Annotated in this window: 44 protein-coding genes; 23 read left to right on the top strand and 21 right to left on the bottom strand. The window is 42.7% G+C overall.

From position 1 onward, the window contains the following. Positions 1-573 precede the first annotated feature (573 nt). The 3 genes from AC1DV1_RS02095 (at position 574) to AC1DV1_RS02085 (ending at position 4864) form a co-directional block, all read left to right on the top strand. Positions 574-2448, top strand: coding sequence for a glycoside hydrolase family 30 beta sandwich domain-containing protein (locus AC1DV1_RS02095; RefSeq protein ID WP_477354529.1), 1875 nt, complete (start codon positions 574-576; stop codon positions 2446-2448). Between the two features lie 251 nt (positions 2449-2699). Then, a complete protein-coding gene (locus tag AC1DV1_RS02090; RefSeq protein ID WP_477354526.1) occupies positions 2700-3920 on the top strand; it encodes a family 16 glycosylhydrolase in 1221 nt (406 codons plus the stop codon). A 53-nt stretch (positions 3921-3973) separates the two neighbouring features. Continuing rightward, positions 3974-4864, top strand: coding sequence for a hypothetical protein (locus AC1DV1_RS02085; RefSeq protein WP_477354523.1), 891 nt, complete (start codon positions 3974-3976; stop codon positions 4862-4864). A gap of 47 nt (positions 4865-4911) precedes the next feature. Here the strand turns inward: AC1DV1_RS02085 and dinB are convergent, their stop codons facing one another. After that, positions 4912-6033, bottom strand: a complete 1122-nt coding sequence (dinB, locus tag AC1DV1_RS02080) for a DNA polymerase IV (RefSeq protein WP_477354520.1) — start codon at positions 6031-6033, stop codon at positions 4912-4914. Between the two features lie 182 nt (positions 6034-6215). Between dinB and AC1DV1_RS02075 the strand changes: the two genes are divergently transcribed. After that, positions 6216-7013, top strand: coding sequence for an NIPSNAP family protein (locus AC1DV1_RS02075; protein WP_477354517.1), 798 nt, complete (start codon positions 6216-6218; stop codon positions 7011-7013). Positions 7014-7022: 9 nt separating this feature from the next. Here AC1DV1_RS02075 and AC1DV1_RS02070 read toward each other — a convergent pair whose 3' ends face one another. After that, positions 7023-7187 (bottom strand): hypothetical protein, encoded by a 165-nt coding sequence (locus AC1DV1_RS02070; protein ID WP_477354514.1) that lies wholly within the window; start codon positions 7185-7187, stop codon positions 7023-7025. Positions 7188-7682: 495 nt separating this feature from the next. Here AC1DV1_RS02070 and AC1DV1_RS02065 point away from each other — a divergent pair, with 495 nt between their 5' ends. From AC1DV1_RS02065 to AC1DV1_RS02050, 4 genes are read left to right on the top strand one after another with little or no spacing between them, the layout of a single operon-like run. Next, positions 7683-8330, top strand: a complete 648-nt coding sequence (locus tag AC1DV1_RS02065) for a TetR/AcrR family transcriptional regulator (RefSeq protein ID WP_477354511.1) — start codon at positions 7683-7685, stop codon at positions 8328-8330. Continuing rightward, positions 8314-9687, top strand: a complete 1374-nt coding sequence (locus AC1DV1_RS02060) for a TolC family protein (RefSeq protein ID WP_477354508.1) — start codon at positions 8314-8316, stop codon at positions 9685-9687. Before AC1DV1_RS02065 ends, AC1DV1_RS02060 begins: the two co-directional genes overlap by 17 nt. Positions 9688-9707: 20 nt before the next feature. Then, the gene (locus AC1DV1_RS02055) at positions 9708-10772 is read left to right on the top strand and encodes an HlyD family secretion protein (RefSeq protein ID WP_477354505.1); all 1065 of its coding nucleotides are present in this window, start codon (positions 9708-9710) and stop codon (positions 10770-10772) included. 1 nt (position 10773) lies between these two features. Beyond that, positions 10774-12324, top strand: coding sequence for a DHA2 family efflux MFS transporter permease subunit (locus tag AC1DV1_RS02050; RefSeq protein ID WP_477354502.1), 1551 nt, complete (start codon positions 10774-10776; stop codon positions 12322-12324). A gap of 266 nt (positions 12325-12590) precedes the next feature. On the opposite strand, the gene AC1DV1_RS02045 is transcribed toward AC1DV1_RS02050, so the two are convergent. Both AC1DV1_RS02045 and AC1DV1_RS02040 read right to left on the bottom strand, forming a co-directional pair. Then, positions 12591-13175, bottom strand: coding sequence for a carboxymuconolactone decarboxylase family protein (locus AC1DV1_RS02045; RefSeq protein WP_477354499.1), 585 nt, complete (start codon positions 13173-13175; stop codon positions 12591-12593). Between the two features lie 482 nt (positions 13176-13657). After that, positions 13658-14203, bottom strand: coding sequence for a peroxiredoxin (locus AC1DV1_RS02040; protein WP_147053761.1), 546 nt, complete (start codon positions 14201-14203; stop codon positions 13658-13660). A 496-nt stretch (positions 14204-14699) separates the two neighbouring features. On the opposite strand from AC1DV1_RS02040, the gene AC1DV1_RS02035 reads away from it, so the two are divergent. The 4 genes from AC1DV1_RS02035 (at position 14700) to AC1DV1_RS02020 (ending at position 21208) form a co-directional block, all read left to right on the top strand. After that, positions 14700-16601, top strand: a complete 1902-nt coding sequence (locus tag AC1DV1_RS02035; RefSeq protein ID WP_477354496.1) for a WG repeat-containing protein — start codon at positions 14700-14702, stop codon at positions 16599-16601. 64 nt (positions 16602-16665) lie between these two features. After that, a complete protein-coding gene (locus tag AC1DV1_RS02030) occupies positions 16666-18594 on the top strand; it encodes a YARHG domain-containing protein (protein WP_477354493.1) in 1929 nt (642 codons plus the stop codon). Between the two features lie 86 nt (positions 18595-18680). Next, a complete protein-coding gene (locus AC1DV1_RS02025) occupies positions 18681-20588 on the top strand; it encodes a WG repeat-containing protein (protein ID WP_477354490.1) in 1908 nt (635 codons plus the stop codon). Continuing rightward, positions 20585-21208 (top strand): DUF2306 domain-containing protein, encoded by a 624-nt coding sequence (locus tag AC1DV1_RS02020; RefSeq protein WP_477354487.1) that lies wholly within the window; start codon positions 20585-20587, stop codon positions 21206-21208. The genes AC1DV1_RS02025 and AC1DV1_RS02020 overlap by 4 nt, the downstream gene beginning before the upstream one ends. 116 nt (positions 21209-21324) lie before the next feature. Here the strand turns inward: AC1DV1_RS02020 and AC1DV1_RS02015 are convergent, their stop codons facing one another. The 7 genes from AC1DV1_RS02015 to AC1DV1_RS01985 all read right to left on the bottom strand — a co-directional run bounded on the left by AC1DV1_RS02015 (position 21325) and on the right by AC1DV1_RS01985 (position 27676). Beyond that, a complete protein-coding gene (locus AC1DV1_RS02015) occupies positions 21325-22950 on the bottom strand; it encodes an NADP-dependent glyceraldehyde-3-phosphate dehydrogenase (protein WP_477354484.1) in 1626 nt (541 codons plus the stop codon). 96 nt (positions 22951-23046) lie between these two features. Further along, positions 23047-23325, bottom strand: coding sequence for an Atu4866 domain-containing protein (locus tag AC1DV1_RS02010; protein WP_477354481.1), 279 nt, complete (start codon positions 23323-23325; stop codon positions 23047-23049). Further along, positions 23292-24131, bottom strand: a complete 840-nt coding sequence (locus AC1DV1_RS02005) for an SDR family oxidoreductase (RefSeq protein WP_477354478.1) — start codon at positions 24129-24131, stop codon at positions 23292-23294. The genes AC1DV1_RS02010 and AC1DV1_RS02005 overlap by 34 nt, the downstream gene beginning before the upstream one ends. A gap of 65 nt (positions 24132-24196) precedes the next feature. Beyond that, complete coding sequence (locus tag AC1DV1_RS02000) at positions 24197-24928, bottom strand: SDR family oxidoreductase (RefSeq protein ID WP_477354475.1); 732 nt, start codon at positions 24926-24928, stop codon at positions 24197-24199. Between the two features lie 29 nt (positions 24929-24957). After that, a complete protein-coding gene (locus tag AC1DV1_RS01995) occupies positions 24958-25791 on the bottom strand; it encodes an SDR family NAD(P)-dependent oxidoreductase (RefSeq protein ID WP_477354471.1) in 834 nt (277 codons plus the stop codon). Positions 25792-25873: 82 nt separating this feature from the next. Next, positions 25874-26773, bottom strand: coding sequence for a helix-turn-helix domain-containing protein (locus tag AC1DV1_RS01990; protein ID WP_477354468.1), 900 nt, complete (start codon positions 26771-26773; stop codon positions 25874-25876). Positions 26774-26929: 156 nt separating this feature from the next. Further along, positions 26930-27676: a carboxypeptidase-like regulatory domain-containing protein gene (locus tag AC1DV1_RS01985; protein ID WP_477354465.1), complete on the bottom strand. Its 747-nt coding sequence runs from the start codon at positions 27674-27676 to the stop codon at positions 26930-26932. A gap of 651 nt (positions 27677-28327) precedes the next feature. Here AC1DV1_RS01985 and AC1DV1_RS01980 point away from each other — a divergent pair. From AC1DV1_RS01980 to AC1DV1_RS01970, 3 genes are all read left to right on the top strand, one after another. Beyond that, positions 28328-29752 (top strand): toll/interleukin-1 receptor domain-containing protein, encoded by a 1425-nt coding sequence (locus tag AC1DV1_RS01980; RefSeq protein ID WP_477354462.1) that lies wholly within the window; start codon positions 28328-28330, stop codon positions 29750-29752. A gap of 5 nt (positions 29753-29757) precedes the next feature. Further along, entirely contained in the window at positions 29758-33000 is a 3243-nt protein-coding gene (locus AC1DV1_RS01975; RefSeq protein WP_477354459.1) for an nSTAND1 domain-containing NTPase, read from the top strand. Between the two features lie 234 nt (positions 33001-33234). Then, on the top strand, positions 33235-33762 hold the full coding sequence (locus AC1DV1_RS01970) for a DUF2911 domain-containing protein (RefSeq protein WP_477354456.1): 528 nt from the start codon (positions 33235-33237) through the stop codon (positions 33760-33762). Between the two features lie 152 nt (positions 33763-33914). Here AC1DV1_RS01970 and AC1DV1_RS01965 read toward each other — a convergent pair whose 3' ends face one another. Next, positions 33915-35513: a hypothetical protein gene (locus AC1DV1_RS01965; protein ID WP_477354453.1), complete on the bottom strand. Its 1599-nt coding sequence runs from the start codon at positions 35511-35513 to the stop codon at positions 33915-33917. Between the two features lie 403 nt (positions 35514-35916). Between AC1DV1_RS01965 and AC1DV1_RS01960 the strand changes: the two genes are divergently transcribed. Both AC1DV1_RS01960 and AC1DV1_RS01955 read left to right on the top strand, forming a co-directional pair. After that, positions 35917-36462: an REP-associated tyrosine transposase gene (locus AC1DV1_RS01960; protein WP_477354450.1), complete on the top strand. Its 546-nt coding sequence runs from the start codon at positions 35917-35919 to the stop codon at positions 36460-36462. Between the two features lie 361 nt (positions 36463-36823). Further along, positions 36824-37405, top strand: coding sequence for a hypothetical protein (locus AC1DV1_RS01955; RefSeq protein WP_477354447.1), 582 nt, complete (start codon positions 36824-36826; stop codon positions 37403-37405). Between the two features lie 13 nt (positions 37406-37418). Here AC1DV1_RS01955 and AC1DV1_RS01950 read toward each other — a convergent pair whose 3' ends face one another. Beyond that, on the bottom strand, positions 37419-37640 hold the full coding sequence (locus AC1DV1_RS01950; RefSeq protein ID WP_477354444.1) for a hypothetical protein: 222 nt from the start codon (positions 37638-37640) through the stop codon (positions 37419-37421). A gap of 164 nt (positions 37641-37804) precedes the next feature. Between AC1DV1_RS01950 and AC1DV1_RS01945 the strand changes: the two genes are divergently transcribed. Next, entirely contained in the window at positions 37805-40750 is a 2946-nt protein-coding gene (locus AC1DV1_RS01945) for a TonB-dependent receptor (RefSeq protein WP_477354441.1), read from the top strand. Between the two features lie 73 nt (positions 40751-40823). Here the strand turns inward: AC1DV1_RS01945 and AC1DV1_RS01940 are convergent, their stop codons facing one another. Beyond that, the gene (locus tag AC1DV1_RS01940) at positions 40824-41198 is read right to left on the bottom strand and encodes a response regulator (RefSeq protein WP_477354438.1); all 375 of its coding nucleotides are present in this window, start codon (positions 41196-41198) and stop codon (positions 40824-40826) included. A gap of 309 nt (positions 41199-41507) precedes the next feature. Between AC1DV1_RS01940 and AC1DV1_RS01935 the strand changes: the two genes are divergently transcribed. After that, a complete protein-coding gene (locus tag AC1DV1_RS01935) occupies positions 41508-42920 on the top strand; it encodes a glycoside hydrolase family 30 protein (protein WP_477354435.1) in 1413 nt (470 codons plus the stop codon). A 122-nt stretch (positions 42921-43042) separates the two neighbouring features. After that, positions 43043-44821 carry a cellulase family glycosylhydrolase gene (locus AC1DV1_RS01930; protein WP_477354432.1) on the top strand — a complete coding sequence of 593 codons (1779 nt, stop codon included), beginning with the start codon at positions 43043-43045 and terminating at the stop codon, positions 44819-44821. 86 nt (positions 44822-44907) lie between these two features. On the opposite strand, the gene cfa is transcribed toward AC1DV1_RS01930, so the two are convergent. The 4 genes from cfa to AC1DV1_RS01910 all read right to left on the bottom strand — a co-directional run bounded on the left by cfa (position 44908) and on the right by AC1DV1_RS01910 (position 48448). Continuing rightward, the gene (gene cfa / locus AC1DV1_RS01925) at positions 44908-46023 is read right to left on the bottom strand and encodes a cyclopropane fatty acyl phospholipid synthase (RefSeq protein WP_477354429.1); all 1116 of its coding nucleotides are present in this window, start codon (positions 46021-46023) and stop codon (positions 44908-44910) included. 76 nt (positions 46024-46099) lie between these two features. Beyond that, positions 46100-46807, bottom strand: a complete 708-nt coding sequence (locus tag AC1DV1_RS01920) for a hypothetical protein (RefSeq protein WP_477354426.1) — start codon at positions 46805-46807, stop codon at positions 46100-46102. Positions 46808-46883: 76 nt separating this feature from the next. Further along, positions 46884-47672, bottom strand: coding sequence for a hypothetical protein (locus AC1DV1_RS01915; protein WP_477354423.1), 789 nt, complete (start codon positions 47670-47672; stop codon positions 46884-46886). 35 nt (positions 47673-47707) lie between these two features. After that, positions 47708-48448 carry a hypothetical protein gene (locus AC1DV1_RS01910; RefSeq protein WP_477354420.1) on the bottom strand — a complete coding sequence of 247 codons (741 nt, stop codon included), beginning with the start codon at positions 48446-48448 and terminating at the stop codon, positions 47708-47710. Positions 48449-48847: 399 nt separating this feature from the next. Between AC1DV1_RS01910 and AC1DV1_RS01905 the strand changes: the two genes are divergently transcribed. Both AC1DV1_RS01905 and AC1DV1_RS01900 read left to right on the top strand, forming a co-directional pair. Beyond that, complete coding sequence (locus AC1DV1_RS01905) at positions 48848-49063, top strand: hypothetical protein (protein ID WP_477354417.1); 216 nt, start codon at positions 48848-48850, stop codon at positions 49061-49063. A gap of 37 nt (positions 49064-49100) precedes the next feature. After that, positions 49101-50876: a tetratricopeptide repeat-containing sensor histidine kinase gene (locus AC1DV1_RS01900; protein ID WP_477354414.1), complete on the top strand. Its 1776-nt coding sequence runs from the start codon at positions 49101-49103 to the stop codon at positions 50874-50876. Positions 50877-51070: 194 nt separating this feature from the next. Here AC1DV1_RS01900 and AC1DV1_RS01895 read toward each other — a convergent pair whose 3' ends face one another. The 3 genes from AC1DV1_RS01895 to AC1DV1_RS01885 form a co-directional block, all read right to left on the bottom strand. Continuing rightward, on the bottom strand, positions 51071-52234 hold the full coding sequence (locus tag AC1DV1_RS01895) for a PepSY-associated TM helix domain-containing protein (RefSeq protein WP_477354411.1): 1164 nt from the start codon (positions 52232-52234) through the stop codon (positions 51071-51073). Continuing rightward, a complete protein-coding gene (locus AC1DV1_RS01890) occupies positions 52234-54594 on the bottom strand; it encodes a TonB-dependent siderophore receptor (protein ID WP_477354408.1) in 2361 nt (786 codons plus the stop codon). The genes AC1DV1_RS01895 and AC1DV1_RS01890 overlap by 1 nt, the downstream gene beginning before the upstream one ends. A 262-nt stretch (positions 54595-54856) precedes the next feature. Further along, positions 54857-55792: a LysR substrate-binding domain-containing protein gene (locus AC1DV1_RS01885; protein WP_477354405.1), complete on the bottom strand. Its 936-nt coding sequence runs from the start codon at positions 55790-55792 to the stop codon at positions 54857-54859. 92 nt (positions 55793-55884) lie between these two features. On the opposite strand from AC1DV1_RS01885, the gene AC1DV1_RS01880 reads away from it, so the two are divergent. Continuing rightward, on the top strand, positions 55885-57375 hold the full coding sequence (locus AC1DV1_RS01880; RefSeq protein ID WP_477354402.1) for a catalase: 1491 nt from the start codon (positions 55885-55887) through the stop codon (positions 57373-57375). Positions 57376-57671: the final 296 nt, after the last annotated feature.

The raw sequence follows: 57671 nt of genomic DNA, 5'->3' as shown, positions 1-57671 counted from the left end.
TAACTCGTGGGTAAAACTGGTTGAAGCCTTTGGCTTCAGTTGAACTAAAAGCTGAAATCATGCTTAGCCACGAGTTTGAACATCGCGGCAGTTCGTAAAACCTGCCCCGCCCTTTCCCTCGGACTTATCCCTCCCAAAACGTCGTTAAATCTTATAGCCCAATTTACCCCCTTAGGTCATAGAAATATCGCTGTTAAAATTAACTGTGACGCAAGCGTATCATGATTATTTTTTACGTTTTAAAAATCCTTTAACCCCGCGCTTAAACCTATATTTTTAATTTATTGCTCATGTGATACAAGCGTATCAAAACTTATGTAATATACTATATATCAGTTATTTATGTAAGTTTTATTTGTTTATTACATTTTAAATAGCCTATTTTTGATTTGTAATAATAAACCATACATAAGCCTGTATTCCTGAAAAACTAGTTTGAACGATGCTGTTTTGCCTGCGTTCAATTGAGGGTGTTTTAAACATTAGTTAAGTTGGTAAAGCGATTTAGCAATGCGTAACAGGCCTTTTGCCTTGGATTTTTTGTGCAATCAATTAAACCAAATAATAAATTTTATGAACATTAACTACTATTTAAAGCGGCTTGCAGCCCTCACCCTGCTACCCGCGGCCTTGCTGTTTTCCTGTAAAAAGGATGCCAACACCGGCGAAGCCAAAGCACAACAAACCAACAGCACGGTAGCCCGCGCCGCCAACGAAGTTGTAAACGCCTGGGTAACCACGGCCGATCAGTCAAAACTGTTACAGGCGCAGGCCAGCTTCAATTTTGCCGCTGATGCAGGCACCAACGCCACCACCGTAACTGTTGACGAAAACACCACCTACCAGGGCATAGATGGCTTTGGTTTTACCCTAACGGGCGGCAGCGCCAGTTTATTGAACGGGCTGGGCGGCAACCAGGCTGCCGTTTTAAGCGAGCTTTTTGGTACGGCAAACGGCCAGATAGGCATCAGTAATTTACGTATCAGCATTGGCGCATCTGACCTTAGTTCGGGCGATTTTACTTACGACCAGGTGGCGGGCGATGTAAACATGAACAGTTTCAGCATCAGCCAGGAAAATACCGATATGCTGCCCATCCTCAAGAAGATTATCGCCATCAATCCATCCATCAAAATTATAGCTACCCCCTGGACGGCCCCAACCTGGATGAAGGTTAATACAACCGGCAACAACGGCTATACCGGCGGCAGCTTAAACACTGCGTACTATGACGCTTATGCCCGTTATTTTGTAAAATACCTGCAGGCCATGCAGGCACAGGGTATCACCATTGACGCCATTACACCGCAAAACGAGCCGCTTAACCCATACAATAACCCAAGTATGGTGATGCAGGCCAGCGAGGAAGCTACTTTTATAAAAAATAACCTTGGTCCGCAGATAAGGGCGGCCGGTTTTGCTACCAAGATCATCGCTTATGACCATAATACCGACAGGATTGACTATCCGGAGGCTGTTTTGGCCGATGGTGGTGCAAACCCTTATGTTGATGGATCGGCGTTTCACTTATATGCGGGCTCAATTGCTTCTTTAACCGATGTGCATAATGCATACCCTAACAAAAATGTGTACTTCACCGAGCAATGGGTTGGCGCGCCAAGCAATTTTGGCGGCGACTTGTCATGGCATGTTAATAACTTGGTTATTGGTGCTACCCGCAACTGGAGCCGCAACGTTTTGGAATGGAACCTGGCGGCCGATGTTAATTATAACCCGCATACAGCCGGAGGCTGCAGCACCTGCCTGGGCGCCATTACCGTAAGCGGAACATCAATAACCCGCAACGTAGGTTATTACATTATTGGCCACGCGGCACGTTTTGTAAGGCCAGGGGCTGTCCGTATTTCATCAAATGTATCGGGCAGCATCCAGGATGTCGCTTTTAAAAACTCCGACGGCAGCAAGGTACTTATCGCCCTTAATACCGGCTCATCTGCCGTTAGCTTTAAGGTAAAATGGGGTGCCGAGTCATTTACCTACTCGTTGGCAGCCGGCGCGGTGGCTACCTTTAAATGGAGTGGTACCCAGTCAAGCGGTTCATCAGGTGCTCCAATAGGCTCGGTTATTACGCTGAAGGGTATCAACAACCAGTATGTAAGCAGCGAGAACGGCACAGCCGCCATGAACTGCAACCGCCCTACCGCATCGGCGTGGGAGCAATTTACTTTGGTTGATGCCGGTGCCGGTAAAATAGCTTTACAAGGGATGGGTAAATATGTATCCAGCGAAAACGGCACGCAAGCCATCACCTGTAACCGCACCACTATTGGCGATTGGGAAAAATTTGACTGGGTAGTTAACGCCGACGGCAAAATATCACTACGGGGCAATAACAGCAAGTATGTATCCAGCGAAAACGGAACGCAAGCGATGACTTGCAACCGCGCCACCATATCGGGCTGGGAAGCTTTTGGGGTGAACCAGTAGAAAACGTATAAAAATTTTCATTTCGAGAGAGCGGGGTGGGGATGTGCGGGAGCGCGAAAGAGAAACTGTCTCTTGAGCGATAGCGAAAAATCTTGTACGCTGTGCATTCCGATAGGCTTTTTTGGATGCAGGGCGTACAAGATTTCTCCTCGCCCCTGTGCTCATTCCGGCGCTGGCTCGTTCGAAATGACAATCTTTTCATTTAGTACTAACAACACGCAATCAATCAATTATAAACAAATACCAATCTTATGAAATCAATTCTAAACTTAAAAAAGGGCGCTTTCGCAATAGTTGCCCTGGCTACTTTAGCCATTTCCTGTAAAAAAGATGCCAACAGGCAAACACCTGCCACCGCGACGGCCGAAACCAATCAAACCACCACACCCAGGGCGGCAACGCTTGTATGGAGCGACGAATTTAACGGCACCAGTGTTAACACCGCCAACTGGAATATTGACAATGGTAACCCCAATGTTAATAACGAGAAGGAGTATTATCAATCGGCAAATGCTACAGTATCCGGCGGCTTTTTAACTATTACTGCCCGTAAAGAAACCGTAGGCGGCCAGCCCTATACCTCGGCTAAGCTGACTACTGCCGGTAAATTCCAGCCAACTTATGGCCGTATTGAAGCCAGTATAAAGCTGCCTGCAGTACAAGGTACCTGGCCGGCATTCTGGATGCTGGGCGCCAATATAGGCACCGTAGGATGGCCGCAATGCGGCGAAATTGACATTATGGAACAAGTTAACACCTCCAACACCATACTAGGTACCATGCACTGGTATGTTAACGGCCACTCGCAATATGGTGGCAGTACAACTACAACACCCACTGGTTTCCATACCTACGCGGTGGAGTGGGATACCAATTCTATCAAATGGTATGTAGATAATACGCTGTATGTTACCGGTAATATTGCAGGCAATATCAACAATACAGGCGCTTTCCATAACCCCTTCTTTATTATCCTTAACCTGGCCATAGGCGGCGACCTGCCCGGCAACACCATTAACGATGGCGCTTTGCCCTGCAATATGGTGGTTGATTATGTGCGGGTATACAATCTTTCGGGCAGCAGCACATCGCCGCCAATTGGATCGAACATCACCCTGAAAGGATTTAACAACCAATACGTAAGCGGCGAGAATGGTACACAAGCCATGTGGTGCAACCGCCCAACCGCCCAGGCCTGGGAAACTTTTACCGTAGTGGACGCAGGCGGCGGCAAGGTAGCCCTGCAAAGCATGGGCAAATATGTATCGAGCGAAAACGGTACGCAAGCCATCACCTGTAACCGTACCACCATTGGCGATTGGGAAAAATTCGACTGGGTACCTACTTCGGATGGGAAGGTTACCCTGAGAGGTAATAATGGCAAATTTATTTCGAGCGAAAATGGCACGCAGGCCATGACCTGTACCCGTACAACGGCATCGGGCTGGGAATCATTTGGCATAAATCAATAGTTAACATTTATATTGGCCTGTTCCTTTGCGTAGGGCAGGCCAATTTTTACCTGATGAAAAAGTTTACAAGCTTTTATTTTATACTGATGATTAGCGCCTGCCTGGTTCATGCGCAACAGGTAGCAAACAAACTGCAAGTTGATGTTGGCACCGGTTACCGGCAGGAGAACTTTCGATGGTCTATATCGGGCAATATCAGCGGTCAAAACCCCAACGTGCTTTCGGAACTTAAATGGATGAAGGTTGGCGGCCAAAATGCAGCCGCATCCATCAGCTATAACTTTTGGAAACGATTTGTTGTTTACGGCGATTACTCGAGGCTGTTCATATCCTCGGGCACGGTAAACGATAGCGATTACGGCTCCGATAACCGCAGCAACAATACCTACAACCAAACCTTCAATGCCAATAAAGGCAGCGCCAGTTTGTGGAACCTGGGTGCGGGGTATATCATTTTTAATAAATATTGTTTTAGCATAGCCCCTTATATTGGTTATGGCGAGAATAAAGAGTTTCTCCGCCTGCTTAACCGGGCCGGCATGTTTCCGGATTTGAACAGTTCTTATTCCCCTCAATGGAAAGGCGGCTTTTTTAAAGTTGTATCGTCGGTAATAATGGCTCCCAAATTAAAGTTCAAGGCTGATGTTACCTACCACCAGGTAAGTTACAACAGCAACGGCAACTGGAATTTAATCACCAGTTTTCAGCACCCGGTGAGTTATCGCCATCATGCCAATGGTTACGGGATTGAAGCCGGCGGCAAGTTGAGTTATGACGTTACCAATCACCTTGCCATCCAAATTGGCGGCCGCTATTTTACCTGGCAAACCGGCAACGGCACCGACCAGCTTTACCTCAATAACGGCCAAGTTGACAAAACGCAATTGAATGGTGTGTCGCGGGTTGGTTTCGGGGTATCCGGGGGTGTGAGTTTGGGATGGTAAAGGTGCATCAACGGTATGCCGGCAGTGTGGTGCATATAGGGTAAAAGTTACAGCTGCATTGCAAGCTGATCCCCTGGCCCGGCCTCTTTTTCTTCTCTTTGTTTCGGAACAATATCACCAAAGTTTGATAACGAAATCCCCAGCAACCGGATGCGGGTATCATCGCCTGGATTGGTGGCTGCCATCAATTGTTTTGCGGTATTGCATATCGTCTCCAAATCATTAAAAGCTGTGGTGAATGATTGGTTTCGGGTGATCTGTTTAAAATCGCTGTATTTTACTTTGAGGGTGAGCGTTCGGCCCTTTAGTTCATATTTGAGTAGGCGGTCATATACCACCAATGCAATTTTATCCAGTTCGGCTTCCATTTCGGGGAGGGTGGTAAGGTCATAGGCAAAAGTATCTTCTGCACCCAGTGATTTGGTTTCGCGGTGGGGTTGTACTTCCCGGTTATCAATCCCGCGCACTATCTGGTAGTAAAAGCGGCCTGGTTTGCCAAAATGCCGGGTCATTTCATCCTCGGTTAGTTTTTTAAGGTCGGCTCCGGTATGCAGGCCCATCTGCTTCATTTTTTGTGCGGTGACTTTGCCTACACCAAAAAACTTTTCGACAGGCAATTGCTCCATAAAGCTTTCTATGCTTGACGGGCCGATAAACTTCAATCCATCGGGCTTGTTAATATCCGAAGCGATTTTAGCTACAAATTTATTGATAGATACACCGGCGGAGGCCGTAAGGTTAAGTTCATCCTTTATAGCTTGTTTTATCTGTTTGGCTATATCAATTGCCGAGCCGATGTTGAGTTTATCGTTGGTAACGTCAAGGTAGGCCTCATCTAAAGATAAGGGCTCAATCAGATCGGTATACCGGCTGAAGATCTCCCTGATATGTTGCGAAACCTCTTTATATGCGGCAAACCGCGGCCGAACAAACAGGGCATCCGGGCAAAGCTGTAAAGCCCTTTTTGATGACATTGCCGAACGTACCCCAAACTTACGGGCCTCGTAACTTGCCGTAGCCACCACGCCACCCCGGCCCTGAGGTAACCCGCCCACTACCAGTGGCTTACCCCTGTACTCCGGGAAGTCCCGCTGCTCAACCGACGCGTAAAATGCATCCATATCAATATGGATAATTTTGCGGATGATTTGTGTGGGTTGATTTTGCATGGATAATTTAGTGGCCGTTACACAGAAGTATACCAAATGTAAATATAGTAAATAGTAGTTTTAGTGGTCTTGTTGCTTCCTGTAGTTGCCGGCAGGCGATGGACTCAAATTTGTAAAACAGATAGTTTAAAACGTTGAAGACGGAGGATTAATACTATATTTAAACTTTCAATTATACCTTCATGAAAAGACGCTCTTTTGTAAAATCAACCCTAATGGGTGCTGTAACCGCAACCGTTTTACCCGCTGTAAGTAACGCTGATACCATGCATACCGAAGTGCCAATAGAAGAATATTATGAACTCCGGGTTTATAGTTTAAAAGATGTAAGTCAGCAGAGCTTGGTGGAAGATTATTTGCAAAATGCCTTAATACCTGCGGTAAATCGTCACACTATAAAACGGGCCGGTGTATTTACCGAACTAAAACCCCAGGGGCAAACTAAAGTGTTTGTACTTATTCCTTATGTCTCCACTTCCCAAATTGATAGGGTTCAAAAACTGATCAGCGGTGATAAAGACTATATTGCCAGCGCTGCCGCTTACCTTAATGCCCCGGCCACCGCGCCTGCTTATGAACGGATAGAAAGCTCTCTTTTAAAAGCATTTCCGCATACATTACTCGCTGCTGCGCCCGAAAGGAAGCCGCGTATTTTTGAATTACGCCAATACCAAGGCGCCAGCGAAGCCGCTGGCAAAAAAAAGATAGAAATGTTTACCGACCAGGGCGAAATAGATATTTTTAAACGCCTTGGTTTCAACCCTGTTTTCTGGGGCGAAACTATAATCGGCCCCCAACGGCCCAACCTTACGTACATGATCACCTTTGATGACCTGGCCGCTAAAGATACCCATTGGAAAGCCTTCGGCAGCGACCCGCAATGGAAAAAGATAAGCAGCGTACCCGAATATGCCGATGCCCTGTTGGTAAGCAAAATAACATCAACTATGCTGGTGCCCACAGCTTATTCGCAGATATAAGGCAACAAGTTACCTGCCGCTGGTTTTCTTTTTTGAATAAGTATGCCTTACCAACGGCTTTATTAATTGGTGATCTTGCCGGGTGCCGTTTTTAACCGGCCTAACATTATCTGCATCAGTTGCTTTATAAGCTAATGGAATCCATTCAGGGTTCAGCGTATTTGAGCAGTTCAAAACAGTTGTTTTTTAGTGTGGGCGGTGAAAATTAACAGGCAATAATTCATACAAATAAAACGAATTCCACGAATAATGCTGTGGAAAACAATGTAGAAACTGTTTTTTATGTTGATATATAGTACAAATTTACCGGCTTCCTTTTGTATTTCCAAACCGCCTTTAATTCATGCACAAATGCTTACAAAAAGGTAATTAATTCACACTTTTCGGTAACAAATGCGATATTTATTGATACAAATAGTACATTTATTTACACAAAAATAAAACGGAGATTTTTTGCGCAAAAGTTCAGAAAAGGCAGGCCGAAAAATCGGGTATCTTCTGTTTTAAAAAACATAGCAGTTTAAACATATAACTACCACACTCGAATTTTTTAATTGCTTTAAAAACAATTTTGTCATTCGATAGTAATCATTAATCAATCGATTAATGATTTGGCCCTGAACCCCTTTGATTAATCAATCGTTTGATTAATTTTGTGCCGTTAAAACAATGGACAAAGATAAAATAGACAAAAAAGACCACATCCTTGACGTCGCCGAACGCGTGTTTGCCGACTATGGATTTGATGGCGCTTCTACCCGGACAATTTCGGGCGAGGCCGGTGTTAATATGGCTATGCTCAATTATTATTTCGGTTCAAAAGAAGGCCTTTTCCTGGCAATTTTTGAACGTAAGATCTCGTCATTCCGCACACTGCTTCAAAATATAGGTAATGACGACAGCATGACAGCCTGGTGTAAACTGGATAAATGTATTGACAATTATGTAGAGCGAATTATTGTAAATAACTGCTTTCAAAAATTGATCAGCCGCGAAATATCGATGAATAAACGCTGGGGGCTTACCGATAAGATAATCGAAATACTGATGGTAAACGTTGTGGAGATCAGGAAGATAATTGAAGAGGGGCTCAATAATGGCTCCTTTCATAAAGACATTGATATCCCGATGGTAATAGCAACCATATTTGGTACCAAAAATTACGTAATCAACATGCCGCAGTTATCATCCTTAATATTAGGTCATGATGTTCGTGACGAAAAATTTATGGAAGAGGAACTGAAGCCAAGGATTAAAGCATACATGAAAAGACTTTTAAAAGCTTATTTAGTAAATGAACATGACAACTCAAAATAATAAAACCGACCACCTTAAACTGTTGAAACATACAGTTAGCGCGTTTTGGAGGTATGGCACCGCCCTGGCGGTATCAGGTTTGCTGTTTGCAGGAACGGCAACGGCCCAGGACCGTACAATTACTTTAGATGAGGCCATTAAGCTGGGCCTTGATAACAGCAAAGTTTTAAAGCTATCGCAAGCTAAAATTGACCAGGCTGTATCGCAATACAACCAGGCTAAAGACCAGGCTTTGCCAACCGGTAAAGTAAGCTATGGTTACAACCATGCCGAAATACCTGCCAATAAACTTTCGCTTGGCGAAAGCAGCTTTAATTTACCCGATAGGGCCGATGCTTACCTGGGTATACTATCATTAAGCGAAGTGCTTTACGCAGGTGGTAAATATAAATATGCCCGCGAATCGACAGATTTGCTTACCCAGGCTGCCCGTTTGGATGTGGTTAATGATAAAGACCAGATTACTTACGATATCATCAACTCATATTACAACCTGTACAAGGTGCTGCAAAGCAAAAAAGTAGTAGCGCAAAATTTAGCTACCATCGATGCGCAGATCAAACAATCGCAAAGGTTTTTTGACCAGGGATTGGTTACCAAAAATGATGTGCTGCGGTTTCAGTTGCAACGTTCAAATGTTGAGCTGAATGGTATCGACCTGGAAACTAATCGCCGTATCATCAACTATAGCCTGAATGTTTTGTTAGGCTTACCCGAAGGTACCCAGCTTAATATAGATCAGATAACCGAGGTTGACAGGCCCGTTGCCCCTTTAAGCAATTACCTTGATACCGCTTATGCAAGCCGTGTTGAATTACAGCAGGCAGATTTACGGGGTAAAGTTGCCGAAACCAGCATCAAAAACATACAGGCTAACACCTTGCCTACATTGGCAGCATCAGGAAGCGCCTATTATGTTGATGTAAACTCAAACCCGATTCCTAAAAGCGGGCAGTTTATAACCCCGATATCAGTTGGCTTAACCCTTTCCTGGAACTTTGGTAACTTATGGACAAACAAAAACAAGGTTACCGAAGCTAAAATTCAACGCGAGCAGGTAACCATCAACAAAACCATCACGGTTGACCGCATTAAAAACGAAGTAAACCAAAACTACCAGAACTGGACAATGGCTTTGGATAAGATTAAGCTTTTACAAACCTCAATTGAACAAGCGGGCGAAAATAATAAGATCCTCGAATCAAAATACAAAAGCAATATAGCATCAGCTACCGATAGGGCCGACGCCGAAACATTGCTTTACCAGGCACAAATAAACCTGGAGTTAGCTAAAGCCGATGCAGGCCTGGCTTACTACACTTTACTAAAATCAACAGGAAAAATCAACAACAAATAATACTTAAACCAGATAATAAAATGGCAAAGGCACAAGAAACACAGGAACAGGAACCAAAAAAGAAACCAAATAAAGTTATCCCTATCATATTAGGCGTATTGCTTCTTGGTGGTATCATTTTCGGTATCAAAGAGTACATATACTACGGCAAGCACATTGATACAGATGATGCGCAGGTTGATGGCGACATAAGCCCGGTAGTTGCCCGCGTAGGCGGATATGTTGACTCTATTTATTTTGAAGAAAACAGCCACGTAACTGTTGGTCAAACTTTAGTTAAAATTGACGACCACGATTACAAGATAAAATTAGAGCAGGCGCAAGCAGCCCAGGTTGGTGCAAGCGCAGGTATCAATGTAAATCAATCGCAGATTTACGCTACACAGGCAAACTCATCAAGCGCAAGAGCGCAGGTTGAATCAAATGCTGCCCGTTTAGATAAAGTGCAGAAAGATTATGCCCGTTATGCAAACCTTATAAAAGACGGATCGGTAACCCAGCAACAATTTGACCAGGCTAAGGCCGATCTGGATGTGGCTAAAGCAAACTTAAGGGCATCGCAAGACCAATACAAAGCAGCGGTTGAGCAAATTGGCACCACCCGCAGCCAGTTAAAGGTTACTAATACCGGCGTAAGCCAAAAGCAGGTTGATATTGATTATGCCAAACTGCAATTAAGCTACACCACTATAAAAGCGCCATCAAGCGGTTTAGCCGCCAAAAAAAGCGTACAGTTAGGCCAGTTGGTACAGGCAGGGCAAACCTTGTTTAGCGTTGTTAATGATAACAGTTTATTCATAACCGCCAACTTTAAAGAAACACAGCTGAATGATATGAAAAACGGCCAGAAGGTTGATGTTGAGGTTGATGCCTACCCTGATATGAAAGTACAAGGTACAGTTTACAACTTTAGCCCGGCAACCGGCGCCAAATTTTCATTACTGCCGCCAGATAATGCTACCGGTAACTTTGTAAAAGTAGTGCAACGTGTACCGGTTAAAATTAAATTAAACGCCTCAAAAGACGTACTTGACAAATTGCGCCCTGGTATGAGCGTAAAAGTTTCTGTAATTAAAGGAGAATAAAATGGCTGAAACAGGCTTTAAAAAATGGATCATCACCATCACGGTTATCATAGCTTCATTGCTGGAGCTTATTGATACCACGATTGTGAACGTATCCCTGCCCGATATACAGGGTAACCTTGGTGCTACCCTTGAAGATATTGCCTGGGTGGTTACCGGTTACGCTGTAGCAAACGTAATTGTGCTCCCTATGTCGGGATGGCTGGGAAGCAGGTTCGGGCGCAAAAATTATTTCATAACTTCCATTATCGTGTTTACCATCGCCTCGTTTTTATGCGGTAATGCCACAAACCTTAATGAGCTGGTTATGTTCCGGATACTGCAAGGTATTGCAGGTGGGGGGCTAATATCAACCTCACAGGCCATATTAATTGAAACATGGCCACGCGAACAAATTGGAACCGCCACAGCGCTATTTGGTTTAGGTGCGGTAGTAGGGCCAACTGTAGGGCCTACCATTGGTGGTTATATTACCGATCACTCATCGTGGCGGTGGATATTTTATGTGAACATTCCGGTTGGTGCCCTGGCAGCGTTTTTTGCCTACACCTTTGTGCGCGAAACGCCTAAAGACGAAAAAGGGAAACCTGTTGACTGGTGGGGCATTGGCTTACTGGCTATAGCTGTAGGCAGCTTGCAAACCATTTTAGAGAAAGGTGAATCGGAAGATTGGTTTGCAACTCCTTACATTACGGTATTAACTATCTCTGCAGTATTAGGATTGATCCTGTTTATATGGCGCGAGATGAGTATTAACTATCCGATAGTGAATTTTGCGATATTAAGGCACCGGAGCTTTGCTGTGGGGATGTTTACATCCTTTGTGCTTGGTTTTGGGTTGTATGGGTCGGTGTTTGTGTTCCCGGTATTTTGCCAGAATTTGTTAGGTTTTACAGCACAACAAACAGGCGAGATCCTTTTCCCCGGTGGGTTGTGTACCATTGTAATGATGCCCTTTATTGGTAAGATGCTCAATAAGGGTATTCCGGCACAGTTTATGGCCACCGCGGGTATGTTTCTGTTCTTTGTATTTACCACAATGCTCAGTAACTCCACCATGGCAATGGGGCCGTCTAATTTCTTTTTGCCGTTAATGATCCGGGGCGTAGGTATGGCCTTGTTATTTGTACCCTTAACCACGTTGGCCATTGCCGACTTGAAAGGGCCCGAGGTAGGGCAAGGAACAGGCTTAAACAACATGATGCGCCAATTGGGCGGTTCTTTTGGTATCGCTACGCTAACTACCATTATCCACGTACGCCAGGGCGTGCACCGTAGTAACCTGTTAACAAATATTACGGCAACCAACCCGGCATTTATTGAGCGGTTTAACGCTTCGTTACATAACTTTATGGCCAAGGGGCACTCATTAATTGATGCTACCCGTATGGCGTATGGCGCCATTGAAGGCGCGTTAACCAAACAGGTGCTGTTGTTGACTTATGACGATGCTTACTGGATATCGGGACTGGTGATGTTGTTTTCAATCCCTTTGCTGTACCTGCAGCCATTCAGGAAATCGAATGCAAAAATGCCGGTAGACGCGCATTAAAATTCATAACGATAAAAGCCGTTCCACTATTACCTGGAACGGCTTTCCCCAAAAAAAATTAACAATTAAAATTTAATAACTCTCCCCGAGATACAATTGATTTTCAATAAAAATAAGTGTAATCGAGGTTTGTTTAATCTTAGGCATAAATTTAGAAGTTTTTAATTAACAAACGCAAATTTTATTAAGTAATAAACTGTTATTTATGAAAAAAGCATGAAATTATTAAATCTCATGCTTTTTTTATGCTAAAATACTGTTGATACTTAAAAAATAACTTTCCCGGTAGCTGTAACTAACGACGCAATACGTACCGCATCAAAAATCCGCTCCTCGGTTGTGGCTAATTTGATCAGCGAATCTTCATGGGCGTTTACACACATTTCGCAGCCATTTACAGCGGAAACAGCCAGGCTCATCAACTCAAAAAACTCTTTTCCGGTAACGGGTTTCATCATCAGCTGCATGCGGATGCGTGCCGGGATTTGAGTGTATTTTTCTTTCTGCGTAAAATGCCTGAACCTGTAAAATACATTATTTGAAGCCAGCAATGATGCGCAGCCTACCGCTTCACCAATTTCGGCGGCGGTAGCTTCCTGTACTTCGGCGTATTTGGTAAAGTAGCTGGTAAGCGGCGTATTATTGTTATTAACCGCTATAGTTAAACCTAATAAGGCGCATTCTTTAGCCGTTAAATGGGCCGATGTAAGTGTGCTGGTAAAATTCAGTTTCAAGTCGCGTAAATAACGCGATTCGCCTTTTTCTAACAGGGTAAGGCTGGTTGTACGGTAATCTTTATCTAATCCAATACTTTCCAGTATTTCCTGGATCACTTCGGTACTTTCGTTCATGGTGTTTGTTTTTATGCTTAAAGCAGAAAGCCGAAGGCTTAAAGCTTTAAAGTGAATTTAATCCGTGTCGTTATTGCGAGGTACGAAGCAATCCCCTACATGCTAAGTCCCATATAGTTCGGGATTGCTTCGTGCCTTATAATGGCATGCTTTTAAGCTGTTGATTATCAGAGTTGTTTTTTAATGTAAAGACGCAATACTTTGCGTCTCCCCCAGGATATTCAAAATTTACAGGCTCAATTTGCATGTGTGATTTGCATGCGGGAGACGCAAAATGTTGCGTCTCTACAAAAGCCCCGTTTACAATTATGTCATTCCTTTTTTTTCAAGCATAGGCTGGTGGGCACTCGCCATCACGGTCTGCTTTTTGACGGTCTGTTTTAGCTTTAGGCTTTACGCCTTAAGCTTTCAGCTTATTCCCGGCTTACAAAAAATCCCCGCACAATAAATTAACTGTACGGGGACATATGTAGTAGGGGGAATTAAACAGTTAGTGTTTCCTGGCCTTTTTCCCAGTTACATGGGCAAAGTTCGTCGGTTTGTAAACCATCAAGCACACGTAAAACTTCTTTAACGTTACGGCCTACGCTTAAATCGTTAACAGAAACCCAACGGATAATACCGGTAGGGTCAACAATGAAAGTAGCGCGGTAAGCGATTTTTTCAGTTGGCTCCAATATGCCCAAATCTTCGGCTAATGATTTTGAAGTATCGGCAAGCATCGGGAATTTCAAATCGCGTAAATCATCATGATCGCGTCTCCAGGCAGCGTGTACAAATTCCGAATCAGTAGAAGCACCAATTAAACGGGTTTCGCGGTCGCGGAACTCGCCATAGTTTTTGTTGAACTCAGCAATTTCAGTTGGGCACACAAAAGTGAAATCTTTTGGCCACCAGAACATTACTGTCCAAACGTTATCATCATTCACCAAATACTCAGAAGTAAGTGTTTCAAACTCTTTTCCTTTTTCAAGGCTAACTACGGCCGTTTTAGAAAACTGGGGGAATTTTTGTCCTATCGTTAACATAAGTGTCTTTTTGTTATTATTTATACAAATATACTGATTTAAAAGTCAGCCTTTCATTCTAAAAATCTATACCTTATAGATTTTATTGATAGTTAATTTTTAAGAAATTTGTTTTGTCTATGTGTGCCGTATCTTACATCTGCGGGTTTATTGGACATCAGTAGTTACAGAATTGACTGGCTGCTCTGTCAATTTTTTCAGGGCGTTCCCTGCGGGCCGGGCTCATACTGCACAAGCCTTAACCACAGGCCGGTATCCGCGCCAATCCCTAACGCTTTCCGATGCCCCTTGGGTTAAACTATCCAGCGTTTAGGCCACCCCAGAGGGGTGAAAGCTTTGTAGAAATAAAGAATTAGTTGTTTTGTGCTCCAGGGGAGCACTACCCCGCGTTTCGTTTTCCTTTCCCTTAAAGACGGAAAATTTTTCATCTAACAACCTGACAACAATATACTTATACGATACTTCTAACGTTGATAAGGAAGCCTGTCTCAATATCATGAAAATTAAACCTTTTCTCATTCTCGCAGCTTCTGCTATAATTCTGGCGGCGTGCTGTATCCTTTTTATCCGCAGTAAAAATCGCGCATCGTCCAAAAGCGACGAAATAGTGCTATATTTGACATCTTTTAAAAAAAGCTTTTCTAATGAGAGCGGGACTCAGCCGCTATTGGATTTTTTTAAGGATGGACGCGAAACCAAGGGCGTTTATGAAACATTGGGGGTGTTAACCGGGGCGCCGCAGGAAGATAGCGCGTTACAAGAAGGAGGTTTTAAGGTTGATTTTAACGCGGATAAGGCTACCGTACGGTTTATCAATGCCACGTTATCTGTGGCAACTGTGCCTGTTACGTTTAGCAAGGATGGTTTAGCTAAAAAATATTCGCAGGTTTACTTCACTGTTCAAAAAACAGGCCCGCATCAATATAAAAATTTAAAACTTGATGGCCGGGATTTTATAATAGCACATCAAAACTATTCCAATTATGTGGAAGAAAACCGGTACCCGGATAAGGAGGTGTATACCCCGGCAACCTTAAGCGCGTTTAAGGACGTTGCAGGTCTGCGCGCAAAATACGATAGTGTTATATGGTTTAGCCACCTAAACGGCAAAAATTGGTTTTATGTAATCAACGGAAAATGGGACTTTTACAAAGCCTTCCCGGAAGATAAGGACACTGCCAAAACTTACAAAATGGGCCTTGTGAACCCGCAGTTTAAAGAAATAATTCCCGTGGGTTTTGATGTGGTACATAATATAGGCGGAACCGTGCCCAACCTGGTTGAGGTAGAAAAAGATCACAAACGGGGTCTTTATGATCTATCGGGGAAGGTAATAGCACCGGTGGAATATGACCAGATCAGGGCCGTTAAAAACGGCAGATACCTGGCTGCTTTAAAAAAGGACGACCACTTTTACTGGCTCAGAAAAGATTATACCATTTCCGATAAAGCCGACCTTCGGATAACAGATCTGTTATCCCAACTTAAACAGGCCCCCCCTTTTACAGTAACCAAAAACCCGGGCAATGATGTAACCGAGTTTAATTCGCGGCGCATGCATGGGAGTATTTATATACCGCCATCATACCTTGTCGACCTGGGGTTAATACCCACCATAAAAGTGTTTGAAAACCCATTGAGGCGAAATGTTTTTGTATTTGGCGCAAGCCGCAGCTACAGGGTTGAAAGGGATGGTAAAGCTGCTGCGAAAGTTAACGGTGGCGGCAATTGGCTGCTAAGTTTATTTTACACTATAAAAAACCATTACATTGATGGCCGTTCGGGTTTATACACAGCCAAAAACCTGGTAATTATTGATAAAAAGCGGAATAAAGCTTACGGATCGTCTGTAATTGATGCCGTTTACAACAACAAGGGAGAGCCTGGAAGTTCGGCAGATTGCATGAAAAATACAGTGAAGGCATTAAACGATTCCTTATTTGAGGTTGTGATGCCATCAGGGGCACATGTAAAATTGCTTAACGGCGCCACGCTTAACCAAATACCATTTTACCATTACTTCGGCTTAAAAAAAGGGCGCCTGGTTGAACAGAACACCGGCAGGCAATTTGGGTTTACCAAAATAAGGAAGATGGATGATAGCGACCTTAACGGGTGCTACGTATACCTGGTAAAAGCCGATAAGGATAACTGGAAAAATGAGCAAGGCAGTATCAACCAATATGTTTTGCAGTATATGAAAAACGAAATATATGCATCGTATAACTACGACTTTAAAGATGCCCCATGGGCGGAGATATTTGGCGAAACCTTACCCGATTATAAAGCAAAAAATACAAACGTCGACGATTCATTAACCCTTATCGACAAGTACAACATCAACTTTATAAACAGTAAATTAAACGCAAAAAAAGCAAACACACTGGCAGCCAAATAAGTGCCGGGAAATAAGGTTAAAATTTCCAGTCATTGCGTTTCAAATAATTTAATATCTTGGTATCATGAAAACCAAACCTATCCTCATTATAACGGCCATTGTTTTGGTGGTTGCAGCAAGTTGTTTTGCATTCTTTAAATACAGGAGTCAAAATAAACCGGGCAAAAGCGAGATTATACAGTTTTTAAACGCCTTTAACAAACACATCCAGGCCGGCAATATTGATTCGGCCAAAACTTTTTTTGAGGATCAGCAAAAGAGCAAGGCTGTTAAGATATTGCTAAGCGTGCTTACCAATAAAACCAATACCGGCGGCAAAGAGAAGCCAATTTTTACGGTGAGTTTAAATACCGAAGATGCCCTGATAAAATTGACAAATCCCGAGTTTGCTACTGCCACGATAGCTGCCACTTTTAAGAATGATAACCTGCCGGAAGAAAAATCGACCGTAACATTTACCATCCATAAAATTGATGGCAAAAACTACAAAATAACCCAGGTAAATGCGCTTGGCTTTGTGAAAGATTATGTGGCTTACCAGGCAAAAGTATATAATAAAATTACGCCCGAAAAAGATATTTATAGCGCAATTACGCTTGCTGCGTTTAAAACGGCCGAAAAGTTGAAAACCAGTTATGATAGCATAGTCTGGTTTGATCATGTGAATAGCAAAACCTTTTATTATGTAATAAAAGGCAAATTGCCCAACGGCTTTTTATATGTTGATGATAAAAAAACCGAAGGCGCCGACTATAAAATGGGTCTTGTTAGCCCCGGGTTAAAGGAAATAATTCCTGCCGAATATGATCTGATACATAATGTTGGTGGAACTATTGACGGCTTGATTGAGGTTGAACAGGGCGATAAAAAGGGCTTTTATAACCTATATGGTAAACTAACTGTGCCTGCAATTTATGATGAAGTATATCCCCTGAAAACAACAGGGAATTTAGCTGTTTTAAAAAATGGAGAGGACTTTTTTTACCTGAAGGCCGATTCCACCATATCAGATAAAATAGCTGATTTTAAAATAGCCGATATTGTACCGCAAATTAAAACCTTCGGAGATTCGTACACACTATCTGACAAAAGTTCAAAAAACGTAATGGAATATAATTCACGGGATTATAATACATCGCTGGTAATTTCGCCCTCGTACCTGGCCGGCCTTCAGATACTTCCAAAAGTTATCGACTTTCCGAATCCGTTAAGGAAGGGGCCTGCAGAAGGCGATGACGAGGAAGGAGGCAGCCGTTCAATTGATGTTGCATTTGATGCTGATAAAAAGGACGATGATAGCAATTGGTTTCAAAGTGCTTATTATACCATTGTAAATGATTATTTGGGCGGACGAGGCGGCCTTTACACCAGTAAAAATGTATTGGTAGTTGATAAAAAACATAACCAAATCCTGGGGTTTAGCGCAAGTATCGATTTAAGCGAGGGGGAGGGATATGCCTTGCCATCTAAAACCTGCAACGAAAGTTCAACTAAAGCAATCAACGATTCACTCTTCGAGTTTAAAACAACATCGAGCCTCGAGCAGTCTTTGTTAGGCGAAAACGAGACTATAGCAGACGGGCCATACTATCATTACCTTCAACTTAAAAACGGAAAACTGGTCGCCTTAAACTCTAAAAGGCTGTTCCCTACACAATTTATTAAGCTGGATGATTCATACCTTCAAGGCTGTTACATAATAAGACTAGGGGCGTACGGAGAATCAAAAGAGACAACCATTGATCATTTAAACAAATCCATGCTTCAGTACATGAAAAATGAGATTTACGCTTCGTATAAATACAGGTTTAAAAATCAGAAATGGAATGACGTTTTTGAATATCGCTTTTCTGGCAATGGGGATACCACAAAAAATGCCAATGTTGACGATTCACTTACTATTATTGATAAATTCAACATCAGCTTTATTAACAGCAAGTTAAATGGGAAACCCTTAAACGTAAAAATGCCTAATAGCCTGGCTGCAAGATAGTTTTAAGGCAGAAGAACGATTGTTTATTTTTAAGTGACTGATAATAAAATGTTTTGCTGAATGTTTTAAGTTAAATACGTTGCTGTATGAAAAGAAAACCTATCCTTACTGCCATAGCTTCAATGGCTGTGCTTATTATTTGTTTTTCGTTTACGCGCGATAAACGATCGGTAAAACCGGATAAGGCTGCTATAATCAAATTCCTTAATGCATTTAATGTGCAAATTAAAGCAGGGAATATCGACTCTGCAGAATCGTTTTTTAAGCAGGATATAGCAGGCACCGGAATAGAGATGCTGGGCCACGTAATGGGGAGTTATCGCGGTTCATTGCGCAAAACAATGCTGGCATTTGACATAAATTTTGATACCCGAAATGCCCAGGTGAAATTTACAAACAACCAGGTGGCCACGGCTATGGTTATTGCCCGCTTTAGCACTCCGGGCATCAAAACTCAAATATCGCCGGTACTGTTTACTATTGAAAAAAACAATAGTAAACAGTATAAGATAAGTAGTGTCGACCTTAGAAACTTTAACCAGACTTATAGCAATTTTGGGGAGATAGTAAGAAGTAAATCTATCCCTGAAAAGTACCTTTATAAACCCATTACATTGGCCGCTTTTAAAAACGCTGATAAATTAAAAAAGAATTATGACGGCGTTTTATGGTTTGATCATATTAATGATCAAACCTATTACTACGTATATAGGGGAACCGTTCCGTATAATTTATATGATAGCAACGCCCGTGACAGGGCAATTGCAAACTTTCAAATGGGTCTGGTGAATCCCGATCTGAAAGAAATTATCCCCGTTTCGTACGATTTGATCCGCAGCGTTGGCGGCACGGTAAGCGGGTTGATAGAAGTGGAGAAGAATACTAAAAAAGGGTTGTATAATTTAAATGGAAAAGTTGTTGTACCTGCGGATTATGATGAAATATACCCTTTAAAAGAGAACGCGAATGTTGCGTTGCTAAAAAAGGGGACTAACTATTATTATTTGAAAAGGAATTTTATCATTTCGCCCCAGCTAAACAATTTCAATATTGCCGAACATCTTGCCCTGATTAAGGCTTATGGCCAATCGTTTACATTATCGGCAAAAAGCCAGCCAGATATAATGGAGGAAAACTCCCGTAAAATGGATAACGCCATCTACATCGCACCATCCTATCTGGCCGATTGGAAAATTATCCCCGATTTTACAATGTTTGTAAACCCTTTAAGAAAGGTTACAAGTATGGCGAGTGTAGACCTATTTGGGCCAACATCAGTTAGGTTTGACCACCCTAAAAGAGAGCAGGCTAATTCGTGGTACGAACGCATGATTTATACTATCGGGAAACAATACCTTGGAGGGCGGTCTGGCCTGTATAGTAGCAAAACTGTTGTTTTGGCAGATAAAAGGAAAAACAAAACCCTCAGCTTTGAAGTACCTGCTTCTATGGGCGATGGATATTATAACGGACTTGCTGTTAGCCGGTGCAATGAAAGTGACTTATTGGCGCTCAGTGATTCCTTATTTCAATACAAGATCACTTCGGAATTTGCCGTCCCTCTGACAGAAAAAGACCTTAATTTGCTCGAAGCGCCATATTATCATTTTATCCAGATTAAGGGCGACAATATCATCGTATTAAAAACGTCAAGAATATTTCCAACAAAATTCAATAAGTTGGACGATAGTTATTTGCAGGGTTGCTACACTATGGCTGAAAATTCAGATCAACCTAAAAATATACGGGTTGAAGCACAGGCAACAGCCGAAATATTGGAATACATGAAAAACGAGATCTACGCATCGTATCATTATCACTTCAAAGACGAAAAATGGAACACTATTTTTAAATCCAGGTTTGATAATGAATACGTAGAAACACCCCAAAACGACGACGTTAAAGACTCACTAACTGTTATTGATAAATACAACATCAACTTTATTAACGCAAAACTAAAGGCAATGCAACCCAAAATTCAGGCTTCCAGATGAGTATTACCGCAAGGCTATTAAGATACTTTGCTTTTATATGGATATCCATTTTAAGCCTGGGTACATTTTATGAAAGTTTTGCGCATAACCACGCTTTCTTTTTAGGCTTTAAGCAGGCAGCTATTAAAACAGGCTGGTACATGCCGGCATTTTTCTGCCATATTTTTGCCAGCAGTATTATATTGCTGGTTGGCTTTTTCCAGTTTTCAAAAACGGTATATGCCAACCGACGGATACATAAGATATTAGGAAAAATATATATCTGTGGGGTATTGTTTATAGCCGCGCCGGGCGCCTATGTCATGACGCTGTTTGTTGGCCGGGGTACGGGCGTTTTTATATCGTTCCTGGTACAAAATACGCTTTGGGTGTTATCAACTGCATTGGCATTTACACTTATCAAAAAAGGCAATATCAACGATCATGTTAAAATGATGCGCCGCAGCTACGGCCTTGCTTTTGGGGCGGTAACCTTGCGCTTTTATATCCTGCTTTTCCACGTTTTTGGCAACGGTGTAAACTTCGATAATAATTATATCATTATTGCTTTTTTAAGCTGGGTGCCAAATTTAGTGTTGGTGGAAATAATCAATATAAACGAAACGAAGCCCCACCCCTAACCCCCTGAAGGGGGAACTATAGCGGACAAGCAAAAAAAATAAAGGCCTGGCGAGAAACGCCAGGCCTTTATGTTAATCAAAAAGCTCCCCCTTCAGGGGGCTGGGGGGCCTCGCCTCTACAATATAAACTTCGTGCTCAGGAAATTAGATTCGTTGTCGTTCACAATGTCATTGATGATCTGTTTGTTCACATCGTTCATTTTGGTAGCCACCAGCGAACGGATGGAGAAGGCCCTTAATGCATCATGCACCGAAAGGGTGCCCTCGGCACTATCTTTACGGCCCGTGAAAGGGAATACATCCGGCCCGCGCTGGCACTGGCTATTGATATTTACCCGGCTTACCAGGTTCACAAACGGATCTATCAGCGATGAGATCTCCCTGGCGTCGTTACTAAATATACTCACCTGCATTCCATGCGGCGAATCTATCTGGTACTCAATAGGCTCTTCTATCGACTCGAACGGCACAACCGGAATAACCGGGCCAAACTGCTCCTCGCGGTATAGCTTCATTTTTTCGTTAACCGGGTACACAATGGCGGGGTAAAAGAAAGAGGCCACCGTTTCGCCGCCGTTTTCGTTAATTACTTTTGCGCCGTTGGCAATTGCGTCTTCAACAATATCGGTAAGGTAAGCCGGTTTATGTGGTTCGGGCAAGGGAGTAAGTTTTACATCTTTATCCCAGGGCAAACCAAACGGCAGTTTAGCAACTGCTTCGCTCAATAGTTTTAAAAACTCGTCGGCTACATCTTTTTGAACAAATATCATTTTTATGGCTGTACACCGCTGGCCATTGAACGATAATGCGCCTAAAATGCATTCGCTTACTGCTAAAGGGAGGTCGGCATTTTTGGTTACGATAGCGGCGTTTTTGGCATCTAAACTTAATACCGCGCGCAGGCGGTTTATTTTAGGGTGACGCTTTTTTAAATCATTGGCAACCTTGCTTGATCCGATAAAGGCCAGCACATTTACTTTACCCGAGGCCATCAACCCGGGTGTTACTACTGAACCACGGCCATAAATGGTGTTCACTACGCCTTTAGGGAACGATTCCTGGAAAGCGCGCAATAATGGGTAATGTAATAGCGTACCATGCTTAGGTGGTTTAAAAAGTATGGTATTGCCCATAATAAGGGCGGGGATTAATGTGGTGAAAGTTTCATTCAAAGGATAATTGAACGGCCCCATGCACAGCACTACCCCCAACGGCGAACGGCGGATTTGAGCGACCAGTCCCTCGGCCATTTCAAACCGTGACGACTGCCGGTCGATATCCTTCAGTGCATCAATGGTTGCATTGATATACTCGATGGTGCGGTCAAACTCCTTGGCCGAATCGCCGTAGGATTTGCCTATCTCCCACATCAACAGCTTTACAACCAGGCTGCGTTGCTCGCTCATCTTGTAAATAAAGCGCTCCATGCATTTAATGCGGTCGGCAATGCTCATGGTAGGCCACTCACCGCGGCCATTATCGTACGCTGCAATGGCTGCATCTAATGATTCAAATGCTTCCTTTTCGGTACAAACCGGGTATGTTCCAATTAGCTTGCGGCCAAAGTTGCCATCGGCATCAAAAAAGCCAATTGGCGAGTATACTTCGTTTACCTCGCCGTCCCAGGGTTTCATTTCGCCATTGCTCAGGTATTCGCGCTGGTGCACTTCTTCTGTCTGAAACCCAAAGCCAATCTGGCTTTCGGGCACAAATATGGAAGTTATCTGATCTTTAAAACTCATATTTTATAGGTATTAGATTTTTATAAAGGTAAAAAAAGCCTGCTTTTATAAGCAAGCTTTTTTATGGCCAATGAGCAGAATTGCGAAATTTGCAATTCAGGCACTCTCTTTATATAATACCATGCCAGCGTGGTAAAAAACGCCGTCTTTAAAATCGCCTTCGGCTACAAAGCCGGTATCGTCAAGGTATTCAACGTGGTTACCTAACCTGTTGTAGTAACCGGTATAAGCGCTTTTTATATCGCCGCGCGTTTCATCATAACGGCCATTTGGTAAAAATTCATGACGTATATAACCGTCTTTGGTTACCCAAACGCCTATATGCTCGTTATTTTTTGTTGTTAAAAACCAGTTGAGGTTGTTAATTCTTTCCATGTTTCCAAATCGTTTTGTACCGATGCTATTTTTTGGTGGGCCAGTTGGTAGGCATCGGCACCTAAAAATAAATTCAGTGGGGCATCGGGTTGGTTTGCAATTTTAATCATCGCAGCGGCCGCTTTTTCCGGGTCGCCCGCTTGCTGCTGATCTAAGTTATTTTGATGCAGGTTTTGCGAATCGCGCACATTCTGATAGGCATCAATCGGGTTCTTAGGCGTGATTAATGATCCTTCAGAAAGGAAGTTGGTGCGGAAATAGCCCGGCTCAACAACCGTTACTTTGATACCAAATGGTTTTACTTCGGCATCAAGGGCTTCAGAAAAACCATTAACCGCAAATTTGGTAGCGCAGTAAATTCCAAAACCAGGATAACCACCTACAAAGCCACCTATCGACGAAATATTGATAATATGACCCGATTGTTGTGCACGCAGGTAAGGCAACACTTTGCGGATGATATTTAAAGATCCAAATACATTTACATCAAAGTTGTCGCGGGCCTCCTGGTCGGTTGTTTCTTCCAGGCCGCCCAGCATACCGTAGCCGGCGTTGTTAACTACCACGTCTATTTTACCAAAAGTGCTGATGGTTTTCTCGATAGCTTGCTGCACGCTTTCTTCGCTTTTGATGTTAACGGCGAGTGGTAAAAACGCATCACTGGTTACGCCTACAGCACTTTCCAGGTCGCTGATGTTTCTTGATGTGGCGGCTACTTTATAACCTTGGTTTAATAGTCTTTTTACGAGGGTAAGTCCCAGGCCTTTCGAGGCGCCGGTTACAAACCATATATTTTGATTGCTCATGATTATACTTTTATGGTGATTTCACTGATTTTAAGATGATTTCACCGATTGATTATTTATGTTAATTATCGTGTTTGTTCAAGTGGCCTGATCACCAGTTCGTTAACAGATACATTGCCGGGCTGACTGATGGCGTAAATCACCGCGTCGGCTATGGCGTCTTCATCCATTTTAGGCATGTTTTTAAGGTCGCCGTACATGGCTTTTATCTTTGGGCTGGTAATATCATGTCCAAGTTCGGATTGTGTTGCCCCGGGGAAAATAGTGGTTACCTTAATGGTTTGTGTCACTTCCTCGCGCAGGCTTTCCATAATAGCCTTTACCGCGAATTTAGTTCCGGAGTACACCCCAATTCCAGGAGATGTTTTGATACCGCCAACGGATGATGTTGCGAGGATATGACCCTGCCCGCGTTGCAGCATGTGCGGCAATACGGCATTAATGCCATATAAAACCCCTTTAACATTGATATCGATCATCCGGTCCCACTCGTCAACCAGGCCTTCCTCAAAAAAGGATATGGGCATAATGCCGGCATTGTTCCATAACACATCTACATGGCCAAACTTATTGATAGCCTGTTGGATAAGATTATCCAGATCGGTGCGTTTGCTTACGTCTGTTGTTACGTAGATGGCATTGTCGCCTATTTCGGCAACTAAGGCTTTTAGCTGGTGTTCCCGGCGGGCGGCCAATACAACTTTGGCGCCAAGCGCTGCCAGCTTTCGGGCCGCAACCGCGCCAATTCCGCTGCTGGCGCCGGTTATTACTATAACTTTGTTTTTAGTGTTTTCCATCGTTATTGTTTTCAGGTAGATGTAAGTGCTTAAAAATCAGTGGCGCAGGTAGTGTTCTCCCATTCGTGAATTTCCTTATACAGCCCGTCCAGCTTTGTTAGGGTCCGGTTATAAGCATCACCACCTAAGAGCAAACGGAGTGGCGGGTTTTCTTCATAAACCACGTTGATGATGCTTGCAGCGGCCTTTTCGGGGTCGCCTGCCTGCTGGCCATTCATGCTCAGGTATTTACAGTGCGAGTGCCTCACATCTTCATATTCGGCAATCGGGTTTTGGGTAACTGTTAATGAATCGGCCGTTAGGAAACTGGTACGGAATGCACCCGGAGCTACTACGGTAACTTTGATACCCAGCGCTTTAACATCCAAAGCCAACACTTCTGATAGGCCAATAACCGCCGATTTGGCTGCCGCATATACTGCCCAGCCGGTACCGCCGGTAATTCCCGCGATAGAAGCTATATTGATAATATGACCCGAACGCTGTTTACGCAGGTAGGGCATTACAAACCTGATTACATTTAGGGTAGCAAATACATTTACATCAAAGGCGGTGCGGGTTTCGGCATCCGTAAGTTCCTCAATAGCACCGCCAATGCCGTAGCCGGCGTTGTTGATAACTACATCTATCCGGCCAAATGTTTCATGAGTATGTTGCAGGGCCAGGGATACGCTGCTCTCGTTAACCAGATCGACCTGAAGGGGTAAAAAATCAGCACTGTTTGAACCAACGGCGGCGATAAGCTCCTGCCGGTTCCTGGAAGTGGCGGCAACAAGCTGGCCAGCATCCAGTAATTGTTTTACTAAACTAAGCCCAAAACCTTTGGAGGCTCCAGTGATAAACCATACTTTTTTGTTGTCCATAGTGTGTTTGTTTTTGATAAAACAAAGGTAATATGACAACAAAAGGGAGTAATTACGCTATTCAAACCAATTATTACGAAATTCAAACATTTCTGAACCTGGATGGTGTAACCTGGGTTTGTTTTTTAAAAAAGTTGTTGAAATGCGTTGGTTCTTCAAACCCCAGGCAGTAGCCTATTTCCGAGATATTCCAATCGGTGTGGCGGAGGAGGGATTTGGCTTCGCTCAGCAGGCGGTCGGCGATGTGGTCGGTAGTGGTTTTGCCGGTGGTTTCGCGGATGGCGCGGTTGAGGTGGTTTACATGTACCGATAACCGCTGTGCGAAATCATTGGCCGACCGCAGTGCAAAACGCTGCGATGGCGTTTCTATCGGGAACTGTCTCTCCAGCAGTTCGGTAAATACCGAGGTGATGCGCGATTTGGCATCGGCGTGTTTGTATACATTCTCGGATGGCTGGGTTTTTAGGGCGTAGTAACACAACTCGGTAACGTAATTGCGGATCAGTTCATACTTGAACGCATAGTCAGAAGCAATCTCATCCGTCATTTTACGGAACAGGCCCGTAACGTATTCGTCCTGTGCGCGGTCAAGCTGGTATACCGGTTTGGCGTTGAGGCCGAACATGGGTAGTTCGCTCAAGCCGTTGCGGAACCGCTCTACAAAAAATTCTTCGGTAAAAATGCAGAAAAAGCCCGTGCGGTCGTCGCTCATGTGCTCAAAGGTATAGGGCACAAGCGGGCTAAAAAACATGAGTGAAGTGCCTGATAATGTGATGCTTTTATCGGCATAATGAATGATGTTTTCGCCCCGCATCAGGCTTATTTTATAAAAGCTGCGGCGGCTATAGGTAACCGGTTTGGCGTTGGGCCCAATACAATCCTCAATTTTAAAAACATTAAAATGACCTATGTTTTGCTGCAGGTTATTGGGCAGCCAGTCGAATTTATTTTTGTAAAAATCTTCAAGTGTTTCGGTAGTCATAATCAAAGTTACAAAATTCAAACCGCATGTCAAGTGGTGCTTTTGGTTCTACTGTCTTAATCGTGACATTTTTGCTATACTTTTTAACACATTTAGGTAATTTATCGGCACTTTTTAGACAATAATTTTCAAAAAAACACACTTTTATGCAAAAAGTTAAAACTCCGCCTCCTTTACATCATCGTGGTGAGGTTTCCTGAATTTGGCAACACTTTTTTTGATGTAAGTAAAAATATCATAGTCGCTCATTTTGCGTACCTGGGCGGCGGCGGGGCGGTACTGGTTAATGAAATGGTATAACGAATCGGATTGCAGGCCGGTGAGCTGGGCCACCCGCTCGTCGCTAAAACGGCTGTCAACATATTTGCCCTCTTCATCGCGGATGAGCGCCTGCTTAAACCTGTAAGCATTGCTATGTTTGTAAGTAAGCAGGGCAATCAGCTGGCTGGGCACAATGGCAACGCCAACCATCGGTATTGGGCCTGCAGTTATGCCCGGCCTGATGATATCCGAAAACTTTGGCGGGTGGCTGTTAAAATCGCGGGCAAACTGAACGCGGTTACTGACAGAGTCTTTCACCCTATCGCGCCGGGCGCTGATGTTTACCTGTTTTAGCTGGATGGTTGCCTGCTCCAACTGTACAATCACATCGCCGGTTGCCAGGCCAACCGCCTGCTTAAACGATTTATAACCTTGCATTTTTACCTTTAACGTATCCCCTTGCCTGGCAACGCCAATGCTGAATATACCTTCCATATCACTTATGGCGGTAGCGTTTGTTGTGGTTACCAGCGCGCCGCTAATGCGCAGGCCGGTAGCCTTATCGGTTACTATGCCATTAACCCTTTGCCCGTAACAGCTAAGGCATATATTGACAAATAACAGCAACAACAGATATCGCATAGGTAAAGGAGGTTTGGTGTTCAGTACTTTACAAATGTAAGCGGCAGGGGCGTTGCTTGTTGGTGTTTAACATATTTTAACGTGGGGTGGCGAAACCTTTTTCACCCTGTTATGCTGATGTACGAAGCATCTAATGGCAAACTTTACAGCGCAAGCTAATTCTATCCTATGGTAAATGGCTTTTTGCAATTTAAAATATTGCGAGGCGGATAGATGCTAAATCAATTAAGCAATTGGCATGAGTAACAATTTGTATGTTGCGCCGGTGCTTAGCTATATTATGCTGTACTGCTGTGATTCCCGACCGGCAGACGGTATAACGAGACTTGCCAAAAAGGGGGTTGACTAATTGACGAGATTTGAACAACGAGGATTCTGTAAATTTCTTTACGCTGAACAGTCACAAATCATCCACCCGCAACAAGCCTTATAAAATTGCGCCAAATGGCCGACAATGCCTGTGGCTGGGCGATTTTTTTAATAATATGCAATTTATTTATAAATAAATGTATATTGCTCATGCCTAAATAAATAGCGCCTTATCAGAGCATGGACCGTCATCAAAAAAAGCGTTAAATCTTCTGATCATTCATTGTCTTACTCAAAGCCTAACATTATTAGGCCATGTTATAAACTTTAACCTTTATCGATATGCCCCTTCCAGCAGACCTTCAGCAAAGTGTTGACGAGATAGTTTACGAAATTAAAAAAGGGACGGTGATTCCGATAATTGGGTACGATTTGCTTAACGAGCCATTGATGAATAATGGCGAGCCTGATTTTTTGAAATTGCTTATAAAGGAGCATGTAAACGACGATGCTTTGTTGGACAGGCTGGTTGCCAACAGCCACAACGGAGCATTAACCGGGCACGAATTGGCCAATGAATATTATCACAGTTTAGGGGCAAGAAAAAACTCATTTAAGCAAAAACTAAGTAGAACAATTAAGCAAGAGCGCTTTAAGTGGAAACTTATACCCGATAGTTACAGAAAACTCGTCAGCATAAAACATTTCGAACTTTTTATAAATGCCACATTTATGAATTCTGTCGAGCTGGCCTTTAATACTTACCGGGGCGCGGGACTTAGCGAGGAAGAAATAAAATCATCCTACAGTGTGATGAACTACGGCAGGTATGATGGCAAGCTTTTAGAACCGGCATCTGAAAGAGGCGGCTTCCGGTTGGCGTTAAAAAAGCCCGTTGTTTGCAATATATTCGGCACGCATGACGAGATTGCCGGCAACTATATTTTAACAGATGCCGACTATGTAGAACTTATTCATGAACTGATTACTAACGACCAGGAAAAGTTCTCAAGCCTGCTTTCTTATTTAAATAGCGGTTACCTATTGTTTTTAGGCTGCAATTTCCCCGATTGGTTTTTCCGTTTCTTTATTCGCATTTGTGTTGCCAACCGGCTTGATTTAACCCCGATAAGGCAAAAAGCTGTAATAGATAGCTTAAACGGGATAGATCAAAGCCGGGCGGTTTTTATCAATAATTATGGCATTCAAAAATTAGATATTGATTGTAATACACTAATTGACGAAATATATCTTGCGCTAAACGAATCACGGGAGGAAAGCCTGTTAGACGACGAAGGCAATAGCAAGGTTTTTATTAGCTATTGCCTAAAAGACCGCGCTGTAGCCGAAGCCATAGCCGCTCAATTCGATGCTAATTATATCGAATATTTTATCGACTACAGGCAAATTGAAACGGGCGATAGTATTGATGGAAAAATTAAAAAAGCTATTGATAAATGCAGTGTTTTTGTGGCCATTGTTTCAGATAATATATCGTCGGGCAGCCCCTATGTTTGCAAGGAATGGAACTATGCTATAGATACCGATAAGCTTATTATACCCGTATTTAAACAGTTTGTTCAACAGAGCATGTATCTGCCAATTGAGGAGAAAACAAGCGGTAATATCCGGAACCTTATATTGAACAAAGACAATACAGCCGGAATACCATTGACTGATGACAACAAAATTGCGCTTGAGCAATTAAAAGACATTAAAGAAATGCAATATAAAAGCAGGGTATCGGGGCACAAAAGAAGCAATTAGTTGTTATGAAAAAAGAAAATCCATTCCGGGGGCCAAAGTCTTATGAAGATGGCGATTCCTTTTTCGGCAGAGACGCGGAAATTAAAGATATCTATAACTTAGTAAAAAATCAAACCTTAACGCTCCTTTTCGCCCGCTCCGGTACCGGGAAATCCTCATTAATAAAGGCCGGCTTAATTCCCTATTTAAGAGAAGAAAACGAGTACCTGCCGGTTTATATACACCTCAATGATTTCATCGTAAGCCAATCGGGATTAAATGACCTTTGCAAGTATGTAATTAAGCGATGCGAAGAAGAGATAAGCAAACACCTCAGTAGCCTTGAAAATGTTAAAACCGGCATTCCAAAGTTGTTAATAGATAACTCACTGTTTGAATTTTTAAATACCGTACAACTTTTTAAAACGGACGACAAATCGCCTATAAAGCTCATCATCATATTTGACCAGTTTGAAGAGATATTTACCCACCCTTTTAACGAGTTGAGCCTTAAGTTTTTAATTGCCGAAATAAGGTGTCTTATCGAATCGCAGCTACCCGAATATATGATAAAGGAGTTTGATACAGATGCTGAGGACGTTATAAACAAACTGGACGTGTTGCAACATAACCTGCTTAATAAACAGAAGAACTACCGGATTATATTTTCTTTCAGGGAAGAGTATTTACCGCAGTTTGAAAGTTTAAAAGAAGAGATCCCTTATATCCGTTTTACTAACAGCAGGTATAGGTTAGAGGCATTTAATGTTGAAACCGCTACCGATGTGATTCAGAAAACCGATAGTGAAATATCAGGGGCAATAGCTAAATTGATTTCATCAAACCTGTCAATCAACATATTAACCAATTTTGAAAAAATTATTGTAGAGCCTTTTCTTTTGAGCCTGGTTTGTCAAAAAATATATTACGATATCACCGACGGTAAAAATAAGCTTGACACCAATACCGTTGAAATAATTAAAGAACTGGTTGATACGGCCATTGAGCGGTATATTGATGATATTTATAACAAAATAAATGATGCTACCCGGGAATTTATTGAATTAAAGCTGATAACATCCGACCATAAAAGAACCCCCTTTAACTATAATGATGCTATCAAAAATCCGGAATACAAGGATATTGATAGATTAATTGATGACCCGGAATTCCGCCTTTTAAATAAAGAGCAATTTTTAGATTCTTCGCATATCGAAATTCTGCACGACCGGCTTTTACCTCCGCTTGCCCAAAGGCGAAGCCAAAGGTTAAAAAATTATGAGGACAAGGCCTTACTGGCAAAGCAACTTGAGCTGGAACAAGAAAGTAAACGGGCGCAGGCTGCGTTAGAAGCAGAGCAGGAACGGGCCTTAGTTAAATTAGAAAGTGAAAAAGAAAAGATTGAATTAACGCGCAAAACTGAAGCCTTAAGGCATGAAAGAGAAAGGATAGAATTAGAACAAAAAGCTGCTGCACTACAATATGAACGGGAAAAAGAAAAAATAGAACTTGAGAGGACAGAAGAAAAGCGGAAAACTGAGGCTTTAGAGGCGGAAAAACTTATATTAATCAAGAAAAAAAAGCAGCAAAAGATAAATTTTGCCTTAGTGTTACTCGCAGCAGCTATCTTAGGTATATTATGTGTTAGCTATTATAGTCAGAGTAAACAATTAGCTGCTAAAACGGAAATTTTAACTGCTCAAAGTAAACAATTGGCCGCTAAAAAGGATTCATTAACTGGTTTAGACGCTACCAATAAAAAGTTGATCAATCGGCTCAACATCAAAGGGGATTCACTGGCCGAACAAAAAGGTATTTCTGAGAAAAATGCCGAAAATCTTTCTGTCTCAAACAAGCAAAAAAATATTTTTTTAAAGTTTTTTAAATCCCAATCTGATTCACTCATATCGGGGTTAGCCAAACCTAATCCCCTTGCGGCATTAGCTTTGGCCGAAACTAATTATGAGCAAATAAAGCATATTGAAAATATGGACCAAAAGTTGGTTAAAAACTTCAGCGATAAAGTAATAGAGATATATAATAAATGGCCACTATTCACTACGCAACCTTTTAACATTTCAGGCTCAATATGGTATTCAGATGCTCATTATTTGATCTCCTCATCCAGTAATAGTTCGCAAATAACCCTATACACCTATGCTGTTGGCGATTCTATGACCCGTTTAGATTCTTTGCGGATAATCAGGGGCAAAACGGTTCAAAATCCAGTAACAAAAAGATTTTACCTGGGTGCTGATGTTAGAATAACGAAAGACTATATTTATTCAAGAACATTAGTTAATAAAGAATATGTAATAAATATTTGGAAGATAGCCGATGGGAAATTTGCTAAAACACCGGTCAAATTTAATTTAAATACAAACAAAGGTATCGGAGAGCCAACCTTAAATAGCACAAATATTGTTTTTAATTATTCAGATACAAACAAGGTGTTTAATAAAATCTTACTCAACCTAAATACAGCAGAGAAAACAGTAACGACAGTAAAATTTGGGGGGAATAAAGAACGGATATGGAAAATAAATTCAACAGGCACCGCCATAATTACAGCCGACACTATCGCTCCAATCCCCGATGTTGATGACATTGAAAATTTATCAAAATATTATAAGTTCCGCATTTATGATGGTGTAGAAACTACATTATTGAATACCGCAGAAGCTAACAAAAACTTAACCGACATATATTTTTATAAAAATCGAATTATTGCAACCTATAAAACTATAAATAATACAATCGTCGAATCGTTGAATTATAAGGGTGTGGTAATTGAGACCATGACGTTTTCAGAAGATGCGCTTGTAATTAGCCAGTCGTCCACCAATACCCCTATCATTGTGTTTGATAAAAGATTGACCATTCAATATAACATTGGTGACATATGGTATCGTGCCGATAGTGAATACCCCGCGTGGCTTGAACCATCTGAGTATATTAATTATAGTTTTTCGAAGGACAATAATTTATTTGCTTACGTTTTTGACCATAAAACAATTGTAATTCTCGACCTGCAGCGCCATAAACTTTTAGATGCTGTTACTTTACCGGAAGGCATCAAAGGCAACCCCATTTTTGCTGACGACGGACAATTAAAGGTATTTGGAGTTAATAATCTTTACACTGTTTATTACAGGAAAAACGGAAGAAAAGCTAATTCGCCGGCAGAGGTAAATCACCAATTAAGAATGTTTTTAGGAGATGAGATAAAAAAATTCAACAAGGAAAAATTAAATTATAGATTTAAGTAGGATGTGGCTTGATTAATAATAACCGGACTTTTTACCAGGTAATTAAGTGGTCAGCGTTAAATCTCTCAGGCCACGATTTTGTCAATGCCTGATTTTGTAGCAGGTTTAATTCTATAGATATGGTTTAAAGCAAATTCCTGCTCAGTTAACATATCTGGTGCATTTTGTTAATTTGTTTTTATTCGTCAATAACTTGTAACTTGCTTCGTATTAACCAATAAAACATTACCCATTATGAAAAGTATCACATTCAAAAAGTCATTTATGCTCGTTTTGTTCGGCATCATGATGTCGTTTACTGTTATGGCACAAGAAAAAGCAAGTCCGGCCGCTACCGCCACCGGCACTATAAACGGCGCAGCGGTAACTATTGTTTACAGCAGCCCGGCGGTTAAAGGCCGCACCATATGGGGTGGCCTGGTACCTTATGATAAAGTATGGCGGGCGGGCGCCAACCAGGCAACCATTTTTACTGCCGATAAGGCCTTAACCATACAAGGTAAAACCATTCCGGCCGGCAAATACAGCCTATACGCTGTACCGGGCGAAAAAGAATGGAAATTTATCTTCAACTCGCAAACCGGGCAATGGGGCATTAACCGCGATGGCACCACCACCCAGGACCCTGCAAAAGACGTTGCCGTGGTAACTGCCACCCCCGGAAAATCTGCCGGCACGAGCGAAAGGCTAACCTACACCATTTCGGGAAAAGGATTTGAACTGAACTGGGAGAATTTAACCGTGCCAGTAGTTTTTAATTAAGGGCTTAATGCTGAAGGCAGAAAGCCTAAAGCTTCTTGGAACAGGTTATAAAAAAGCCGCCTCATCGATACAGTTGAGGCGGCTTTTTTATCGGGTGATGATTGGATCAATCGTTGAATGTGATTTAGTTAAACACCCACGAAATTTTGTTATTAAGGTTGTAACCAAACTACTTTTACGCCTTTTTTACCATCTTCTTTAGATAGCTCGAGCGTTACATATACGTTATTTTTCCGGTCATAATCAGATATGGAAAATAAACCCAGGTTATGATCATGCTTGCCTGCAGGATTACCAAAAACATAGTCTCTTTTAGGTACTGCGTTTGCTCCGGCAATGGCATAATAAAAGCCATCGCAATCGCTCACACCTTGTATAGATACCAGGCTGCCTTGTTCCTGCTTTTCGTTATTGCGCTCGGTATCATTGAAAAGGATAAAGCTTTTAGATATTCCGTCGAGATACGCGAATGACTTAAACTGGTTGCCTCCGCGAAGTTCCTGTGCCGAGCCCTCCCTTACCGAATGATAAAAAGGGTCCAATAAAGTATTGCTTAAAACATGGCTTTTACGAATGATAAAGTCGTTTATCGGCTCGCCGGTTTTACTGTAATTAACAACTGCCAGGTCTCCCAATGTAGTGGATGAATTGCTCGACGAAGAAACATTTACACCATAACTGGTGCGGGTAATTATTTCCATCTCTTCATATACAACCGTAAAAGTACCATCCTGGTTTATGAAGATATTTTGAGGTAAGCCCCTGAATCCTTTTTTCGAACTCGCGAAAGCGTTGATCCTGTCTGACGGGGATATTTCATTAAACTTATTGATCTTTTTTTCAAACGGGTTAATAAAAGTTAGAACAGAGCTATATTCGTTTCTACTTCCCTTTTGCTTAACAACCACAGATAATATTACTGATTTTGTTGCGGGACTATAACGGGCGACTCCCTGGTAGACAGAAAGATCCTGCGAAAACCCGAGTTCGGTATAGCTTACTTCTTTAGCGCCTTTATCCAGGTTGGCCAAAATCAGCTCACTGTCACCATCATTAAGCTTGTTATAGCCGTAAGCCAGTACACAAACTTTCTCGCTACCTATTACCGCCATGTCGATATAGTGCAGGTATTTATATTTTTCGTCCGGAGATGCATAATAAGCCCTGCTCATTTCTTTATTGTTTGTGCCGTAGCTAACAATCTCAATTCGTTTACTTCTGTCGCTTTCGAAGGTATTAAATAAAACTACCGCGTAATTATCGCTGTTGGGGTCTTTACGTACAAAAAAATCAGGTATAGGTACGCCCCCGAAGGCCATCGAATATCCTTGAAATATATTTACTTTGCCTAACTCTGCAATTTTAGTATCATCCTTTAAGGTTCCTGTTTTGCCATCAATAATTACCCTGTAAAGGGTAGGTACTCTTGAATCAAGTGAGCTAACCATCAATACAACATCGCCGTTAATTTCAAACGCGCCTTTAATGTTACCACCCCGGCTTATTTTGCCATATGACGGATCAACCTGGGTTATTGCGGTTTCATGATGGGCGGGGTTATACATGTGTACCTGGATGCCCTCTTTAAGGCTGATGTCGAGGAACATCGTGTTGCCATTTTTTAATTGTAAAACTTTGGCAAAGCCCTCTTCTGGTTCCTTAAAAACCGGGCCTTCTGCAATTTGTTTAAACTGGGCTTTTACTGTCGAGAATAATAAAATAAGTAAAAATAGTGATAAAGGTTTTTTCATTTGTTTATATAATTTGGCCGCTAAAATACACAAGTGTCTCAATAATTTACAGATAAAAAAGCCTTCTTAACTATTTAAGTTTAGCTTTAAAAGTTTTGGGTAAATGCTGCCCGCAGCAACTGGTACCGGTTACCATTTTTTATTATCCGCATCTTGCAAATTTTTGTAATTTTCAACTCCATCTAAATCGATAAAGAGTGAAACAAATAGCCAATGTTATTCAGCAAAAAGCAGATTACATACCCCAAGCTGGCGCACGCGTGTCGCGTGTGCCCCGCTGATAGGTATGCGCTAAGCAAAGCCAATTTCAAATCCCGGATGTTTAGAAGCATCTGGGATTTTTTGCATTTGTTTATTAATGTTATCTAATCATTGTAGCTTTATAAAGCTAAACCAATTACCAATGAGCAGAAAATATAAATTTTTAAATAAAGAGGGGTTATACTTTGTAAGCTTTGCCACAGTAAACTGGATAGATGTTTTTACAAGGCCGGTTTATAACGAGGTAATAACAGAAAGTTTAACTTATTGCAAAAATAACCTCGGCATGGAATTATATTGCTGGTGTATAATGCCCAGCCATATACATTTAATTTACAGGGCAAGGGATAATAACCCGGAAGTAATATTAGGCAGGTTTAAAGAATTTACAGCGAAAAAATTGGTTARGGAAATTGAGGGCAACATCCAGGAATCTCGCAGGGAGTGGATGTTATCGATGTTTAAAAAGGCGGCTGCAAATAGCAGTAACGTTACAARCTACCAGTTTTGGCAGCATCATAACAAACCTATTGAACTATGGAGTGCCCACGTTATCCAACAAAAAGCCGACTATATTCACAACAACCCGGTAGCGGCCGGCTTTGTTGACGAACCATGGTACTGGAAATATTCAAGCGCTATTGATTATGCCGATGGTAAAGGACTCGTTGATATTGAATTTTTGTAAATGACAAGATTTGTGCTAAACAACTTGGCACACGCGACACGCGTGCGCCAGCCTGGGGATTCAATCTGAGTCAGACGGAGATTACATAGGCAGATATAAGCCGACATTAAACGATTATAAAAGGTGGTCCGATTGGTTGGAAAAAAATCGGGATAGACTTTATTGGGATGACAAAAATCAAACCGTCATTGTAAAATGAGAATTGGTTTTTGTTTGCCTAAGATGGAGCCCCGCTGGCGCAAGCAAGCACTTTTCAGCTTGATAACACCGACCAGAAGCTAACTTCAAGTGCCTTTAAGGCTGTTTGCCCTACGCATACAGAAAGCGATTTTAATTATTAATCTAATATCCATTTAGCAATATGAAATACCTTTTTTTCTTCTATATCGTTTTAGGGATGTTTATTTGCTCCTGTAATTTTGCAACTCCTAAAAAAGAAGTAAGGCAAGGCCGCGTTTCATTATTCTGTCTCAAAGAGAAAGATACGGTTTATGTTAAGATTACAAATAATACCGATAGCACCATTTATATCCCGGGAGAATATATGCCGGACTTTACAAACAATGATGATACGCTTCATTTTGAAACGATTAACAAATTTAAATATGGTGTTACCCGTTATTATCGATATAAGCATGTATTGGCTTTTGAGTTTTATACAACCCGGGAAATAAATGGCATTAAAGCAGATTCTGTAGAAGAATATAAAAAGCAGGTAACATTTTTTAATCAATTTCGGGTTCGGCCAATGCGCGATATAAAACCTGGATCGTCATTTATTGAAAGGCTCGAGTTTGACGTTCCGCGATATGTAACTGTGGCGCAAGCCGTATATTATAAGAGTCCATTTTTTCAGAAAAATCAAATTAACCCTCAATTTCTGGTTTTTGACAGTTTGCATGCAAACCACGTTAATGCTCCGGTTTTGAATAGATATCGATAAATATTCAGCTTTTTTAATTACGGGAAATAACCGCAAGCCTCAGGGCTTGTGGCCTGCTGATAAGTAAACGCCATGTAGGTAATGAATATGCAAATCCCGAATGTTTAATTTCATCCGGCTGTTTTGTATACCGGTGGCTCGCGTAAAGGATTGGCGTGGATACCGGCCAGGTGACTAATGCCTGTGCAGTATGAACAGAAAGCCTGGCGCCGCTTCTGCCGGCGGCGTACGCCATAATTTTAAGTCGTATATGTAACAATAATATGATTGATAGGCCTTTAGGAGCTGTATGTGTAACAATTATATGTTTATTATTTAATATGCCCTTTATATGTTGAACATTTGCACTTTAATTGTGTCTTTACCACAACTAAACACATTTGTAGCTGAACATATATCATGAAACCCCTAATTTTTACTTTAAGTATTTTTTTATTATGCGCCTTTGGCGCCCAGGCCCAAACTGCCCGCGATATTAGCGGTACCATTGCCGATACCACCAAACTGAGCTTGCCCGGCAGCAGTGTAAAACTGGTAAACGATGCCGGCGATAGTTCATTAACCATTGCCGATGCTAATGGTAAATTCAGGTTTGCGGGTGTTAAAGGGAGTAAAATAACGCTCACCATATCATCAATTGGGTTTACTGCCATAAAAAAACACTTTGCCCTGGAGGATAATACCAAGCCGGTAGATTTAGGTTTGATATTATTAAAGGCCGAAACAAACTTGCTTGGCCAGGTAAACATTATAGGAGCCGCCAATCCCATTACCCTTAAAGAGGATACCGTAATATACAACGCGGCAGCTTACAAAGTACGGGCCAACGCGCCCACCGAAGACTTGATAAAAAAGCTGCCCGGTGTGGATGTGGATGTAAACGGCAATATTACCACGCAGGGTAAACAGGTTACCAAGGTGCGGATAAACGGCAAGGATTATATGGGCGGCGATGTGCAAAGCGCCACCAAAAACCTGCCTGCCGATATTATTGAAAACATACAGATGATTGATGATTACGGCGACCAGGCCAATCTTACCGGCATTAAAACCGGCGACCCTACCAAAGTAATGAACATTACCATCAGGAAAGATAAAAACTACGGCTATACCGCCCAGGCAACTGCCGGCGATGGCCGCGATGCACTGCCGCAAGACCAGGGCGTAGCCAATAAAAACCGCTACATAGGATCATTAAATATTTTCAATTTTCACGGCGATCAGCAAATTGCGGTGCAGGGAAGTATCAATAACACCAATGTTAATACCTTCTCGTTCGGCACTGCAGGTGGTGGTGGCGGTGGTGGTTTTGGCGGCGGTGGTGGCCGTGGCAATGCGGGCCGTGGCGGTGGTGGCGGCGGAAGCCTGATTACCGCTCAAAATGGTTTAACTGATGCAAAATCAATAGGTTTAAACTTTAGGGATCAATGGGGCAAAAACCTGGCGGTATACGGCAGCTATAGCTTTGCGGATAATACCACAAGCACCAATAACAATATTTTTCAGCAAAATACCTCGGCAGCTAACCCAAGCGAGCAGCACCAGTTAAGCCTCGAAAAAGATCAGAATATCAATCACCGATTTAACTGGAACATGGAGTATAAGCCGGATACTGTTAATTACTTAAAAGTGGTGCCATCTTTTTCATACGGCAGCACCAACACTAATGAATCGGATAGTGTAAACCTTACCCGTAAAGGAACGCTTGCTTCGGCATACACCTCTACTACCAATGGCGATTCGCAATCGCCTAACTATGGTATTACCGCATTGTATAACCATAAATTTCCGCATCGCCGTAACCTGAGCATTTTTGCATCGGCAAGCTCGGCGCCAACCACATCATATCAAAACCCTATTTATAATTTTGTTCCGGGTACACAGCAAACCGCTCCCGAAAACCAGATTATTAATACGTATAGCCGTACCAATAGTGTTGGCGTAAACCTGTCATACCTTGAGCCATTGGGCACACGATCATATTTAGAGCTTAATTATTCCGTAAATCATTCGGCAACGGTAAATAATAAGGAAACGGATACACTAAGCAATGCCCAAACCTGGAATGTGTACGATTTGCTGTCGAACAAATTTGATTATACGTTTACCACCAATAAGGTTGGCTTAAACTATAGGTTCATCGAGAAAAAGTATAACTATACTTTGGGCCTGGCGGTGCAGCCTTCAACCTTAGATGGGCACTCCGTAACAAACAGTACCATCCCGGATACGCATAAAAACACCTTTAATATTATACCTACTGCCCGTTATATTTATAATTTTTCGCGCAGCAAAACATTCGCGGTTAACTATAACGGATCAAACGCGGCACCAAGCTTTACCCAGTTGCAGCCGGTTATCGATTTTTCGAACGCGCTTTACCCGGTTCAGGGTAACCCATACCTGAAACCTGCGTTTACCAACAATATATCCATAAGGTATAACAACTTTAGTTTTACAACAGGTAATGTGTTTTTTGCAAACTTTACGTACCAAAACGTATCTAACCAGGTGGTAACTAATACCATTACATCAAATACCTCAAACAGGATATTTACCCAATACCTGAATGCCGATGGCTTTTATAATTTTACCGGCCGGGTTACTTACTCCAAGCCATGGGCCGAGCGCAAATATTCGGTTACGCTTAATGGTACCGCGCAATACAATAATAACGTAGGCTACTTAACCAGCCTTACCGACCTTGACCCGCTGGCAGCCACGCCTGATCAGATAGCGTCTGCACAACAAAAAAACATTGCCAAAAACCTGGTATTTACACCCGAAATCCGTTTCAGGGTAGACTTACCGAATATCATCGACGCCCAAATTTTAACCAACTATGCCATCAACAGAACAACTAACTCGGTAAAGAATGATATTAACGATGGTTTAACCAATATCCGGACCTGGAACGTTGGCCTCACCGGTAAAAACTATTTTGGCGATTGGGTATTTAGCTACGATTATACCAAGGCAACCAATTACGGGTATGCCTCGATCATTAAAGTAACTAATCCTAATATTTTAAACATGTATGTGGAACGCCGGTTCTTAAAAAACAAGGTAGCTACCCTGCGGCTATCAGCTTTCGATTTATTTAACCAAAACACCGGTTATTCATCAACCACAACAGCCAGTTCAACTACTGTATCAAACGTAAACAGGCTTGCACGGTATTACCTGCTTACCTTTACCTTACGCCTGCAAAAATTTGCAGGTAAAGCGCCAACCCAGGACATTAGGGGCGACAGGCAGCGTGGTGGTCCAGGCGGCGGTGGTCCGGGTGGTGGCGGTCCAGGCGGTGGTGGTCCGGGTGGCGGCGGCCCGGGTGGTCCGCAATAAAAGGCATAAACTAACAAGGCCCTATCCTAAACAGATGGGGCCTTGTTATATAATGTAGAATAAAATTTAATGTTTATTCACTAATCAGCACCTTGCTGATAACCTTTTCCAATTCTTCTAGGTCAAACGGTTTGGCCAGGTAGGTTTGGGCGCCGGCATTGCTGGCCAGGATCTGGATATCGCTATTGGCCGAAAAGTAAATTACCGGGATGTTTTTTAACTCTTCCGATTTTTTTAATGTTTGGGTGGCAATAATGCCGCCGGCATCAGGAATCCAGTTATCCATGAGTATAACATCCGGTAAAACGCGCGATACTTTTTCGGTTATATTATTGCAATCAGTGAAAGTAAAAACCTCCCAGCCTTGCTCTTCTAAAATATAACTGCATATAGAAAGGATGTCTTCGTCATCATCAAAAATGATGATCTTTTTATTCGGGTCTCTCATGTGGATAGTGCAAGTGAAAATATACTTTATTTTTAATAAAAGCAAATAAATTTAGCTTCTAATTAAATGCGACTCCTGCCCGTTGTAAGGCGCTTTTTCGGGGGTATAATCCGGTCAGTTTAATGGCGGTCAGGCCCGGGCATCCATACTATCCGGCACCTTTGTGTAACTAATACACGTAAATTGTTGGTTACTTAATAATTTATGCGGTTATATCTCAAAAACAATAATAAATTTACTCAACCAATTGCCTTCCGGCCTTTTCAAAACCTGTTTTGGATTATGTATAACCCGTTAAATATTTGTTTGATGAATAAACATGTCATTTCGTTTTTATCGGCGGCAGCGCTGATGTGTACTGCTACCATAGCATCAGCCCAAAAAACAACAGCGGCCAGCCTTTGGCTTACCAAGGCCGATAGGTCGGCATTGTTTGCTAAACAAAAAGAAGCGCTGGAGTTTAAAGCAGGGGGCAAGCCCAATGAAATTACCATTACGGTGGATGATAAGCAAACCTACCAGCCCATTGATGGTTTTGGCTTCGCGCTTACCGGTGGCAGCGCCATGCACATCATCCGTATGAATGCCGATAGCCGCGCCGCGCTGTTAAAAAACCTGTTTGCCGTTAATGACAACAACATTGGTGTAAGTTATTTGCGGTTGAGCATAGGTGCATCGGATTTAAATGAAAAAGTTTTCTCGTACGATGACATGCCCGCCGGCCAAACCGACCCCACATTAAAGCATTTTGACCTTGGCCCCGATAAGCAGGACGTAATACCGGTGATGAAACAGATACTGGCCATTAACCCTTCAATAAAAATATTGGGTTCGCCATGGTCACCCCCGGCATGGATGAAAACCAACAACGATACCCGCGGCGGCAGGCTAAAGCCCGAATATTGGGGAACCTACGCCAGGTACCTTGTAAAATACATACAGGGGATGAAAGCTCAGGGTATAAACATAGATGCCATTACCATACAAAACGAGCCTTTACACCCCGGCAATAACCCCAGCTTACTGCTGGTTGCCCCTGATGAAGGCGCTTTTATCAAAAATAACCTGGGCCCCACCTTTAAGGCAGCCGGCATCAAAACAAAAATTATTTTGTACGATCATAACTGCGACCGGCCCGACTACCCAATTTCGATATTAAATGATAAGGAGGCCGCCAAGTATATTGATGGCTCGGGTTTTCACTTATATGGCGGCGATATCAGCGCGCTAAGCACCGTACACAATGCCCACCCCGAAAAGAACGTTTACTTTACCGAACAGATGGTTGTTGAACCAGAAAACGAATCGACCATTGATATGAGGTGGCCGTTAAAGCACCTGATTATTGGCGCAACCCGCAACTGGAGCCGCAACGTACTGGAATGGAACCTGGCCGCCGACCAGGACTATAAACCTTATACCGATAGGGGAGGATGCCCATCATGCCAGGGCGCGGTTACCATCAATAAAAACGAGGTGAAAAAAAACGTAGCTTATTATACCATTGCGCATGCATCAAAATTTGTAAGGCCGGGTTCGGTACGCATAGCATCAAATAACCTGGATAAATTGCCAAACGTGGCTTTTAAAACGCCCGATGGCAAAAGGGTTTTAATTGTGGCCAATACCAGCGAAGCCGCACATGATTTTGATATCAGCTACGCAGGCAAAACGCTTGCCGCTCATTTGGATAAAGGGTCTGTTGGTACTTATACCTGGTAAAATTAGAATCAAGAATTAAGAGTAAAGAATTAAGATAAGCGCAAAAAGGTCTGCTACTTTTTTTTCTTGATTCTTAATTCTTGACTCTCTTAAAATAAACGTTTATAATAATCGCTAATAACATGTTAACAAAATCCGTTAAAAATATATTTTCTTGCAAGGGCCTGTTGGTATTGGCCGCGGCTTCTTTTATATCGGTACAAAGCCAGGCGCAACAAGGCTTTTTAAAGGCTGATGGCAAAAAAATAACCGACGAAAAAGGTAAAAACGTACTGTTGCGCGGCATGGGCCTTGGGGGCTGGATGTTGCAGGAGGGCTATATGTTGCATGTAACCAAAGATAGCCGCCAGTACCGCATCCGCGAGCGGCTGGAGGAGCTGATGGGCCCGGCAGAAACCAAAGAGTTTTACGATACCTGGCTGGCCAATAACACCCGCAAAATTGATGTGGATTCGATGCACCGGTGGGGCTTTAACTCGGTTAGGCTGCCCATGCATTACAACCTGTATACCCTCCCCATTGAAAAGGAGCCCGTTGCCGGTAAAAACACCTGGATAGACAAAGGTTTTAAAATGACCGACGACCTGCTGGCCTGGTGCAAGGCCAACCACATGTACCTGATACTTGATTTGCATGCCACGCCGGGCGGCCAGGGTAACGATCTGAATATATCCGACAGGAATACCGACAACCCATCGCTATGGGATAGTGAGGCCAACAAGCAAAAAATGATTGCCCTTTGGCATAAACTGGCCGACAGGTATAAAAACGAACCTAACATAGGCGGTTATGATATTATTAACGAACCCAACTTTGGTTTTGATGACCCGGCGAATGACAGGAACGGCCTGAAGGAAAAAACCAACGCCCCGCTAAGAAAACTGATGATTGATATTACCACGGCTATACGCCAGGTTGATAAAAAACACATTATTATTATTGAAGGTAATGGCTGGGGCAACAACTACAACGGCATTTTGCCTGCCTGGGATAAAAATATGGTGCTTAGCTTTCACAAATACTGGAACTATAACGACCAAAAATCGGTAGAGCACATTATAAAAACCCGCGACCAGTACAACATGCCCGTATGGCTTGGCGAAACCGGCGAAAACTCCAACGTGTGGTTAACCGAGGCCATTGGCCTGTTAGAGAAAAATAACATTGGCTGGGCGCTTTGGCCGCTAAAAAAGATGGGTAATAATAATCCTATCGAGATACCATCCAACCCAAACTATGATGATGTTACCAATTACCTGAACACTGGCCGTAACAAGCCGAAGGAAAGTAATGTTTACAGCGGCACTTTAGAGATGGCCACTTACGCCAAACTGGAAAACGCCATTATTCATCATGATGTGATAGATGCCATTTTCAGGCAGCCTCATACAATCGCAACAAAACCGTTTAAGGCAAATAAGATTACTAACGGAACCATTATCAACGCGGTAGATTATGACCTGGGCCACAACGGTTACGCCTACTTTGATACCGATACTGCCGATTACCACGTATCAACCGGTAAATACGGCAAAGGCAACAATGGGCACATGTACCGTAACGATGGGGTAGATATAGCCAAAGATTCTGCAGCGTACAACAGCTACTATGTAACCGATATTGAAAAAGGCGAATGGCTGCAATACACGCTAAAAGCAGCAGCCCCCGGCATCTACAGCGTTAAACTGAAAGTTGCCGCCGCTGCCAATGATGGCAAAATAACCCTGGATGTTAACGGAATTAAACAGGCTATCGATATCCCCGCCACCGGTGGCTTTAAAAAATGGCAGGTCATCGAACTAAAAAACATTAAGCTAAAAGTCGGCAGTAATAAAGTAAGGGTTTATGCAGATATGGGCGGCTTTAACCTGCACTGGATGAAGTTTGATAAAGGGAAATAAAAGGCCCTTACAAATGAAAAAGCGGGGTTATTCGTTCAAAGAATAGCCCCGCTTTTTGCTTTATATCTGATAGCTGTAATACAATACTACCTTACCGGTTCATACAATCCTAAGCTTTTTGATTTTCTGTATACTACCTGCCATAAGTGGTTTTTGCGCGCCCTGAATGATGCCGCGCAGCCATTAAGGTAAAACTCCCACATGCGGTAAAAGGTATCGCCGTATTTATCCTTTATCTCCGGCCAGGTTCGTTTAAAGTTGTGCAGCCATTCCATACAGGTGCGGTCATAGTAAACGCCAAAGTTATGCCAATCTTCTAAAGTAAACAGGCCCATGGCCGCAGTACTAATTTGCGGCGGCGATGGCAACATACCGTTAGGGAAAATATATTTATCTATCCAGGGGTCAGTTTTTGTTTGCGAAAAATTGCCGCCTATGGTATGTAACAGGAAAATACCATCGTCATCCATACAGCGGGCGGCCACTTCCATTAAACTGCGGTAATTTTTGTAACCAACGTGCTCCATTAAGCCAACGCTGGCAACGCGGTCAAACTTTTCATTTATATCCCGATAATCCATTAACCTGATCTCGACAGGTAAGCCTTTAGTGGCCTCGCGGGCCAGGTTAACCTGCTCTTCAGAAATATTAACGCCAACCACGCTTACACCATATCTTTCGGCTGCAAATTTAGCTAAACCTCCCCATCCGCACCCTAAATCCAACATGCGCATTCCTGGTTCCAGTTTCAGCTTCCGGCACACCAGGTCGAGCTTAGCTTCCTGTGCTTCATCAAGTGTTTGGGCCGTTTTCCAATAACCGCAGGTATATATCATGCGCTTATCCAACATGCCCCTGTAAAGATCATTGCCGATATTATAATGCATATGCGCAACCTTTTTAGACTTTGTCTTGGTTTGCATGTTCAGGTATTTGGCTTTAAGCGCGAATTTTACGGTATTAAAGTTTTTGGGGATTAATTTATCAATCCGGTAATACATCATTCTGTAAAAAAACTCATCTAAGGCAGGGCATTCCCACCAGCCATCCATGTACGATTCGCCAAAGCCTATCATTCCATCGCTAAGCAATCTGTCATAGGTTCTTTCATCATTTACCTTTATATCCCAGGGGTTATCACCGTTTATTTTTATATCGCCCCCGGCAAACATTTTTTCAAAAATTTCTTTTGACGAACTCATACGGTAGTATTTTAAGTTTTGGGGTGAAGATATCTTTTTTCTGACATTAACGCAAGGTTGCCCATGCCGGCATCGCTCAATAATTTAGTAGCCAGGCCTGTTTACCATCTTTCACATCATATTTATATACACCTCCATGCATACCTATATATAATACATCATCTTTTGCCACAATCGAGTTAACGTAAAGGCCATATGCCCAAATCCCATCTTCAATTAGGGTGTATTTTTGTGGGATTTTATCAATTTTCAAGATGCTATTTGATGTTGCAATATAGAAGTTGCCGAGGTTATCCAACGTAATGGCCTCGGGTGCCTTAGGTAATGCCAAATAGGAACTTGCTTTCCATTTGCCGTTTTTCTTTTCGATACTTATGATGCTACCTTCCGATAACCCCATATGATAAAGGCCCTGTATGGCGTAGTTGTGGCTATCTCTTTGAATGAACTGTACCACCTCGTCATTAGATATTTTGTAATGCTTTTTACCGTCGGTTGCAAACCAGTAAAGGCTACCGCCCCATTCGCCACGATTGAATCCAACTAAAAAGCCATCATCAACTTTCAGATAGCAAACATCACCAATTGCGTTAATTTTATCTTCTTCGTTAACCTGTACCTTGAACGGCAGGTTGCCAATAGTTCCGTTTTTCTTTTTTTCGGCAACTAATACTTCGCCGTTTTTTATGGAAACAGTCCATTCCTTAGGCGAATAATTGTATTTTACGATTGAATCATCTTTGGTTTGAACTGGATAACTGTGCCAGTTTTTTATTAATCCCATATTTTCCTGGGAGTAACAGGAAGAGCAGCTGAAAAGCATAAACACTAAGAATAGGCGACCAAGCATATAGATACTTTTACTTTTTAACACTCACCTCGGTAATAGCCGTCCGGCGGGTGGCGGTATAAACAACGCCGTTTACCATTTCGTACCCGGTAGAAACGCTTTGCGAGTAGCGTTTTAAAATAATCCCCGTGAGGTTGTCTATCAATATCGACCCGTTAATGCGGCTATTTAAATTGCCGCCCAAAACAGATGTTTTGTAGGTTATAGTTGTGGTGCGCCCGCTTACCGCGTAAATAGTATAACTGGTTTCGGCAGCTTTGGAGGCATCCGTCCATGTATAGCCTTTTTTTAGTGTTGGGTTTACCGGGAAATCGACCATAAACTGCAGGGTGCTGCCTGGCAACAAACGTTCGGGCTGGATGCCGGTGAACGACAATAGCGTATCATCTACCAATACCGGGCGTTTTAAATTCAATACTTCGCCTTTATGATTTACAGAAACCATCGGCCGGGTATTCACTATTTTTTGTAAGCCGGCGTGAATGATTGAATTCGGATCGCCTGGTTTGGCCGAGTTGTACACCAGGTTTTGGTCCATTGCATTTACCGTATCAATCAATTTATCGGTTGTGATGGTAACAGAAGCGCCCTTTTCGGTTGCATCTGTTACTTTGTATGTTTTAACAATGTTTGAAACCGAGCCTACATGCAGCGTTTGCCCTCCCCGTTGTAAAACACAATTTGATTTGGTGATCACCTGCCGTTGAAATTCATCGCCCGCTTTAAATCTAATTTGCGCACAGGTTACACTGCCAATAAATGTTAGCGTTATAATAAATATGTATTTTAAATATACCATGATTACTATATGGCCTATTGCTAAGCCATCCTGTTTTATTTTATAACTGATTTAGATTTAACTTTTTTTGCGCCTTTGGTGCTGCCTGCCCTGCTCTCTTTTACGGCTGTTGTTATCAGCTTAAAATTGGCGTTTTCAGGAATCCCCGGGCTGGGCCATGGCTCTAATCCGCCGCTGTTTGCGGGCAGGTTGGGGGTAACCGGGTTAAGCACCTCGGGCATAGCAGGCATTAACACGTTTGCAGGCGCGGGCTGGCCCGATGGTGCCGGCTCGGCAGGTAAGGTGGGTAATTCAGGCGATGCGGGTATCGGCAATTCAGGAATAGATGTAACCGGTAAATCGCGCAGGGATTGTTTTGGTAAGGCCGGGGTTTCGGGTGCGCCGGGCATGGGAATTTCGGGCAGGTTGGTGCCAATACCCAATATTGTTGGCTGGTCGGGGGTATTTACCACCGGCGACGTTGTTGAAATAGCAGCCAAAACCGGCATTTGTACAGGAGGTGCCGGCGGCAATGCAACCGGCGGAATATCGCTCAGGCTAAGCGAAACGGGTTTATCCAACGGAGGTTTGCTATTGGTGCTCCCCTTTACCTGGGTGCCGGGATGCAAGGGCGGTGGCACAGGTGGCGGTACATTCCAATCGGACTGATTGGTTCTGCTTTGGGCTATTGCCCGGTTAAGGCAGCAGGCAGTGGTTATAATAGTAAAAACCAGGGCCACCAGCATTTTAACGGCAGCTTTGATTTTTCTTATTTTTTTGATCAGGTATGTTTCCATTAATGATTGTCTTATTTACAAAGGCGAGGCCCTGTTATAGAATGATTGATTGCCGAATTATATAATGTTATTTGTTGTCCTTTTATTGGTTTGCACCCTGCAAAACCATCCAGATTAAAGTTAGCGTTTTTTAATTTATTAGTACTTAAATCAGCATTAACAAATGCTTCCGGCACTGTGCCCGGCAAGCCGCCTGTGCCGCTTTTGTTTTTATTGTACTAATTATTTGTAAATCTACACTTTATCGGCCCTGCAAAAAATACCAATCGCTTTGTATTGTGTGCGTTTTTAATACTCCATAAAATTGTGGTATGCAAAGCTCAATAAATATAGCAGGCAACAGCAGGCTGCATTTATTGGCTACTTAAAACCAATTTGTTTCACTTAAAATTAAAGGATATGACAACCATTTTAGAATACTTAGCTTATTGTACCCCGGTTGTTTTTGTGGTGTTGTCGCGTGTTTACAAACTAAAATTCAACAAATTACAGGGTACCGGTAAAATTCCGGATATCCAGGGCGCAAAGCAAAGGCAAACATTGTTTTCGGTATTGGCCATACTATCAGCATTGCTAATAATTGTTATACAATCGGAGTTTTTTTTTCAAAGCTGATAAATTGCTATCTTTAACTGGGGCCATACACCCGGATATGAAATACTTGTTTTTGCTTTTGTTTTTTTCAATTATCCTTCCGTGTTCCGGTCAGAATATTGATAGCTTAAAAAAAATAGTGGTTGGTACATCACCAGCCCAAACGCGCTTAACCGCCGCCAAAAAAACTGTAGGTTATATAACCGCGAAGAATACAGACGAAACTTTGCCTGTTGCCCGGATAGGACTAAACCTTGCCATGAAGCTTCATGATAAAAAAGTAACCGGTTTAATGCTCAGAAGCATGGGTGCAATTTATTTTTTAAAAGGCAATTATGATTCTACAGCTCATTATTACGATAAGGCGGCGCAAGCACTCGGCTCCATAAATCAACAGCATGTTTTGGCCGATGACTATATAAAGCTGGCAGAGGTGTATGCCAGGCAAAAAAGCTACGACAAAGCCATTACCCTTTACAATGCGGCGATAGACCTGGCACCCAAAACCGGCACCCGGCAAACATTGATGTTGGCCTTGCACGGGCTTGGCCAACTGTATGAAGCCAGGCAAAACTACCAGGAGGCGTTAACTTTTTACAGGCAATCTTTTGATATCGGCGACTCGCTTGATTTTGTAAAAAAGGCAAAGGAAAACACCTCCGAAGCTTATAGCCATAATTTTATGGGAGATGTTTTGGGCAGCATGAAACAGAAGAATATCCAGGCGCCCGACATTTTAAAAACGATAGAAACAAAAAAAGCGTTAAACGATACCCTGGCGCTTACCATTAATTATTTTAACCTGGGGCAGTTATACAAAAGCAAACGGATGTATCCGCAGGCGCTGGATGCTTTGCAAAGTTGTTTACAATACGCCACGCAAATAAATTATACCGACATGCAAAACAGCGCTGTTAACGAGATAGCCGATTTGTATGGACAGATGGGCGATTACAAGCAGTCGCTTTTCTACTTAAAAAAGCATGCCATATTAAGTACTGCCAAAAACTCAAAAACTATTGATGAACTGCAAACCAAGTACGAGATAACACAACGGGAAGACCAGTTGCTGAAACAGCAATTTGAAATAACCAAACGCAATTACTGGATGATAGGCATTATCGTTTTTGTATTGCTGATGCTTTTGATCGTATTTGTTTTTTATAAGCAGGCGCAGCTAAAGCAACGCAACGCGGCCATGCAGGCTATTATTGAAACCGAAGAAAGTGAGCGCAGGCGCATTGCACAGGATTTGCATGATAGTGTAAGCCAAACCATGTCGGCAGCAAAAATTAACTTAACGGTTATTGGCGGCGAACTGCCTTTTGTAAGCGATGACCAGCGAAAGCGATTTGAAAAGGCCATAAACCTGGTTGACTATGGTTTTAGGGAGGTGCGCACCATATCGCATAACATGATGCCATGGGCACTTCATAAAACAGGCCTTGCACAGGTGATTAAACACTTTATTGAGAATATTGAAAACGATACCATCGCCATAAATTTTTACAGCAAAGGCTTTGATGCCCCGTTTGATGATACCATCGAAATTATTTTGTACCGGGTTTTACAGGAAAGCGTGAACAATGTAATGAAACACGCTAATGCAAGCCGGTTGGATATCTCGCTGATAAGGGACGAGACAAACATGAGCCTTACTATTGAAGATAACGGACTGGGCTTTGATGCTGCCAAGCCTGAAGCTTATAGTGGCATGGGCCTGAACAACCTGCGCTCGCGCATTAACTTTTTGAAAGGCAAAGTCGAGCTGGATTCGCAGGTTGGCAGGGGTACGCTGGTATCGGTATATGTGCCGGTTACCGGTAAGTTGTAATCGGGAGCGGTTAGTGGTCAGTAGTTAGTTTTAGTTTCGAAGCCAGGAAAATAACATATTAACATTGTGCTGCTGTCGAGTCATCGATAAATTGGCGGATAGTCTTTAGCCCAAAGTCTTAAGTTTCAAGTCAAAGAAGAAAAAATCAACTTTAGACTTACGACTTAGTACTGTTGACTTAACACCACGATATATTAAATGCCCATCTGTTTCACCACCCGCCTGTGCGCCACCTCTTTTCCTTTTTTTGACTTGCCCTTTTTACGCTTGCCCAGCCAAATGATAAACCCGGTTATGGGCAGCGAAGCACAGATAAGGCTGGCTAAAAAGGCAATGATTTTACCTGTTAGGCCCAGCACCTGGCCAACGTGCAAATCGTAATTCATGTTATTCATTTTCATGCCGGGGCTTTTTTGGGCGTGGCTGGTTTTTTTGAGCATTTTGCCGGTATACTTTTCAAAAGCATACTCATCACTTTTATAATAATGCAGGCTTTGCGCGTAGGCGCTTACGCCGATAGTTCCCGAAGCAGACGCATCATCAAACAATAAAAACATTTCGGCCCCGGGCGATCCTGCCTGTGCTGCTTCAAAAGCTTTATCAATCACAAAGCGGGTATTGGTTTTGCCCTTTAAAAGCGTATCTGATTTTAATACTGCTTTTTCCTGGGGATAGGCCTTGCCAAGGTTGGCTGTGGTATATATGCCTTCTCTCACCCAGTCAAAAGCTATAGATAAACCTGTTATAGCTAAAATCAGGGCAACGCCGGTGGCATAAAAACCTAATACATTATGTAAGTCGTAATTTACCCTGCGCCAGCGGCCGTTCCATTTTATGGTGAAGCTTCGCTTGCGATCGGTTTTACGTTTAGGCCACCACAGGATGATGCCCGTTATCATGAGCACCACAAATATAATAACCGATATCCCCACTACCAGGCCACCTATTTTGGGTGGCAATAACAGGTACAAATGAATGTATTCAATAATTATAAAAAAATTGTGCATCGGGTTTTCGGTGTGGGTAACCTTGCCGGTATAAGGGTTCAGGTATACATACAACATCCCCTTATCTTTCGGCAAATTCACCAATACGCCGGCCGGCCTGTCGGCCCCATAATAATATATATAGCTGGCGGTGGCGCCGGGGTATCCTTTTAAACCTTCGGCCTTTAGTACAGATGGTGGCAGGTAAGGCTTATACAGGTTATCTACATGGCGATAATGGTGAGCAGTATCCTGGATCTCGTCCTGGAAACAAAATATACAGCCGGTAATACTCACAATAAACACCACCAGCCCGGCTATAAAACCAAGCCAGCGGTGCGCAAATAGTATGCCTTTTTTAAAGGTCATCATTAAAATTTATAGGTAAATGTAAGGGCGTAGTTTCTTAATTTTTGCGGGTTAACAGTGGTATAACCTATCCAGTATTTTTGATTGGTCAGGTTATCCATTTTAGCGCCTATCCGGTAGTTTTTCAGGTCGTAAAAAGCAGAGGCATTAAAAATGGTGTATGCCGGCAAAGTAAATACACCCTGGCTTACGCTGTTAATAATTTTGTTATCGCTGGCGTAGTTGCCGCCAAATCCAAATCCTAAACCTTTAACAGCGCCTTTTTGTAAACGATAACTTACCCAAAAATTGGCCAGGTATGGTGATGACGCTGTTCCCGGGCGACGGTTGGCCACATCGGCATTGGTGGTAGCATCGTACTTAGAATCGTTGTACGAGAAGCCTAATACAGCGTTCAGGCCGGCAATTGGGTTTGCAATCACCTCGGCCTCGATGCCTTTGCTCAACTGGGTGCCATCCTGGATAACCCGGTTTGGCGTAGCCGATGGGCGGGTGATATCTTTAACTTTAATATCGTAATAGCTAATGGTGCTGCTTAGCTTACCTTCAAACAAATCCAGCTTAACACCGCCTTCAATTTGATTGGCATGCTCGGGTTTAAGTGGCTTATTATCTTCGGTAATACCTGTTTGGTTACGGAAACTGTTTTGGTAATTGGCAAACAAGGACACATGATCTTTCACGGGCTGGTAAACCAGGCCAAATTTTGGCGAGAAAGCGGTTTGCTGGTAAGCGCCATACCTTGTTTTGGTAGTAGGATCGTAATTGCCGATATTAACAAAACGATCTACCCGCAGGGCTGCCGATGCAAGTAACTGATCGGTAATGTTGAACACGTCAGATACATATGCACTATAGGTGTTACGGATATAGATGGCCGGGTAGGTAAAGCCATAGGTGCCGGTAGCATACATGGCATCCATAGCGGCTTTATTAAAGTTGCTGTAATTTTGGTTCCCTTTTAATGATACGGTATCCAATGTGCTGCCGAAGAAGTACTGGTTGGAGTTATCCCTGAAAAAGTCGAGCCCGCCCACAAACCGGTTCCGGAATTTACCAATCTTGAAATCGCCATTAAAATTTTGCTGAATCTCGATCATATCATCCTTGCTTTTGCGGGTCGACTGATCATTGCGGGAAACAGAATCGCCGGGGAGCAGGTAATAGTAAGGGCCAAAACCATCAGAGTAACTATGGGTTGATGCGATGTTGGTACGCGAGGTCCATGAATTGGAGATCTTATATTTTACTTCGCCATAAAAATTGGTGCTTCTTGATGTTTCCGTTAAATCATCCCCCATGTATGATTGCTTGTAATCGATAGGAAGTTCATCAGCCCGATCATGCCCAAGCTGGGCAATGGTTACACCATACGGAAAAAAGAAGATGGGCTTACCAATGCTTTTTCCGTAAAACAACTCTGCATCTACCGCGATGCTTAACCTATCAGTAGCGTTATAAACCAGGCTTGGCGCCACAGCTATAGTGCGGTTAAAGCCAGTGTTTTGAAAGCTGCCCTCGTGGTTATAGGCTGTATTTAGGCGGAATAATACTTTTTTTTGAGCGTCGAGCGGCGTGTTAATATCGGCACTTACACGCTGAAAATCAAAGTTACCAACCGACGTAGATACTTCGCCGCCAAATGAGTCATAGGGCTTTTTGGTTACGCGATTAATTAAGCCTCCGTATGATGTAAGGCTACTCCCGAACAAAGTGGCCGATGGGCCTTTTATAATCTCGATACGATCGATATTGGATGCATCAATCTGGCTGGTAACATTACCGGCAATGCCGTTGCGCAATGCAGATTGTACCACAAAACCGCGACTGGCATAATAAGCGCCACCATCGCCGCCGCGGCCGGTGGCTTCCCACATTTTTTGGATTCCCGGTGCGTTGCGTATGGCGTCATCAACCGAAAATACCTGTTGCTCCTGTAATAACTGGCTGCTGATACTATTGTAAACCGAAGCGTTTTCCAGGTTGTTCAAAGGCATTTTAGATACATCAACGCTTTTGTTGCGTTTAAACTTATTGGTTTTATTGGCGTTGATATTTACTTCCTGTAAACCGTGGGTAGCGTCAGATACGGTGAACTGCGGCATAACAATAGTTTTGCCGGCAATAACCTCAACGGCAGCCTTCTGGCTTTGGCTGCCAACCTGCGAAACTACCAGCGTGTATTTGCCCTGGGGTGCCCTAAAGCTAAAATCGCCATCGTCATTAGTAACAGCGCCATATTTGGTGCCCTTTAACATCACCGAAACATTGTCGGCCGGCTTATTGGTATTAGTAATCACGTGCCCGCTAACGGTTCCCCGATTTTGCTGGGCAAATGCCGTTGTAACCATTAAAAGTAGCATGACGGGTAAAAGAAAAATGGAAAATAGTTTGTAAATGTAGGGTTGGAGTTGATTCATTTTTATTTAGACTAATTATAATAATGGCCAAAAGTAATCCATTATGACAATTCATCCAAATTTATTTAGAAAGATTCTAAAGAAGTATCAAGTAGTAAGTATCAAGTATCAAGACATCTGGGACCTGAAGGGTTGCAATTAACACCATTCGCTCTATAGCTTTTTTCAGCTGCACATCTGCAATTTGAAATCTGCACATCTAAAACTATATATCCATTAATTCTTTTTTCTTCTTGCTTTTCATCCGTTTGGGTACAAACTCAAGTATTTCGTTTTTGAGGGCTTCAATCAGGCGACGCTTCAAAAAGTTACGTTGGATAACGATGCTTACTTCGCGGGCCGGTTCGGGCGATTTAAAATAGCGCACTTTGTCCAGCTGTTTATCGTTTAATTCGGCAAGGGCCAGTTCGGGTAATATGGTGGCCCCATTGTTTTGATCGACCATGCGTTTGAGGGTTTCAACGCTGCCGGTATTATATTCAAAATGCTGGAAACCTTTGGTGGCCTTGCGGCGCTGGCAAATGTTTAATACCTGTTCGCGCATGCAATGTCCTTCGTTCAGGATCCATATCTCCTCCATATCAATATCATCGGGGGTAATGTTCTTCTTTTTTGAAAGCTTGCTGTTTTTAGATACGTAGGCTACAAAATTTTCATAAAAAACGGGGATCTCCGTCAAGCTACTTTCATGCAGCGGGGTTGACAATATTCCGCAATCAATCATCCCCAGTTTTAACTGCTGTACAATTTCTTCGGTTGTTTGCTCCCATACTACAAGCTTCACCTGCGGGTATTTTTCAATAAACCCATGGATAATTTTTGGTAATATGTAGGGCGATACAGTAGGGATAATACCAACCCTTAGTTCGCCCGATAGCTCTTTTTGCCTGTCGGTGATAATCTCTTTGATCTTTTCACTTTCAGACAGCATGATGCGGGCCTGGGTAATTATTTCGATGCCAATTTCGGTAGGTGTCACAGGCTGTTTGCTACGGTCGAATATTTTTACGCCGAGGGTATCCTCCAGCTTTTGTACCTGCATGCTCAAGGTAGGCTGCGTAATAAAACACTTTTCGGCGGCTAAAACAAAGCTGCGATAGGTATCGACAGCTACAATGTACTCCAGTTGTGTTATGGTCATTTGATATAGATAAATTCTATACAAATATAGTAATTATTGATTTTCTCTATTGAATTATTATACTGAAGTTTGAATGACAAAACCAAGTATTTATGGAAACTAAAAAGAAACTGACAACCGCCTCGGGCAAGCCTTACGCCGAAAACGAGAACTCCCAAACCGCGGGGCCAAGGGGGCCAATTCTATTGCAGGATTTTATTCTGCACGAGAAAATGGCACATTTTAACCGCGAACGTATACCTGAGCGTGTTGTGCATGCCAAGGGTTCGGGCGCATACGGCACACTGACAATTACACATGATATAAGTAAATACACCAGGGCAAAAGTTTTTAACGCCATTGGCAAGCAAACAAAATTGTTTCTTCGTTTTTCGACCGTTGGCGGCGAAAAAGGATCGGCAGATACCGAGCGCGACCCGCGTGGCTTCGCCATTAAGTTTTATACCGAGGATGGCAACTGGGATTTAGTTGGCAATAACACCCCTGTGTTTTTTATAAAAGACCCCAAAAAATTTGGAGACTTCATCCACACGCAAAAGCGCGACCCATATACCAATTGCAAAAGCGCTACCATGATGTGGGATTTTTGGTCGTTAAACCCCGAAAGCCTGCACCAGGTAACCATCCTGATGAGCGATAGGGGTACGCCTTACGGCTATCGCCACATGGATGGCTTCGGCAGCCATACCTTTTCATTTATTAATGCCGCTAACGAAAGATTTTGGGTTAAATTTCATTTTAAAACCCTGCAGGGCATCAAAAACTTTACCGATGCCGAAGCCGGCGAAATGCGTGGCAAAGCTCCTGATTTTGCACAACATGATTTGCTAACCCATATTGATAATGGCGATTTTCCGAAATGGGCCATGAAAATACAGGTAATGCCCGAGGCTGATGCCAAAACTTACCACATCAACCCATTTGATTTAACCAAGGTGTGGCCACATGGCGATTACCCGCTGATTGATGTTGGCGTATTGGAACTGAATGAGAACCCGGATAATTATTTTGCCCATGTTGAGCAGGCTGCTTTTGCCCCGGCTCACGTTATTGATGGGGTTGGTTACTCGCCGGATAAAATGCTGCAGGGCCGTATTTTATCGTATCCGGATGCGCACCGTTACCGTTTAGGGGGCAATTACGAGCAAATACCGGTTAATAAATGCCCTTACCTGGTAAGCAATTACCAACGGGATGGCGCAATGGCAGTAAACGGCAATGGCGCATCGGCACCTAATTACTTCCCCAATAGCTTTGATGATATTGAGGCCGACCAAAGCTACAAAGAACCCGCCTGGGATTTTGGCAGCTCTATTGGCGATTGGTACGACCGCAATGCCGAAGGCGAAAACGACCATTACACCCAGCCCGGCAATTTGTACCGGTTAATGGATGCCCAGCAAAAGCAGGACCTGATTAATAATATCGTAAACTCCATGAGCGGCATAGATGGGCCAAAGAAAGACCTGATTACCAACCGTCAGCTTTGCCACTGGTTCCGTGCAGATATTAACCTGGGCATGGCCATAGCCAAAGGCCTGCAGCTTGACCTGGCAGAAACCATGCAGCACATGCCGGCTTAGAGATTGTACGTTGGACGTTGTAAGTTTTACGTAAACAGCCTAAAGCAAAAAGAGGCTGTATCATAAATCATGATCAGCCTCTTTTTTATTATTAATGGTTTATTGCTATAAAATCAATTAGTTATCTATGGTTTTATTTGTTTTAACAATCTGATTTTCATATATTTAAAGTATAGATATATGAGATATGGCAATCAGACAACCTGTTTTCAAACACTATGATCAGCAGCAAATATTAGCTATTCCGCCAACCCTGGAGGAGCTAATCCCGCAATCCCATCCGGTTAGAGTTGTCA

The organism is Mucilaginibacter sp. P4_D1 (assembly GCF_056401935.1).
This window is presented reverse-complemented; position numbering and strand designations above follow the sequence as displayed.

Bases quoted from the DNA above. Each gene is read 5' to 3' on its own strand.
- AC1DV1_RS01900 (WP_477354414.1), top strand. From the start codon at position 49,101: ATGAAATACTTGTTTTTGCTTTTGTTTTTTTCAATTATCCTTCCGTGT.
- AC1DV1_RS02020 (WP_477354487.1), top strand. From the start codon at position 20,585: ATGAGTATTACCGCAAGGCTATTAAGATACTTTGCTTTTATATGGATA.
- AC1DV1_RS01895 (WP_477354411.1), bottom strand. From the start codon at position 52,234: ATGATGACCTTTAAAAAAGGCATACTATTTGCGCACCGCTGGCTTGGT.
- AC1DV1_RS02040 (WP_147053761.1), bottom strand. From the start codon at position 14,203: ATGTTAACGATAGGACAAAAATTCCCCCAGTTTTCTAAAACGGCCGTA.
- AC1DV1_RS02035 (WP_477354496.1), top strand. From the start codon at position 14,700: ATGAAAATTAAACCTTTTCTCATTCTCGCAGCTTCTGCTATAATTCTG.
- AC1DV1_RS02075 (WP_477354517.1), top strand. From the start codon at position 6,216: ATGAAAAGACGCTCTTTTGTAAAATCAACCCTAATGGGTGCTGTAACC.
- AC1DV1_RS01975 (WP_477354459.1), top strand. From the start codon at position 29,758: ATGAAAAAAGAAAATCCATTCCGGGGGCCAAAGTCTTATGAAGATGGC.
- AC1DV1_RS01885 (WP_477354405.1), bottom strand. From the start codon at position 55,792: ATGACCATAACACAACTGGAGTACATTGTAGCTGTCGATACCTATCGC.
- AC1DV1_RS01970 (WP_477354456.1), top strand. From the start codon at position 33,235: ATGAAAAGTATCACATTCAAAAAGTCATTTATGCTCGTTTTGTTCGGC.
- AC1DV1_RS01945 (WP_477354441.1), top strand. From the start codon at position 37,805: ATGAAACCCCTAATTTTTACTTTAAGTATTTTTTTATTATGCGCCTTT.
- AC1DV1_RS01935 (WP_477354435.1), top strand. From the start codon at position 41,508: ATGAATAAACATGTCATTTCGTTTTTATCGGCGGCAGCGCTGATGTGT.
- AC1DV1_RS01910 (WP_477354420.1), bottom strand. From the start codon at position 48,448: ATGGAAACATACCTGATCAAAAAAATAAGAAAAATCAAAGCTGCCGTT.
- AC1DV1_RS01995 (WP_477354471.1), bottom strand. From the start codon at position 25,791: ATGGACAACAAAAAAGTATGGTTTATCACTGGAGCCTCCAAAGGTTTT.
- AC1DV1_RS01990 (WP_477354468.1), bottom strand. From the start codon at position 26,773: ATGACTACCGAAACACTTGAAGATTTTTACAAAAATAAATTCGACTGG.
- AC1DV1_RS02050 (WP_477354502.1), top strand. From the start codon at position 10,774: ATGGCTGAAACAGGCTTTAAAAAATGGATCATCACCATCACGGTTATC.
- AC1DV1_RS02095 (WP_477354529.1), top strand. From the start codon at position 574: ATGAACATTAACTACTATTTAAAGCGGCTTGCAGCCCTCACCCTGCTA.
- AC1DV1_RS01890 (WP_477354408.1), bottom strand. From the start codon at position 54,594: ATGCTACTTTTAATGGTTACAACGGCATTTGCCCAGCAAAATCGGGGA.
- AC1DV1_RS01955 (WP_477354447.1), top strand. From the start codon at position 36,824: ATGAAATACCTTTTTTTCTTCTATATCGTTTTAGGGATGTTTATTTGC.
- AC1DV1_RS01880 (WP_477354402.1), top strand. From the start codon at position 55,885: ATGGAAACTAAAAAGAAACTGACAACCGCCTCGGGCAAGCCTTACGCC.
- AC1DV1_RS01940 (WP_477354438.1), bottom strand. From the start codon at position 41,198: ATGAGAGACCCGAATAAAAAGATCATCATTTTTGATGATGACGAAGAC.
- dinB (WP_477354520.1), bottom strand. From the start codon at position 6,033: ATGCAAAATCAACCCACACAAATCATCCGCAAAATTATCCATATTGAT.
- AC1DV1_RS01915 (WP_477354423.1), bottom strand. From the start codon at position 47,672: ATGGTATATTTAAAATACATATTTATTATAACGCTAACATTTATTGGC.
- AC1DV1_RS02000 (WP_477354475.1), bottom strand. From the start codon at position 24,928: ATGGAAAACACTAAAAACAAAGTTATAGTAATAACCGGCGCCAGCAGC.
- AC1DV1_RS02065 (WP_477354511.1), top strand. From the start codon at position 7,683: ATGGACAAAGATAAAATAGACAAAAAAGACCACATCCTTGACGTCGCC.
- AC1DV1_RS01980 (WP_477354462.1), top strand. From the start codon at position 28,328: ATGCCCCTTCCAGCAGACCTTCAGCAAAGTGTTGACGAGATAGTTTAC.
- cfa (WP_477354429.1), bottom strand. From the start codon at position 46,023: ATGAGTTCGTCAAAAGAAATTTTTGAAAAAATGTTTGCCGGGGGCGAT.
- AC1DV1_RS01965 (WP_477354453.1), bottom strand. From the start codon at position 35,513: ATGAAAAAACCTTTATCACTATTTTTACTTATTTTATTATTCTCGACA.
- AC1DV1_RS02060 (WP_477354508.1), top strand. From the start codon at position 8,314: ATGACAACTCAAAATAATAAAACCGACCACCTTAAACTGTTGAAACAT.
- AC1DV1_RS01930 (WP_477354432.1), top strand. From the start codon at position 43,043: ATGTTAACAAAATCCGTTAAAAATATATTTTCTTGCAAGGGCCTGTTG.
- AC1DV1_RS02045 (WP_477354499.1), bottom strand. From the start codon at position 13,175: ATGAACGAAAGTACCGAAGTGATCCAGGAAATACTGGAAAGTATTGGA.
- AC1DV1_RS01905 (WP_477354417.1), top strand. From the start codon at position 48,848: ATGACAACCATTTTAGAATACTTAGCTTATTGTACCCCGGTTGTTTTT.
- AC1DV1_RS02005 (WP_477354478.1), bottom strand. From the start codon at position 24,131: ATGAGCAATCAAAATATATGGTTTGTAACCGGCGCCTCGAAAGGCCTG.
- AC1DV1_RS02055 (WP_477354505.1), top strand. From the start codon at position 9,708: ATGGCAAAGGCACAAGAAACACAGGAACAGGAACCAAAAAAGAAACCA.
- AC1DV1_RS01985 (WP_477354465.1), bottom strand. From the start codon at position 27,676: ATGCGATATCTGTTGTTGCTGTTATTTGTCAATATATGCCTTAGCTGT.
- AC1DV1_RS02030 (WP_477354493.1), top strand. From the start codon at position 16,666: ATGAAAACCAAACCTATCCTCATTATAACGGCCATTGTTTTGGTGGTT.
- AC1DV1_RS01920 (WP_477354426.1), bottom strand. From the start codon at position 46,807: ATGGGATTAATAAAAAACTGGCACAGTTATCCAGTTCAAACCAAAGAT.
- AC1DV1_RS02010 (WP_477354481.1), bottom strand. From the start codon at position 23,325: ATGGAAAGAATTAACAACCTCAACTGGTTTTTAACAACAAAAAATAAC.
- AC1DV1_RS02085 (WP_477354523.1), top strand. From the start codon at position 3,974: ATGAAAAAGTTTACAAGCTTTTATTTTATACTGATGATTAGCGCCTGC.
- AC1DV1_RS01950 (WP_477354444.1), bottom strand. From the start codon at position 37,640: ATGGCGTACGCCGCCGGCAGAAGCGGCGCCAGGCTTTCTGTTCATACT.
- AC1DV1_RS02025 (WP_477354490.1), top strand. From the start codon at position 18,681: ATGAAAAGAAAACCTATCCTTACTGCCATAGCTTCAATGGCTGTGCTT.
- AC1DV1_RS02015 (WP_477354484.1), bottom strand. From the start codon at position 22,950: ATGAGTTTTAAAGATCAGATAACTTCCATATTTGTGCCCGAAAGCCAG.
- AC1DV1_RS02090 (WP_477354526.1), top strand. From the start codon at position 2,700: ATGAAATCAATTCTAAACTTAAAAAAGGGCGCTTTCGCAATAGTTGCC.